This is a genomic window from Komagataeibacter rhaeticus, assembly GCF_003207855.1.
Classification (GTDB): Bacteria; Pseudomonadota; Alphaproteobacteria; order Acetobacterales; family Acetobacteraceae; genus Komagataeibacter; species Komagataeibacter rhaeticus.
In genome coordinates this window covers 1-57671 of record NZ_NKTZ01000012.1, presented here as the reverse complement: position 1 = coordinate 57671, position 57671 = coordinate 1, and the positions used below count along the sequence as shown (strand labels likewise).

47 protein-coding genes (1 of these 47 running past the window's edge) are annotated in these 57671 nt (G+C 60.2%); 21 read left to right on the top strand and 26 right to left on the bottom strand.

Annotation, left to right across the window (positions count from 1 at the left end; genetic code table 11):
* The 5 genes from cydC to CFR78_RS11510 all read left to right on the top strand — a co-directional run.
* Window positions 1-286 carry the final stretch of a thiol reductant ABC exporter subunit CydC gene (gene cydC / locus CFR78_RS11530; protein ID WP_110581160.1) on the top strand. 1406 nt of this gene lie to the left of the window's left edge, so the window shows 286 of its 1692 coding nt (coding positions 1407-1692); the start codon falls outside the window, past its left edge; the stop codon is at window positions 284-286.
* 63 nt (window positions 287-349) lie between these two features.
* Complete coding sequence (locus CFR78_RS11525) at window positions 350-1960, top strand: cytochrome ubiquinol oxidase subunit I (RefSeq protein ID WP_110581159.1); 1611 nt, start codon at window positions 350-352, stop codon at window positions 1958-1960.
* Window positions 1961-1974: 14 nt separating this feature from the next.
* Window positions 1975-3114 carry a cytochrome d ubiquinol oxidase subunit II gene (cydB, locus tag CFR78_RS11520; protein ID WP_007398762.1) on the top strand — a complete coding sequence of 380 codons (1140 nt, stop codon included), beginning with the start codon at window positions 1975-1977 and terminating at the stop codon, window positions 3112-3114.
* Between the two features lie 13 nt (window positions 3115-3127).
* A complete protein-coding gene (locus CFR78_RS11515) occupies window positions 3128-3322 on the top strand; it encodes a hypothetical protein (protein ID WP_099963214.1) in 195 nt (64 codons plus the stop codon).
* Between the two features lie 455 nt (window positions 3323-3777).
* Window positions 3778-4743 (top strand): alpha/beta hydrolase, encoded by a 966-nt coding sequence (locus tag CFR78_RS11510; RefSeq protein WP_110581184.1) that lies wholly within the window; start codon window positions 3778-3780, stop codon window positions 4741-4743.
* A 410-nt stretch (window positions 4744-5153) separates the two neighbouring features.
* On the opposite strand, the gene CFR78_RS11505 is transcribed toward CFR78_RS11510, so the two are convergent.
* The 3 genes from CFR78_RS11505 to CFR78_RS11495 all read right to left on the bottom strand — a co-directional run bounded on the left by CFR78_RS11505 (window position 5154) and on the right by CFR78_RS11495 (window position 7740).
* Window positions 5154-5576, bottom strand: a complete 423-nt coding sequence (locus CFR78_RS11505; protein ID WP_181417528.1) for a Rid family hydrolase — start codon at window positions 5574-5576, stop codon at window positions 5154-5156.
* An 85-nt stretch (window positions 5577-5661) separates the two neighbouring features.
* The gene (locus CFR78_RS11500) at window positions 5662-6477 is read right to left on the bottom strand and encodes an IclR family transcriptional regulator (protein WP_146221282.1); all 816 of its coding nucleotides are present in this window, start codon (window positions 6475-6477) and stop codon (window positions 5662-5664) included.
* 6 nt (window positions 6478-6483) lie between these two features.
* Window positions 6484-7740 (bottom strand): MFS transporter, encoded by a 1257-nt coding sequence (locus CFR78_RS11495; protein ID WP_110581156.1) that lies wholly within the window; start codon window positions 7738-7740, stop codon window positions 6484-6486.
* Window positions 7741-8287: 547 nt separating this feature from the next.
* On the opposite strand from CFR78_RS11495, the gene CFR78_RS11490 reads away from it, so the two are divergent.
* Complete coding sequence (locus CFR78_RS11490; protein ID WP_258366073.1) at window positions 8288-10699, top strand: TonB-dependent receptor; 2412 nt, start codon at window positions 8288-8290, stop codon at window positions 10697-10699.
* Between the two features lie 103 nt (window positions 10700-10802).
* On the opposite strand, the gene CFR78_RS11485 is transcribed toward CFR78_RS11490, so the two are convergent.
* The 3 genes from CFR78_RS11485 to CFR78_RS11475 form a co-directional block, all read right to left on the bottom strand.
* On the bottom strand, window positions 10803-11516 hold the full coding sequence (locus tag CFR78_RS11485; RefSeq protein ID WP_007398751.1) for an SDR family NAD(P)-dependent oxidoreductase: 714 nt from the start codon (window positions 11514-11516) through the stop codon (window positions 10803-10805).
* Between the two features lie 145 nt (window positions 11517-11661).
* The gene (locus CFR78_RS11480; protein WP_007398750.1) at window positions 11662-13221 is read right to left on the bottom strand and encodes a hydantoinase B/oxoprolinase family protein; all 1560 of its coding nucleotides are present in this window, start codon (window positions 13219-13221) and stop codon (window positions 11662-11664) included.
* 18 nt (window positions 13222-13239) lie between these two features.
* Window positions 13240-14547 (bottom strand): NAD(P)/FAD-dependent oxidoreductase, encoded by a 1308-nt coding sequence (locus CFR78_RS11475; protein WP_181417527.1) that lies wholly within the window; start codon window positions 14545-14547, stop codon window positions 13240-13242.
* Between the two features lie 169 nt (window positions 14548-14716).
* Here CFR78_RS11475 and CFR78_RS11470 point away from each other — a divergent pair, with 169 nt between their 5' ends.
* From CFR78_RS11470 to CFR78_RS11450, 5 genes are all read left to right on the top strand, one after another.
* On the top strand, window positions 14717-16780 hold the full coding sequence (locus tag CFR78_RS11470) for a hydantoinase/oxoprolinase family protein (RefSeq protein ID WP_110581154.1): 2064 nt from the start codon (window positions 14717-14719) through the stop codon (window positions 16778-16780).
* 41 nt (window positions 16781-16821) lie between these two features.
* Entirely contained in the window at window positions 16822-17958 is a 1137-nt protein-coding gene (locus CFR78_RS11465) for an NAD(P)/FAD-dependent oxidoreductase (protein WP_220032403.1), read from the top strand.
* A complete protein-coding gene (locus CFR78_RS11460; RefSeq protein ID WP_110581152.1) occupies window positions 17955-18260 on the top strand; it encodes a (2Fe-2S)-binding protein in 306 nt (101 codons plus the stop codon). Before CFR78_RS11465 ends, CFR78_RS11460 begins: the two co-directional genes overlap by 4 nt.
* A complete protein-coding gene (locus CFR78_RS11455; protein ID WP_110581151.1) occupies window positions 18257-19693 on the top strand; it encodes an NAD(P)/FAD-dependent oxidoreductase in 1437 nt (478 codons plus the stop codon). The genes CFR78_RS11460 and CFR78_RS11455 overlap by 4 nt, the downstream gene beginning before the upstream one ends.
* A 153-nt stretch (window positions 19694-19846) precedes the next feature.
* Complete coding sequence (locus CFR78_RS11450; RefSeq protein WP_110581150.1) at window positions 19847-20980, top strand: LysR family transcriptional regulator; 1134 nt, start codon at window positions 19847-19849, stop codon at window positions 20978-20980.
* Window positions 20981-21590: 610 nt separating this feature from the next.
* Here CFR78_RS11450 and CFR78_RS11445 read toward each other — a convergent pair.
* The 15 genes from CFR78_RS11445 to dhaL form a co-directional block, all read right to left on the bottom strand.
* Complete coding sequence (locus CFR78_RS11445) at window positions 21591-23363, bottom strand: AMP-binding protein (RefSeq protein WP_110581149.1); 1773 nt, start codon at window positions 23361-23363, stop codon at window positions 21591-21593.
* A 15-nt stretch (window positions 23364-23378) separates the two neighbouring features.
* Complete coding sequence (locus CFR78_RS11440) at window positions 23379-24626, bottom strand: MSMEG_0569 family flavin-dependent oxidoreductase (protein WP_034929715.1); 1248 nt, start codon at window positions 24624-24626, stop codon at window positions 23379-23381.
* 16 nt (window positions 24627-24642) lie between these two features.
* Window positions 24643-24930 (bottom strand): MSMEG_0570 family nitrogen starvation response protein, encoded by a 288-nt coding sequence (locus tag CFR78_RS11435; RefSeq protein WP_019091908.1) that lies wholly within the window; start codon window positions 24928-24930, stop codon window positions 24643-24645.
* A complete protein-coding gene (locus tag CFR78_RS11430; RefSeq protein ID WP_110581148.1) occupies window positions 24918-26093 on the bottom strand; it encodes an MSMEG_0565 family glycosyltransferase in 1176 nt (391 codons plus the stop codon). Before CFR78_RS11430 ends, CFR78_RS11435 begins: the two co-directional genes overlap by 13 nt.
* Window positions 26090-27064: a sll0787 family AIR synthase-like protein gene (locus tag CFR78_RS11425; RefSeq protein WP_181417526.1), complete on the bottom strand. Its 975-nt coding sequence runs from the start codon at window positions 27062-27064 to the stop codon at window positions 26090-26092. The genes CFR78_RS11430 and CFR78_RS11425 overlap by 4 nt, the downstream gene beginning before the upstream one ends.
* Entirely contained in the window at window positions 27061-27624 is a 564-nt protein-coding gene (locus CFR78_RS11420; protein WP_110581147.1) for an MSMEG_0567/Sll0786 family nitrogen starvation N-acetyltransferase, read from the bottom strand. Before CFR78_RS11420 ends, CFR78_RS11425 begins: the two co-directional genes overlap by 4 nt.
* Entirely contained in the window at window positions 27624-28730 is a 1107-nt protein-coding gene (locus tag CFR78_RS11415; RefSeq protein ID WP_110581146.1) for an MSMEG_0568 family radical SAM protein, read from the bottom strand. Before CFR78_RS11415 ends, CFR78_RS11420 begins: the two co-directional genes overlap by 1 nt.
* Window positions 28727-29701 (bottom strand): Nit6803 family nitrilase, encoded by a 975-nt coding sequence (locus CFR78_RS11410; RefSeq protein ID WP_110581145.1) that lies wholly within the window; start codon window positions 29699-29701, stop codon window positions 28727-28729. The genes CFR78_RS11415 and CFR78_RS11410 overlap by 4 nt, the downstream gene beginning before the upstream one ends.
* Window positions 29702-29725: 24 nt before the next feature.
* Window positions 29726-30208, bottom strand: a complete 483-nt coding sequence (locus tag CFR78_RS11405) for an MSMEG_0572/Sll0783 family nitrogen starvation response protein (protein ID WP_007398731.1) — start codon at window positions 30206-30208, stop codon at window positions 29726-29728.
* A 340-nt stretch (window positions 30209-30548) separates the two neighbouring features.
* Window positions 30549-31952 carry an aminotransferase-like domain-containing protein gene (locus CFR78_RS11400; protein WP_110581144.1) on the bottom strand — a complete coding sequence of 468 codons (1404 nt, stop codon included), beginning with the start codon at window positions 31950-31952 and terminating at the stop codon, window positions 30549-30551.
* A 258-nt stretch (window positions 31953-32210) separates the two neighbouring features.
* The gene (gene tal / locus CFR78_RS11395; RefSeq protein ID WP_110581143.1) at window positions 32211-33371 is read right to left on the bottom strand and encodes a transaldolase; all 1161 of its coding nucleotides are present in this window, start codon (window positions 33369-33371) and stop codon (window positions 32211-32213) included.
* A 27-nt stretch (window positions 33372-33398) separates the two neighbouring features.
* Window positions 33399-35501 (bottom strand): transketolase, encoded by a 2103-nt coding sequence (tkt, locus tag CFR78_RS11390; protein WP_110581142.1) that lies wholly within the window; start codon window positions 35499-35501, stop codon window positions 33399-33401.
* Window positions 35502-35635: 134 nt separating this feature from the next.
* Window positions 35636-36391, bottom strand: a complete 756-nt coding sequence (locus CFR78_RS11385) for a GolD/DthD family dehydrogenase (RefSeq protein ID WP_110581141.1) — start codon at window positions 36389-36391, stop codon at window positions 35636-35638.
* A gap of 34 nt (window positions 36392-36425) precedes the next feature.
* Window positions 36426-37775, bottom strand: a complete 1350-nt coding sequence (locus CFR78_RS11380) for an MFS transporter (RefSeq protein ID WP_258366070.1) — start codon at window positions 37773-37775, stop codon at window positions 36426-36428.
* Window positions 37776-37922: 147 nt separating this feature from the next.
* Window positions 37923-39695 carry a dihydroxyacetone kinase subunit DhaL gene (dhaL, locus tag CFR78_RS11375; RefSeq protein ID WP_181417524.1) on the bottom strand — a complete coding sequence of 591 codons (1773 nt, stop codon included), beginning with the start codon at window positions 39693-39695 and terminating at the stop codon, window positions 37923-37925.
* Window positions 39696-40029: 334 nt separating this feature from the next.
* On the opposite strand from dhaL, the gene rpiB reads away from it, so the two are divergent.
* The 3 genes from rpiB (at window position 40030) to CFR78_RS11360 (ending at window position 42747) form a co-directional block, all read left to right on the top strand.
* The gene (gene rpiB / locus CFR78_RS11370) at window positions 40030-40482 is read left to right on the top strand and encodes a ribose 5-phosphate isomerase B (RefSeq protein ID WP_007398722.1); all 453 of its coding nucleotides are present in this window, start codon (window positions 40030-40032) and stop codon (window positions 40480-40482) included.
* Between the two features lie 196 nt (window positions 40483-40678).
* Window positions 40679-41539 carry a sugar-binding transcriptional regulator gene (locus tag CFR78_RS11365; protein WP_007398720.1) on the top strand — a complete coding sequence of 287 codons (861 nt, stop codon included), beginning with the start codon at window positions 40679-40681 and terminating at the stop codon, window positions 41537-41539.
* A gap of 278 nt (window positions 41540-41817) precedes the next feature.
* Window positions 41818-42747, top strand: a complete 930-nt coding sequence (locus CFR78_RS11360; protein ID WP_110581139.1) for a DMT family transporter — start codon at window positions 41818-41820, stop codon at window positions 42745-42747.
* A gap of 38 nt (window positions 42748-42785) precedes the next feature.
* On the opposite strand, the gene CFR78_RS11355 is transcribed toward CFR78_RS11360, so the two are convergent.
* Both CFR78_RS11355 and CFR78_RS11350 read right to left on the bottom strand, forming a co-directional pair.
* Window positions 42786-43145 carry a (2Fe-2S)-binding protein gene (locus CFR78_RS11355; protein ID WP_007398717.1) on the bottom strand — a complete coding sequence of 120 codons (360 nt, stop codon included), beginning with the start codon at window positions 43143-43145 and terminating at the stop codon, window positions 42786-42788.
* Window positions 43146-43308: 163 nt separating this feature from the next.
* Window positions 43309-44625, bottom strand: a complete 1317-nt coding sequence (locus CFR78_RS11350) for a uracil-xanthine permease family protein (RefSeq protein ID WP_181417523.1) — start codon at window positions 44623-44625, stop codon at window positions 43309-43311.
* A gap of 178 nt (window positions 44626-44803) precedes the next feature.
* On the opposite strand from CFR78_RS11350, the gene CFR78_RS11345 reads away from it, so the two are divergent.
* Window positions 44804-45445 (top strand): helix-turn-helix transcriptional regulator, encoded by a 642-nt coding sequence (locus CFR78_RS11345; protein ID WP_007398715.1) that lies wholly within the window; start codon window positions 44804-44806, stop codon window positions 45443-45445.
* Window positions 45442-48588, top strand: coding sequence for a molybdopterin cofactor-binding domain-containing protein (locus CFR78_RS11340; RefSeq protein WP_110581136.1), 3147 nt, complete (start codon window positions 45442-45444; stop codon window positions 48586-48588). The genes CFR78_RS11345 and CFR78_RS11340 overlap by 4 nt, the downstream gene beginning before the upstream one ends.
* Window positions 48589-48682: 94 nt before the next feature.
* Here the strand turns inward: CFR78_RS11340 and CFR78_RS11335 are convergent, their stop codons facing one another.
* Window positions 48683-49894 carry an MFS transporter gene (locus CFR78_RS11335; RefSeq protein ID WP_110581180.1) on the bottom strand — a complete coding sequence of 404 codons (1212 nt, stop codon included), beginning with the start codon at window positions 49892-49894 and terminating at the stop codon, window positions 48683-48685.
* Window positions 49895-50109: 215 nt separating this feature from the next.
* Between CFR78_RS11335 and CFR78_RS11330 the strand changes: the two genes are divergently transcribed.
* From CFR78_RS11330 to CFR78_RS11315, 4 genes are all read left to right on the top strand, one after another.
* The gene (locus CFR78_RS11330; RefSeq protein WP_110581135.1) at window positions 50110-50751 is read left to right on the top strand and encodes a TetR/AcrR family transcriptional regulator; all 642 of its coding nucleotides are present in this window, start codon (window positions 50110-50112) and stop codon (window positions 50749-50751) included.
* Window positions 50752-50910: 159 nt separating this feature from the next.
* Window positions 50911-51672, top strand: coding sequence for an SDR family NAD(P)-dependent oxidoreductase (locus tag CFR78_RS11325; RefSeq protein ID WP_007398711.1), 762 nt, complete (start codon window positions 50911-50913; stop codon window positions 51670-51672).
* Between the two features lie 29 nt (window positions 51673-51701).
* Window positions 51702-52142, top strand: a complete 441-nt coding sequence (locus CFR78_RS11320) for an SRPBCC family protein (RefSeq protein ID WP_110581179.1) — start codon at window positions 51702-51704, stop codon at window positions 52140-52142.
* 251 nt (window positions 52143-52393) lie between these two features.
* Window positions 52394-53047, top strand: coding sequence for an SOS response-associated peptidase (locus CFR78_RS11315; RefSeq protein WP_110581134.1), 654 nt, complete (start codon window positions 52394-52396; stop codon window positions 53045-53047).
* A gap of 28 nt (window positions 53048-53075) precedes the next feature.
* On the opposite strand, the gene CFR78_RS11310 is transcribed toward CFR78_RS11315, so the two are convergent.
* Together CFR78_RS11310 and CFR78_RS11305 are read right to left on the bottom strand one after the other, a co-directional pair.
* Window positions 53076-53894 (bottom strand): mechanosensitive ion channel family protein, encoded by an 819-nt coding sequence (locus CFR78_RS11310; protein WP_172459685.1) that lies wholly within the window; start codon window positions 53892-53894, stop codon window positions 53076-53078.
* Window positions 53895-54103: 209 nt separating this feature from the next.
* The gene (locus CFR78_RS11305) at window positions 54104-55144 is read right to left on the bottom strand and encodes a MucR family transcriptional regulator (protein WP_110581133.1); all 1041 of its coding nucleotides are present in this window, start codon (window positions 55142-55144) and stop codon (window positions 54104-54106) included.
* A 386-nt stretch (window positions 55145-55530) separates the two neighbouring features.
* Between CFR78_RS11305 and CFR78_RS11300 the strand changes: the two genes are divergently transcribed.
* The gene (locus CFR78_RS11300) at window positions 55531-57576 is read left to right on the top strand and encodes an ATP-binding protein (protein WP_110581132.1); all 2046 of its coding nucleotides are present in this window, start codon (window positions 55531-55533) and stop codon (window positions 57574-57576) included.
* Window positions 57577-57671 lie beyond the last annotated feature (95 nt).

The following is a 57671-nucleotide window of genomic DNA, read 5'->3' as shown; positions in this document are numbered from 1 at the left end:
GGATACGCTGATCGGTGAAGGGGGCGTGCGCCTGTCCGGCGGGCAGGCGCGACGTCTGGCCGTAGCGCAGGTTGTCCTGCGCAATCCGGCATGGATCATCCTTGATGAGCCGACCGAGGGGCTGGATGCCGGGACCGAGCACGACCTGATGACCGCACTGCTATCGGCCCTGTCGCCACGGACAACCCTTGTCTGCATTACCCATAATCCTGCCGTGGCGGCACGGATGGACCGGGTGGTGCGTGTTGAAGGGGGCCGGTTCCATGAGGCCGGGAGGGCGCCATGACCCGACGATGACCTGAACCCCGGAAAACCCCTCACGCCCATACCGAAATCAGGAGACCTGACGGTGGAATTCATTAACCCCGATGTCGTCGACCTGTCGCGCTTCCAGTTCGCGCTGACGGCATTGTACCATTTCATGTTCGTGCCGCTGACACTCGGCCTGACATTCATGCTGGCGGCGATGGAGACGGTATATGTCGTCACCGGCCGGCAGATCTATAAGGACATGACCCAGTTCTGGGGCAAGCTGTTCGGCATCAACTTCGCCATCGGTGTTGCCACCGGCATTACCATGGAGTTCGAGTTCGGCACCAACTGGTCCATGTATTCCCATTTCTTCGGGGACATGTTCGGCACGCCTCTGGCTATTGAAGGGCTGATGGCCTTTTTCATGGAATCCACATTCGTGGGTCTCATGTTCTTTGGCTGGGACCGGCTGAGCAAACAGGCGCATCTGGCCGTGACCTATCTGGTGGCCCTTGGTTCCAACCTGTCGGCGCTGTGGATCCTGATCGCCAATGCCGGGATGAACATGCCCGAAGGCGCGCATTTTGATCCTGAAACCATGCGCATGCAGTTTGAAAGCTTTGTCGATCTGGTTTTCAACCCCGATGCGCAGGCGAAATTCGTGCATACCTCGGTTGCGGGCTATGTGTCGGCTGCCATGTTTGTCATGGGCATCAGTGCCTTTTACCTGCTGCGGGGTCAGCACCGGCAGTTTGCCGCGCGCTCGTTCCGCATGGCCGCCCTGTTCGGCATTATTTCCACCGTGGCCGTCATCACGCTGGGCGACGTGCTGGGGCGTCTGGATTATGAAAAGCAGCCGACCAAGATCGCCGCGATCGAGGGGCTGTGGCATACCAGCAACCCGCCGTTCGAGCCATGGATCGTCGCTGCCCTGCCAGATGACGCCAGGCAGGAAAATCACTACGAAATTGGCGTGCCGCTGGTCCTGACTCCGCTGATCACCCACACGTTCGACCAGCCCATTACCGGCATGCATGAACTGGAGGACGAGGCAGGCCCCCGCATCCGCTCCGGTATCGATGCCGTCGCGGCACTCCGCCGCTATGGCGTGACCCACAGCAGCACGGACCTTGCGCAGTTCACCGCGCATGAACAGGACATGGGCTACGGTCTGCTGGCAACCCGCCATGCCCCCGGGCAGGACGTTACGGCGATCCCCGCGGATCAGATTGACGATGTGGTCAAGGCCACGCAGCCCGATATCCTGCCCAACGTGTTCGTCACGTTCTGGTCTTTCCGGCTGATGGTGTTCCTGTCGCTATGGTTCTTCGCGCTGTTTGCCATTTCGGCCTATCTCAGCCTGAAGCGCAGGCTTGAGCGCAGCCGCCTGCTGCTGAAGCTGTGCATGTGGTCGATCCCGCTGCCGATTTTGGCAACCGAGTTCGGCTGGATCACGGCCGAGGCAGGCCGCCAGCCCTGGACCGTGTTTGGCTGGCTGCCGACCTTCCTTTCGGCCTCCAGTCACGGTGTGTCCTACATGGTGTTTTCGCTGGTCGGGTTCGTGTTGCTTTATAGCGTGTTCATCGCGGCTGAACTGTACCTCATGTTCAAGTTCGCCCGCCTGGGGCCCGATCATGACAGCATGGAACCGCACACGCCTGCCGCGCCCAGGGTATCTGCCTTTGACATGCGTCCCATGGCGTCCTGACAGGAAACGGAGAAATGGAACTTTACGCGATACTGAAAATCATCTGGGCCGCGGTACTGGGCGTGCTGTTTATCGGCCTGGGTACCATGGTCGGCATGGATATGGGGGTGGGCACGCTGCTGCGCCTTGTCGGGCGTAATGATGGGGAACGGCGCACCGCGCTGAACATCATCGGACCCCACTGGGATGGCAATCAGGTCTGGTTCATCCTGGGGGGCGGCGCGATCTTTGCGGCCTTTCCCACGCTGTATGGCACGTCGTTTTCCGTCTTTTACGTGGTCATGATCACGCTGCTGTTCAGCATGATCCTGCGGCCGGTGGCGTTTGAATACCGCTCCAAGGCGGATGGCAGGCTGTGGCGGGCAGGCTGGGACTGGGTCTTCCTGGTGTCGGGCTTCGTGCCGATGTTCATCTACGGTGCGGCATTCGGCAATGTGCTGGAAGGGGTGGGATACCACTTTGGCTGGACGGGACAGTATTATCAGGATGAATCCTTCCTGTCCTACCTGCTCAACCCGTTTGCCATCCTGTGCGGATTGATGTCCGTGGGGCTGAGTGTCTATCAGGGTGGGGCAATGCTCATGCTGCGGGCGGATGACCCCATCTGGTCGCGCGCCCGGCGGTATGCCATGGGCGGCGGCCTTGTTGCAGGCACCCTGTTCGTAATTGGCGGTATATGGGTGCGGTTCCTGCCCGGTTTTGTCATGACCGCGCCCGTCAACCCCGCCATGCCCGCCAACCCGCTGCATGGGCAGTCGGTGGCGATGGTCGCGGGGGGCTGGATGCATAATTTCCACGCCCATCCCGCCCTGTGGATGCTGCCGCTTGTGGGGCTGGGCTGCATGCTGGCGGGTGTGGCCATGCTGGCGGCTGGCCGCACGGTTGCGGGCTGGTGGCTGGGACTGGGGGCGTGGGCTGGCACCATCACCACGGTTGGCTGCGCCATGTTCCCCTTCCTGATGCCGTCTTCCACCACGCCAGACCAGAGCCTGACGGTATGGAACAGTACCGCCAGTGAATATGGGCTTGGCTGCATGCTGGTGGTGGCGGGAATCTTCGTGCCGATCATCCTGTCCTATACATCGTGGTGTTATTACGTCATGCGCGGGAAGGTCCATACCGCCGATGTCGTGAACGATACCCATAGCTACTGATTGCGAGGTCGTGATGACAAAGCTTCTGCGCCTGGCCGGTCTGGCCGTCGTTCTGGTCGTATCCCTGCTGTTTGCCGTATTCGTGGGGGATCAGGGGCCGTGGTATTTCGCGTGGGTGATCGGCACGGTCATGATCATCCTGATTTCCGGGGCTGGCGCGATCATGCTTGATGCCCAGTCCAGTCTTTCAGCCGATGGGGATATCTGATCATGATGGGGGATCTTGAACGCATCATCTTCTTCATTCCGATGGTTTACATGGGACTTTACCTGATTGCCTACCGCTGCGGGCGGCGCTGGTTCCCATGACAGGAATGGCGGTGGGTCTTTCTTCATCTCACGCCCGCCGCCATGTCACGGCATCACCCTGCCGATGATACGAAGCGCGCCACCCGGGCATCCACGGGTGGCGCGCTTTATGCTTTCCTGTTCATTCCCGCGGGCTGGGCACCATTATTCAAGACCATTCTGAACCGCGCCATGTATTCCCATGGTTCCGGGTGATTGCTGGCCCTGTACGGGTCGTCGATTGTCTCTGCCAGACCACGCGCGCCGTACGTGCAGCGCCTGAATAACACTTTCTGTTCAATCAGTTGGACGTGATGATACGCCTGATCCGATGCTGTCTATACGTTAGGGCAAAGACAATACGGAGAAATGACCATGCCCCACAATCCCGTCGCCCCGGAATTTCGCGCAGCCCTGAACGTCCTGCCTTCTTTTGATGGTCTTTCAGATGAGACCCTGGATGAGACACGCAAGGCATTCATTTCCGCAATCCGCAGTGTCAGGGTTGTGGAATATCCCGACGTCATGGTTGAGGAAGGCCATGTGCCCGGGCCTGAGGGCGCGCCCGATGTTCCGGTCGTGACCTACAGGCCGGTGGCCAGTCCCCCGGATGCTCCCGCGCTGGTCTACATCCATAGCGGCGGCATCGTAAGCGGCACACCGGAAGTCGATGACGCACGCTGCCGGCAGATGGCCAGTGAACTGGGGCTGGTCATTTTCTCGGTTGACTATCGTCTGGCGCCGGAAGCCCCCTGCCCTGCGGCAATCGAGGATTGCTATGCTGTCCTGAAATGGGCACATGAACATGCGGCCAGTCTGGGAATTGACCGGAACCGCCTGATTATTGGCGGTGACAGTGCGGGCGGGGGGCTGACTGCCTGCCTGGCCCTGCTGGCCCGCGACCGGGCAGAAATCAAGGTCCTTTTCCAACTGCTGATTTATCCCATGCTGGATGACCGGACGGGGACAACGGTCATGCCGTCGCCGGCCCTGGGGGAATACATCTGGACACGTTCCGCCAATCATTACGCATGGAACGCCTATCTTGGTAAAACGCCCGGAAGCCCGGGCATATCCGAATATGCGGCGGCCTTTCGTGCAACAGACCTGACGGGTCTGCCGCCCGCCTATATTGGCGTAGGTTCCCTGGACCTGTTTTTAGATGAGGATCTGGAATATGCCCGGCGCCTGATGGCTGCGGGTGTGCCGACGGAGGTCTGTGTCATTCCCGGTGCGTATCACGTCTTTGACGTGTTCATTCCCGATGCCCCTATGAGCAAACAGTTCAGGGACTCTTATTTCACTGCCCTGAAACGAGCCATTTCCCAGGGATTTTTTTGAAAATTTAAGCTGACGTTTTTCTACCCTGCCTGGCGTATGCTTCAGGTACTGCATGTGGATACCGGATGTTAAAAGCGTTATGAGACTGATAATGTTGAATTATTTTATCAGTCTGGCGGGAAAGGGTTGCCCAAGGGTGTAAGCAGTTCTCTTGTTTGATGACTGTTTCTGTTCCTCGCGGATGGAGTGCTACCGAGGGATCACACTCGGAAGTTCCCTGTCGATCACTCCTCAACCCCCCCGGGCAGAGGGGGATGGGGCGTGTGGAGGCATGGCTCTCCGATCCCAATGAAAATTCCTGTCCTGCCCGGGGTCGTTCTTGGTGAACAGCAATACCGATGGGATTACAAGGTCCCGGGCACGGCTTTCTTCAGAACAAGTCTTACCCGGAACCTCCCTTGAATGAACAGTCAGACAGACGCACGAATATATTTTGCAGGCAGGCTGGACGCCCCCCGTATTGCCGTGACCTCGAATTCCACTTTCAGTTCACGCCGGGCCAGTGGTGTACAGACCATGGTGCCGGCGGGATCAATGTTCCTGAATGTCTCGCCAAGTACGGCGGCAACCGCAGGCATGTCAGTTGACGTGGGAACATGGGTAATGATCCGTACCGTATCGGCCAGCGACGACCCCACGGCCTGCAGGGCACCATTGATATTCTGCAATGCCTTGCGCGCCTGCTGCGCGACATCAGGCGAAATCTCGCGTGTCGTATAATCGATACCAGCAGTATTCGAGACGAATATCTGGTCTCCAATCATGAAAATTCGTGAATAGCTGTTACGATCTTCGTATAGGCTACCAGATTTCAGCTTGATTATTTCGGTCATGGTCACTTTCCATCCATAAATTATGGTAAATGGAACTTACGACCGTATCGAAAAATTATTAATAAATATCAGGTATATAAATATCCTATTCATTCTCTTTTATATAAGATTTCATTTTATCTATTATCTGCAAAGCCTCATCTTCCGTCAGGTCGGATGTCTGCTTGGATACTGTAATCGCGGCACTGCAACTGCCATCGCGTTCGATGACTGGCATGGAAATGCCTGATATCCCATCCAGAACCGGATTACGACGGTAATCGTAACCCAGTTCACGCACGGTCGTCAGATAGGCGCGCAGTTTTTCCACATCCAGACCCAGTTCAGCGTAACGCGACTCATTGGCGAGCAGGATGGCAGTCTGGTTCCCTTCATCCTGTCCCGCCAGTATGACCGTACTGCCCAGTCCGTAGCCCAGTGGCAGGCGACCGCCCATGCCCCCGTTCCCCAGGATGGATAGGGTATTGTCAGTGATGTACATATCCGTAATGAGCGCATCCACACCGGAACGCTCAAGCAGAAAGGCGGAGGCCCTGAATTCCTGCCCAAGGGCTGCCAGATATGGTTTCCATTGCTGGAGGTGTTCCGTAGGGGTGGAACGCTGCCGCCCCAGTGCCAGCGCCGCAGGCCCCAGGCGGTAGCGACCGCGCGCACTGGTCTGCGCCGCCAAGCCGTGCAGCCGCAATGCCAGTAATGTGCGATGCACGGCGGGTTTTTCCGCTCCTACCAGTTCCGCCAGATCCTTGAGGGCCAGCCCTTTCCTGCCGCATCGGCCCAGTGCAAGCAGGACAAGCGCCGCGCGTTCGGAATTCTGTGAATACTGTATGCTTCCCTCGTTATTCATATCATGCGTCAGACGGGACGGAGAACGAACGGCCTTCAGTTCTCTTATGGCTGTCACGATATTCTATTCCATTTCTATCGGTAATTCAGGATGGGTGCCAATGCAGCAGACAGCCCCAATAATGCCAGCCACCACAGGCAGACACAACGCCATCGGCCAGCTTCCTGTTTCTTTTTCGATATAAACCATCACGATCGGAGCAACACCACTGGCGGCATTGCCCCAGAAGGTGGTCCACCCCGCCACGATGCCGGTATAATTCGTGGTCAGGTCCTGCACCGATGTCCAGATCGAGATCTGGCTCAGGCCGGTAAAGCCAAGCGAGAGGCAGAAGACCAGGATCATGGCCGTATCGTCATGCACCATGCTTCCCGCCCCGACCAGCAGTCCTGACAGCAGGGTCCCTGCAATTCCGGCCGGTGTGCGCGCCCACCATGCCGAAGCGGTGCGCTTTTGCACATGGTCGGCAATCATGCCGCTTACAAAAACGGACACATACAGGAACAGCCAGGGCAGGCCATATAGCCACCCCATGGACCCGTAGCTGATATGCCGCCCGTTCATCAGATAAAACGGCATGATGACCAGAAAGAACGACTGTACCGTCAGCAGGCACATATAGTGCAGACCGATGGACCAGAACTGCCATGACCGCAGGAAACGCTGCACCTGCCTGCGTGTTACGCGCGGGCGCTGCTTGATGATCCCGTCCGGCCGTTCGCCGACGGGCGGATGGTCGCGCACGAAAAACACCCATAAAAGCCCCCATCCGATCCCGGCAATACCGTAGATGAAGAAGCTGACTTTCCATGACCACATGGTCGTGATGCTGGTGGTCAGCGGACCGCCGATGACCGACCCCAGATAAAGGAAGGCCAGCAGGATGGAATTGGCGCGTGCGCGTTCCCCACGGCGGAACCAGTTATCGATCGTGACGATACTGGAGGACCAGTCAGGCGACTGTCCCGCCCCCATTGCCAGGCGGATGGCCAGGAACCCCATGAAGGACCCGGCAAAGGGTGTCATGATGGTGGCCACCGACCAGGCGAGGCACGCCAGGAACAGCGTCCGTCGCGGCCCGAAATGATTGACGAGCGCCCCGGCCGGTATCTGCAGAAGGGCATAGGTCCACAAGACGCAGGCCACGATCGTGGACATCTGGATAAGGGAAAAACCGAACTGTTCCTGTATGCGTGGTGCTGACAGGGTCATGGCCTGGCGGTCAAGCGACATGAGCAGGTTGATCGGCGCGACCAGGCCAAACATGATCAGCCATCGGGTTATGGTCGTATGGCGCTGCCCAGTGACCGATAACAACATTCAGCTTTCCCCCTGTCACAAAACTGGTCGTCCCGACATGCCCCAAGGAAGGAAGCACATCTGTATCTGCCATATGATCGACCGGCGGTTCCCGCCCCTGCTTCCCATACCCTGACATGATATTGCATATTCGCAACATCATGGCGCGCAGGTCATGCGGAAGGCACGCTCATGTCGGGAATAATCGTACCTTCGGTCCAATCAAACGCAAAATCATATTTCAAAAATAAGAACGGGTAGTGGCTATCAGGACTTTCATCACCATCAGACCCTACCCTGTTTTGAGAGATGATTACTGTATATCAGCTATGGATTGAATCATCCGGCTTTCTTGAAGATAATTTCATATTAGAAACGAGACAGAACAAGAGCGGCCATGTCCTTTTGCACGTAATTCCGTCAGGGCATGACGTACCGCCTCTGGGAATCCACGTAATTCGTCCCTGAATATCATTTCTTTTCAGAAATATGTTCAGACCTTATCGACCTCTATAGTGCAAGGTTTGTCATGGACTCAAGAACAAGGGGAAAAAAGGTGCGGGCTTCCGTGAAGCGTGACACGGCATCAGTCATGCTGATGCTGCTGCTGACCACCTCCTACACATTGTTGCCTCTGGCGGCCCATGCGCAGGTACGTGCGGTCCGCAAGACACCAGCACAGCCTACCCCCCGGGCAACGCCCCACGCCACGGCCGCGCATGCGGCTGCACCGGCGACCGCTGTACAGAGCGATCCGGAGGCCATAACCGTCAGCCAGACACGCCGGATCGCGGGGGGGCTGATGAAGCGTCAGCACGCACCGGAGGCAACAAGTTCCATTACGGCCGCGGCCATTGCCCAGAAACTGACCATCGCCAGTCCCATCCAGCTCGCGGCCACCCTGCCGGGGGCCAATGTAGGCATGTCGGATGCCTATGGACTGAGTATCCGTAACGACATTTCGGTCCGGGGCTATGACGAGACGGAAATGGGCTGGGTGGTCGAAGGCGTGCCTGGCATCGATCAGGCCTATCTGCTCCCTTATTCGGAAACATGGGCCGATAACGAAAACCTTTCCGATGTCACGCTCATTGCCAGCACGTCGCGGATCAATGATCCGGTCCAGTCGGCATCGGGCGGTGAGATGATCGAGACGGTACGCGACCCGTCGAACAAGATGGGGGGCGACCTGTCCTACTCCCACGGGTCCTATCGCGGGGACCGGGTCTTCGCGCGTTATGACAGCGGTTACATCGGCAACACCGGTATCAAGATGTTCGCGTCCTATTCCTACACGGCAGCGGACGTATTCGCGGGCAGCGGGCGCAGCCGCAAGAACCATGTCGATTTCAAGCTGCAGAAGGACTGGGGTGACATTGGCAGGACCTCCCTGTTCGTATCCTATACGGACTGGACCAATGCCCGCAGCAGCCCTTACACGCTGGCGGCATGGGAGAAGGCGAACGCGCAGGGCAACAATTTCTCGGTCGGGAACTATGCCTCGTCCTATGTTGCGGGAGAGACCTCGGATTACTGGAAAAACTACGTCTACAGACGTTCAAACGTCCTGATTTCCCTGCAGAACCAGTTCAGGTTGACCCATAACCTGCGGCTGAACATCACCCCCTATTTCCACTGGACGGAATCAGACAGTCCTGGCCAGACCAGCTTCTCGCCCGACAGCCTGTACAATGGCTCCGAGAAAGTCTCGATCGACACCAGTGGCATGTATGTCTATACCAACAGCAAGGGTGTGCAGACGGTTTCCGCCCTGGCCAATGCGGCACAGACCCAGTTCGCAACCGGCGTCAATGCCTATGTGCAGTATGATCCCACCCCCCATAACCACCTGATTGCCGGATACTGGTACGATCACTGGAACATGACCGCCCTGAACGGGCTTTCAGCACTGGACCAGAATGGTAACGCGGCCAGCTATACCGGCGGCGACCTGATACGTGATACGGCAGGCGATATCGTGACAGGCACACGTTACCAGATGTCGTCCGATATCAACGAATTCTATTTGTCCGATACGCAGGGATTCCTGCACGATCGGCTGAAGATCAGCGCCGGCTTCAAGGAAATGATGTATTACCTGTCGGGCACGAATGAACTGCCCGGATCACAGTACCACTATTCGCAGGCAATCGCCCAGCCCATGCCGCGTGTCTCCATCTCCTATGATGTCAGAAAGGACATGCAAGTCTACATAAACGGAACCACCAACGCACGGCCGCCCGTGCCCCTGTCCACCTATCCCAACCTGTACAGCATTTCCAGCGGCAACGTGACCCAGCAGGGCACCAACCAGGGCAAGATGGAATACGCCATCAATGAGGAAATCGGCTTCCGCTACCATGGGCTGTTCAATGCCGATGTCGCGCTGTTCAATTCCAACCTGACCAACCACCAGGTCACCACCATGGCTTACGTCAATGGCGCGTCGGTCAACAGTGCCATTTCGGTGGGTGGCGAGACCATGCGCGGGGTCACGGTCGAACTGTCGACACGACCTTTTTACGGCATTTCACCCTACGTCAATGCCCAGTATCTGCATGCGACAATGGACAACAATTTCAGCTATGGCGGAGTCATCCTGCCGACAGCGGGGAAGGTCGCGGTCAAAAGCCCGAAATTTATGGCGAATATTGGCGTGATGTACGCCCGCGGGCCATTCTTTGCCAATCTGATGTTCAAATGGGTTGATTCACAGTATTCGACATTCATGGATGACCAGAGCATGCCGGCCTACAAGACGGTTGACCTGTCACTAGGTTACCGCCTGCCCAAATGGTCGGCATTTTCACGCCCGGTCATCAAGCTGAACTTCATGAACCTGACCAACACTCCCTATCTGAGTTCGGTCGGAACCGTTACGGCCAATGCCGTGACCACCAGGGGGGTGGCAGGGCAGACCCCCTCCTACTTCCTGGCACCGCCATTGAGCGTGGTCATGACTGCTTCGTGTGAATTCTGATTTTCTTCATACCATGAAAGACAGCTGCCGGTCGGTGACCGGCAGTCTGCGCGTGCATGACAGGGCATTTCCTGTCATACCGCCACAGGCGCGAAGAAATACCCTAGAACATGTCTTCATCCCGGCAGGTCACGCACAGTTCCGACACGCTGGCGTGATTGGGCATGTCAAGGACCATGGACGCCATGGTGGCGATTTCATCCGGCTGGGTCATCTCCGATGGGTCCAATCCGTTCACGCCTGCCGTCATGTCCGTGGCAACGAAGCTGGGACAGATGACGGTCGAGCGGATTCCATCGGCCCATCCAAGGCGGCGTATGCCATTTGACAGCCCCACGGCCGCGAATTTGCTAATGGCATAAGTGCCTGAGCGTGGTGATTTCACACGCTTGCCCGACAGGGAAGACAAGATGATCACCCGGCCCTGCCCGGTCGCCTGCAATGCGGGCCAGGCCGCCCGTACCAGTCGGGCGGGCGAACGGACATTGACCTGCAGCATCCGCTCCAGCCCCGCATCATCCACCTCCAGCAGCGATCCGGGGATCATGATCCCCGCATTGGCCACAACCGCATCGATCCGGCCATGGCGGGCCAGGGTCCGTGCTACCCAGTGCTGTTCCGATTCACAGTCGGTCGCATCAAAATGACAGGCCATATGGGGTGACGGCAGGGTAAATGCGTCAGGATCACGCAGCCCCGCGCTGATGCGCCAGCCCTGCTGCGCCAGACGCTGCGCGATGGCCGCCCCGATACCCCGGCCGGCGCCCGAAATCATGACAACCCGCCCGGTATCGGTCAAACGCGTGGACTGGATCATGGGAATGCATCTCCGTTTTCATGGAACATGGCCGCCATGGACCCGGATACACCACCGGTCCGTAGCCACCAGCCCCGCACAGGAAAAAACGCCCGACCTGAGGGGCCGGGCGCGATTGGATATCAGGAAGGCAGGCGGAATGGCCCTAGCTGGCCGCGGCAGGGGGCGCGCCATAGCCGCCGGCGCCGGGTGTCACCACCTCCACCGTGTCACCTGGTGTGAGATGGGCGGTGCTGCCATGAATGGGCGCGCTGCATTCGACATAGGCCCTGCCGCCCGGCAGGCCGCCATCAAGCCCCCACGGGGCTGTCGTAATGCGTGACATGCTGATGGCGACCTGACAGTCCTCACCCGCGCGATAGATGCGCCGCAGCCCCATGCCACCACGATAGCGGCCCGCCCCGCCCGAGCCATCGACCAGTTCGTAACGCAACAGCGTGAGCGGGTATTCGATCTCCAGCGCTTCGATCGGAAGGTTCGATGTATTGGTCAGGTGCACCTGCACGCCATCCAGCCCATCCTTGTTATGGCGCGCGCCTGAACCGCCACCAATGGTTTCAAGATAGATCCAGTAATCGCCCGTTGTCTTGCGCGTGCCACTGAAGGTGGCGGATACGACCGCGCCATTCGATGCGGCGGTGATGCTTTCGGGGCAGACGGGAGCCAATGCCGCGTTGATCACGTCCACCACGCGCTGGCAGGTGGAAATGCGCCCCATCACGGCGGCCGGTTCCCGGCAGCATAGCACCGTTCCGCTCTCCGCCCTGACATGCAACGGACGCGCCAGCCCCGCATTGGGCGGAATGGTGGGATCCACGATCGACTTGACCGCATAATAGACCGTGGCCAGCAGGGCGGAGCGCGTCATGTTGAAACTGGCCCGTACCTGGGGTGGACTGTCGAACTGCAGGGTCATTTCATCCCCCGTGATATCGATCGTGCAGCCGATGGCGATCGGGGTGGGATAGCCCAGTGTTTCAAACAGGTCATCGGCCGTGTACCGCCCGTCGGGGATTGCGGCGATACCCGCGCGCATCTTGCGTTCGGCATAGTCCTGCAGTTCCTGTCCCGCCCTGATGACGATATCGGTGCCGTATTTCGTGCATAGCGCCTGCAGGCGGCTGACTCCCAGGCGGTTTGCCGCCATCTGGGCGCGCAGGTCGGAAATACGCTCGGCCGGGACCTGGCAGTTCAGCAGGATCAGGTCCTGCACGTCATGTTGCAGCACGCCGCCCTTGTACAGCCTGACCGGGGGAATGCGGATCCCTTCCTGGAAGATGTGGGCGTCGCCACGGTCGGCGAAGTCGGAATGATGGGCGGTATTGATCGCCCAGGCCACGATCCGCTCCTTGACGAAAATCGGCTCTGCCAGAACGATATCAGGCAGGTGTGTTCCCCCCCCGGCATAGGCATCATTGCCGATGAAGACATCACCTGGCCTGATATCGTCCGCCTTGTAGCGTGCCATGACAAGCGGGACGAATTCGATAAAGGAGCCCAGATGCATCGGGATGTGCTCGGCCTGGCACAGCGTGTGGCCGGACTGGTCGAACAGGGCGGTCGAGCAGTCACGACGTTCCTTGATGTTTGTGGAATAGCTGGTGCGGACAAGCGCCTCCCCCATTTCATCAACGATCGATGACAGGGCACTGCCGATGATCTCGACAGTTACGGGGTCAAGCTGAATACGATCTGTATCGGTCATGGTCTGTAACTTCCTGTTTTATGGCCTGTGGTCGGTGTTGAACCGGCCAAACCGGAACGGTGTGGGATCGACAACGGGTGTCCTTCCCGAAACAAGGTCCGCAATCAGCCTGCCGCCCCCCGGACCAATGCCGAAACCATGGCCGGAAAAACCGGTGGCCAGATAGAATCCCGGCAGGCTGTCAACCGGCCCGATGACCGGCACCGCATCCGGTGTGACATCAATCATGCCGCCCCAGCGCTCGACTTCGCGCATGGTGCGGAAGGCGGGGAAATCACGCTTCAGGATCGTGATCGCCTCGTCGAGCAGGTAGTGCGAGGGTTCGGGGTCAAGTGTACGAATGATCTCGAAGGGGGAGATCTCGTCCATCGACCAGGCGCGTGGCATGCGCATTTCCTCAAGAAAGCGGCGGCCGAGATGCAGCCGCAATTCGCGCCAGCCCGTGCGGTAGGCACCGATGAAGCGCGTAAACTGGCGAAAGGAATCGGGCACGATATCGGCCACACTGGCGTTGCGCCGACTGATGTTGTAGCCGCCCTGTATATTGCGCCGGAAGGCAAAGTCGCTGCCGCCTACCGTCTCTTCCGGTCCGCCTTCAACGTTGTCCACCCTTGCAACGCTGCCCAGAACCTGAAGCGAGGGGAGGTCGATACCCGTATTGCCCGCGAACAGCCGCGACCATGCGCCACCCGCCAGGATCACGCTTTCACAGGCGATCGTGCCGCGTTCGGTTACTACTCCGCACACGCGGCCGCCGCGTGTCTCGACCCCCCTTACGGCGCAGCGGGTAAGGACTGTCGCCCCCTGTTCGCGCGCGGCCGCGGCAATGGCTGGGGCGGCCATGGTGGGTTCGGCCCGGCCATCGGTCGGGCAGAACAGGCCGCCGCGGAACAGACGCTGGGAGCCGCTTTTTTCAGCCGTCCGTGCCGGATCAAGCACTTCCGTACGAATCTGGTACCGGTCGGCGATATCCTTCCATTTCAGGAAATCGTTCATTTCGCGTTCATTATCGCAGGCATAAAGAATGCCGCACTGCCTGAAACCGGTGTCCCTGCCCGTCATCTCGTTCATCTGGCCCCACAGGTTCAGACTGGCCTGACCAAGTGGCAGTTCACGTTCATCACGGCCCATGACCCGTGTCCAGCCCCAGTTGCGGCTGGACTGTTCGCCCGCGATATGCCCTTTTTCGCACAACGTGACCGGAATGCCCGAGCGCGCCAGGAAAAGGGCGGCCGTGACACCGATGATGCCGCCACCGATAATGACGACATTGGTCCTTGCGGGGAATTCCGTGCTTGGCTGAACGGGTTCGACCTTCGGTGCCATTGAATCCTCGTCCTTCACGATATTAGGGATGAAATCCGTAAACATTCATGGCACGTTCCCAATATTGCGTCTCGATATAACTGATATGACATGAAACCGTCTTACCCCCCCACGCTGCCGCCCCGTAATACTTGTTCATCCATTGGACAGTTGAGAGAAGGAACAGCACATGTCTTGGCGGATTGGCGTGGATTCCGGGGGAACCTTCTGTGATATCTGTCTTTACAATACAGAAACGAAACAGTTCGGAATATGGAAAGTCTCATCCACCCCCGATGATCCGTCACGCGGCATAGCCGGGGGCGTGACCGAGGGGCTGGGCACGGTCAGTGCCAGCGCGGGCGATGTCAGGTTCCTCGGGCATGGCACGACGGTCGGTACGAATGCCCTGATCCAGCACAGGGGTGTGCCGACCGGCATGATCACCACCGACGGTTTCCGTGACCTGCTGGAAATCGGGCGGCAGAAGCGCCCGAGCCTGTATGATACACAGGCCGACAAGCCAGAAACCCTGGTGGCGCGGCACCTGCGTTTTGAAGTGCCCGAGCGGGTCCGCCATGACGGGACGGTGGAAACGGCACTTGATGAGGAAAGCGTGCGCGCGGCGGCCCGCGCCCTGAAGGATGCGGGCGTACAGGCGGTTGCCATCGGATTCCTGTATTCCTTTGTGCGTCCCGGGCATGAGCAGCGCGCACTTGAAATCGTGCAGGAGGAATTTCCTGAGGCTTTCACCTCCATCTCCAGCGCCGTAGCCCCTGAATTCCGGGAATATGAGCGTTTTTCCACCACGGTGGTGAATGCCTATCTCGGCCCGGTGATGGAAACCTACATCACCCGCCTGGCCAGGCGCCTGATGGATCTGGGGTTGGGTGTCGCGCCCCGGATCACGCAGTCCAATGGCGGGGTGATCAGCTTTGACCTGGCGCGCGCGCTGCCCGTGCGCACCGTGCTGTCGGGTCCCTCTACGGGTGTTGTCGCAGCCCAGGAAATCGGGCGCATGATCGGCATCCCCAATCTCATCACCTTCGACATGGGGGGGACGAGCACCGACGTCGCCCTCCTCAAGGACGGAGCATGCCGCATGACGGGCGAAGCCATGGTCCATGGCTATCCCATCAAGGCCCCGATGCTTGACATCCATACCGTGGGTGCGGGGGGCGGGTCGCTGGCCTATCGTGACAATGGTGGCCTGCTGAAGGTCGGCCCGCAGAGCTGCGGCGCCTTTCCCGGCCCGGTCTGTTACGACAAGGGCAATGACATCCCCTCCACCACCGATGCCAATGTGGTGCTTCATATCCTGAACCCCGAATTCCTGCTTGGCGGCCGCATGCCCATCCGCCACGACAAGGCCTATGCCCAGATCAGCCGTCTGGCTGGCGAACTGGGCATGGATGTCATGGCGACGGCGCAGGGAATCATTTCGGTGGTTACAGCCAACATGGCGCGCGCCGTACGGGTCATCAGCGTGCAGAGAGGCCATGACCCGCGCGACTACGCCCTTATGGCCCTGGGCGGCGCCGGGCCGCTGCATGCGGTGCGGCTTGCCCTGGAACTGGACATGAAGCGTGTCGTCATTCCGCTGACGCCCGGTGTGATGTGCGCGCTGGGGCTGCTGCTGACCGACCTGCGGGCCGATTTCTCGACCACGCAGATCATGATGGCGGATGAGGGCAATGTTGACCGGGTCCAGGCCATTCATGATGAACTGGCGGCGCGGGCGCAAGGCTGGTTTACCGAGGAAAACGTGGCACCGGAAAACTGTGGCCAGCGCTTTACGGTGGACATGCGCTATGTCGGGCAGAATTACGAACTGCCGGTCATGCTGTGCGCGCCCGAGGGCAGGATTACGGCACAGACCGTAACGGATATGATCGCGGAATTCATGGAAGCCCACCGGACCCAGTATGGCTTTGCCTCCGAAAGTGACCCGATCCAGTTCGTCACTTTCCGTGTCGAGGCGACCGGCCGGGTGGAAAAGGCCGAGTTCATCAGTCACCCCGATGAAGGGCCGGATCCCTCCGCCGCGCGTACCGGCGCCCGCGAAGTCTGGTTTCCCGAAACGGGCGGATTTGTGGAATGCCCGATCTATGACCGTGCCCACCTGCGCAGTGGCAACCGCATTCCCGGCCCTGCCATCATTGAACAGATGGATGCCACGACCGTTATCCTTCCGGGCATGGAGGCCCATGTCGAACCCTACCTGAACATCATCATCGATACCGGTATCGGCTGATGGAGCACCTCCCCCTGCCTGCTGCGCCAGGAAACGGTGCGGTGACGCGGCATCCCGGCACGGCGGCCGATACCATCGTGATCGGTGGCGGCATGGTGGGGGCCAGTATTGCGCTGGGGCTTGTGTTGCGTGGCCACAGGGTTACGGTACTGGACGAAGGGGACCGGGCCCTGCGCGCGGCACGGGCGAATTTTGCCCTGTTATGGGTGCAGAGCAAGGGGGCGGGCGCGCCCGCCTATTTTAACTGGAGCCGTATGGCCGCTGCCGCATGGCCGGATTTTGCCCGGCAACTGGAGGCCATGACCGGCATCGTGCTGCACCTGAGCCAGCGCGGCGGCCTGACTCTGGCCCTGTCCGGTGCCGAAATGGATCACCTTGCGACCCGTAGCGCGCGCATCGCTTGCGATCAGGGCAGCGACTTTCCCCATGAAATGCTCGACCACAGCCAGACCCGTGCGCTACTGCCCGCAATCGGGCCAGATGTCGTGGGCGCGCTGTTTTCGCCACTCGACGGGCATCTCAATGCACTGGCCCTGTTTCACGCCCTGCACAGGGCCTTCGGTCGCTCGGGCGGGCATTATGTGCCGGCAAGTCCCGTTCGCACCATAACCCCTACCAAAAAAGGAACTTTCATACTGGATACACCCCATGGGTACAGGGAATGTGAGCGCGTCGTGCTGGCTGCGGGTCTGGATAACACGCGGCTTGCCCCCATGGTGGGGCTGCATGCGCCCATCACTCCGCAACGCGGGCAGATCATGGTCACGCAAAGGCTGCCGCCATTTCTGGACTATCCCACGAATGCCCTGCGCCAGACGGATAATGGCAGTGTCCTGATCGGGAACAGCCAGGATACGGTCATGACACGGCAGCCGGTCGACCTGGAAATCGATGCCGTGATGGCCGATCGCGCTATCCGTTCCTTTCCGTGCCTGCAGGCGGCCTCGGTCGTGCGTTCGTGGTCATGTTTCCGGGTCAAAAGCCCAGACGGGATGCCTGTCTATGACCATTCCACCCTCTGGCCGGGTGCATTCGTGGCATCGTGCCATTCAGGCGTGACACTGGCCCCCAACCATACGGGCCTTGTGTGTGACGCGATCCATACGGGTATCATTCCCCCCATCATGCAAGCATTTTCCGCCAGTCGCTTCACCCTCACCGCGGCATCCCGATCATGACAGACCGTTTCCGTTTCCGCCGTATTGTGGCTCCCGCCGGGCCGCGTATCACGTTCACGCTTGATGGTCGCGTGCTGGAAGCCCGTCTGGGCGATAGCGTGGCGGTGGCGATGATGCTGGCAGGTTATCCGGCCTGCGGCTCGCTCCCCCCCACGGGGCGTGTGCGCGTGCCATACTGCCTTATGGGCGCGTGTCATGAATGTCTGGTCCGGGTTGATGGCCGCAGCATGCATCAAGCCTGCCTGCTGCCGGTCAGGACAGGCATGTGTATCGAGACGGACCTCGAAGGGCATGGATCATGACATCATCCGGCCTGCCGGACGATACGGTCCATGATGTCATCATTATTGGGGCGGGCCCCGCCGGACTGGGCGTTGCGGCCGTAACGGCGGGTGCCGGGCTGCTGACGCTGGTTCTGGATGAAAACATGCATCCGGGCGGGCAGATCTACCGCGCCGCAAGCCACAGCCCCTTTCCGCAGGGTCAGGTTCTGGGAAAAGACTACTGGCGCAAGGGAACCCGGATGATCCGGCGTGCGTATGCAAGCGGCGCGCATATCATCCCGCGCGCCATTGTATGGGGCATTACGCCCGATCATGTGGTCATGGCACGGGTGGATGGTCAGCCCCGGCGCTTTGCCGCGCGGTGCGTGGTACTGGCGGGGGGCGCCATGGAGCGCCCCTTCCCCATTCCCGGCTGGACCCTGCCCGGCGTCATGACGGTTGGCGCTGCTCAGACCATGCTGAAGGCAAGCGGGGTGGTTCCGCCCACCCCCATGGTCATTGCCGGACGCGGCCCGCTGATATGGCTGCTGGCCGCACAGTACCGCCGCGCGGGGCAGGATATAGCGGCCATCCTGATCACGGCTGCGGACCGGCAATGGTGGAAAGGTCTGGCAGCCCTGCCTTTTTTTCTGCTTTCGGGAGATGCATGGTACGGGCTGCGCCTGCTGGCGTCAGCTGTCATGCATCGTGTGCCGGTCCATCGTGGTGTCATGTCCATATGCGCGGAAGGCACGGCATGTCTGGAACAGGTCCGGTGGTCTGGCAAGAACGGCCAGGACAAAGTACTGCCGGCCAGAACCCTTCTGCTGCACCATGGCGTGGTGCCCAACCCCAATCTGGCCATGGCGCTGGGCGTGCCACATGTATGGGATCGCGCACAGGCCAGCTTCCGCCCCGCCCCCGCGGGCACGGCGGGTTACCCCGATGGGATTGTCTGCGTGGGAGATGCCGCGGGCATCGGTGGCAGCAGACTGGCCGCCCTGGGCGGCCGTATGGCCGGACAGGCCATTGTAGCCGCCCGTGGCCGGAGCAGACGCAACCTGCTGAATTGGTTGCACTCTGTCAGTATGCGGGCACGGATTGCGCTGGCGCGCAGGGGGCGCATGTTCGTGGACTGCATGTTCCGCCCTGCCAGCCACTTTCGGCAGCCCGCGGATGAGACGGTCATCTGCCGGTGCGAAGGCGTCATCGCAGGGCAGGTGCGCAGCGCCGCCCGTGAAGGATGCATTGGCCCCAACCAGGCCAAGGCCTTTCTGCGCTGCGGGATGGGACCCTGCCAGGGGCGCCTGTGCGGCCTGACGGTGAGCGACCTGATTGCACAGACCCGGGACCGCGACCCTGCGGATGTGGGATACCTGAACCAGCGCCTGCCCGCACGCCCGGCAACACTGGGCGATATGGCAGCCATGCCTGCCGACAGTGCCGCCATCCGGGCCGTAACACCAGGCTGACCTCCCGCCGGGATGTATCCTTCCCATCCGGCATATAATACTTTGTTTTTTATAAATAATGACTTTGTCATGGTTGTCATGCCCTCCTGTATCAGGCATGCCCATATATTCTATTTATAAGAACATAAAAAATATGGTTCTTAATTTTGAAATATGTTTGACTTTCGTTCGATTCTCCTGAAATTATGGCTCATACGAAATAATAAACCGTCCGACGGTCAGCAATCCCAGAGTCCTCGTTTGACTTCCTTCGAGAATGGCGTGTCAGTATTCAGGGGTCGAGACATGAATATAAAAGATCTGGAATATTTCATATCTGTAGCTGAATGCGGTTCTTTTTCCCGGGCTTCAGCCATACTGGGCAGGCCCCAGCCGGCACTCAGCCGCCATATCCGGGACCTGGAAACGCTGCTGCATGTAAAGTTGCTTTACCGTAACGGACGTGGCGTTGTCATGACCGATGCCGGACGCTGCTTGAAGCAGCTGGGTACCGATATTATACGCAAGATCCATGAAGCGCATGACAAGGTACATGCCTATTCGGGCGGGTGCGTGACATCCGCGGTTATTGGCATGCCCGCCAGCGTTAGCAGTACCCTGGCCCTGCCCCTGACCCGGTCGTTGCAGGTCGCGTACGAAAACCTCAAATTCCGTTTTATCGATGCGTATAACGGCGATCTTTTGCAATGGCTCAATTCCGGAATGCTGGATATTGCCCTGCTGTATGACACCCAGGTTTCGGCCAGTCCCAATATGGAATCCCTGCTGTCACAGAATCTGTGCCTGATCGAAGGCACCGCTGGCGGACAGGGGCGCGCGGAATGTGGATATGACAGCATCCAGGCGCGGGCGCTGCAGGATATTCCCCTTATCCTTCCCAGCAAACGTCACGGCCTGCGCCAGATTGTAGAGGGCTGGACAGCCAAACACGACATCAAGCTCAATGTGCAGCTTGACTGTGATTCCTATACATCGCTGCTGCAACTGGTTTCCAGCAATATTGGTGCAACCATCCTGCCGGCTTCATGCCTGCGGCGGGAAATCATGGCAGGACAATTCAGTGCCCGCCTTATTGTCGCACCCTACCTGTTTCGTACCATTTCACTTGCTACATCACCCAATAAGCCTGTCAATTCGTTGCTGGTCAATCACGTCAAGGAGCAGATCGACAGTCTGAGCGATGAGTTCCGCTGGCCATTTACGCGGGACATGTCGCATGCCAGCGCCTTTTCCACACCTGTCAGGATACCCGATGTACATTTCAATGAAATGCTGTCACGGGTTTAGTCATATTCAATAATTATTAATGATGATGTGACCAATATATTATGTCCGACTGGCCATGGACTTGATGCGGTTCTTGCTGGCCATCCAGTCGTTGCATGCCCCTATCGGGAGACTGATGCGACGATGAAACCTACGGAAGCTTTCATATGCGAGGTGGTAAGGATGGCATTGAGCAGTGGACTGGGACTGTTACGCCCCCCGCATTACTGTGAACCTTGGTATTGGCAAATCCACGCCGGGTAAATGGATGATGGATGACCGTTCGAGTGGAACCGGCATCAGGATAATCAGGCCCGTGAGAATGCACCCCTGCGCCTGAAGATCCGGATTTTCGGGGCGGAAAGGGAAATCCAGAAAAACCGGATATTCGTAGGCCAAAAGCCCTGAGGTTCGCCTTTATCTACAGGTATCGGCACGCGTGGCCGATCCGCCAGACAGCCGTTTTCCCTGCTGACGGGCCGGATCGGAAAACGGTCTGTCTTCCCGTCTGTCAAGGTGTTCCGCACTGCATGTCGACTTCATTCCTGACCGGTGCAAGATCGTTACGGGTCCGGTCTGGTATGGCGCGCTCTTTTTTCCGCAGGCTTAACCCGGCCCGATACCGATGGCGTCAGGAGACCAGCAGGCGTTGCCGCGTGATCTTTCCAGACACGGTTGTGGGAAGGCATGCAACGAAGCGGACTTCTTTCAGGCCGATCCAGCGGCCGAGGACTTTGCTGACCCGTGCGATGATTTCCCCGGCAGAAAGCGTGCGTTCCACTGTGGGGTCAGGTACCACATATGCTACGGGCCGCTGCCCGCGCAGTGCGTCGGGTACGGCAACCACGGCACAGGCATGGACTGATGGATGGGTGGCGATGATCTTTTCAATCTGCACACCCGAAATCCGCCGCCCCGCGACCTTGATGACATCATCGGAACGCCCGAGCATGTGAACGGCGCGGTTGGCTTCAATCATGCCTTCATCAAAGGTACGGTAATGCCCGCCTGTTTCATCAAGATAGGCGGTAGGAACCCGGATCGCTCCATCCTTCCAAACACCCGCCAGGCAGCCGGGCGGCAGCGGCAGGGACAGGACAATCTCCCCGCACTGTTCACCCGGCATAGACGGCACGATGGCCGTGCGAAATCCCGGTGCAGGCCGCCCGATATCGTTCATGAGCGAGACCGGCTCGCGCTCGGGCAGGCCAAAGAAATGGGCGGTGATGCTCCACCCGGTTTCGGTCTGCCACCAGTGATTGACTACAGGTTTGCGGAAATACGACCGTGCCCACTCCAGCAATGTCGGGTCCGCATACTCCCCGGCCACAAAGATACGGGCCAGCGTGGGCAGGATCGCACCTGACAGGTTGCGGCTTTCCTGCCGCATGAGGCGCATCTGTGTTGGTGTGGTGAACAGGCATTTCACGTCATGCTCATGGCAAAGCGCGCGGATGGCGGAAGCCGATGCACCGCCTTCCACGATCACGCTGGTGCAGCCGCTGAGCAGCGGTGCATAGACGCCGTAGGAATGGCCAACCACCCAGCCCAGATCCGATGTCGTGAAGAAGGTATCGCCGGGTTTGCAGCCGTAGATCAGCTCCATGGACAGGGCGAGAGCGACAGCATGGCCACCATTGTCACGCACAATGCCCTTCGCATTGCCGGTCGTGCCGGACGTGTGAAGAATATACAGGGGGTCTTCGGAGCGCAGCGTGACCGGTTCTGCCGGTGCGGACTGTTCCAGCGAGAGAAAATCATGATCCCGTGCCGGTAACAGCGATGCCGGACAGGCTTCACGCTGCACGATCACGCAGGCCTGCGGTCTATGCGCCGTTTTGGCCAGCGCCTCATTTAGGGCAGGCGTGGATGGAATGGGCGTTTGCCCCTGAAAGCTGCAACTGGCAATGATGATGACTTTCGGGCCGACATCATCAATTCTGCGCGCCAGTTCGGGCCCAGCGTAGCCCGCAAAAACCACCACATGCACGGCCCCGATCCGCGCACAGGCCAGCATGGCGATGGCGGTTTCGATCATGGTCGGCATGGCGATCAGGACGCGGTCGCCCTGCCCTACCCCCAGCGCGCGCAGGCCACCGGCAAACCGGGACACCCTGCCCTGTAGTTCCCGGTAGGTTACTACCTGCCGTTCCTTCGTGGCGCAGGAATGCCAGACCAGCGCCGCCTGCCCGCCGCGTCCATCCTCCACATGCCGGTCGACGGCGTTATGGCAGGTGTTGAGCGTGGCGTCGGGGAACCAGTCATGCCAGCCATCCGCCCGCGCCCTGCATGCGGTCACAGGGGCCTGCTTCCATGTGATGCGTTGCGCTGCCTCCAGCCAGAACTGTTCGGGCTGGTTCTGTGCCGCATCGTACATCGCCTCGTATGTCGTCCATGGAAGCATGGCGCTTTACTCCGTTCAGGCTACAGGCACGTCTTTGCCGGTGATCTGGCTAGCCAGCCACGCGGCATCGCGCGAAACGCCGGAGAACCGCCCCGATCCCCAGGTGTGCAGCCATGGCAGGCCGAGGAAGTAGAAGCCCGGCGCATCGGTCACGCCCCGATGCCAGACGGGCTTGTTGGCTCCGTTGAAAACCGGCACGTCGATCCAGCGATAGTTCGGGCGGAATCCGATGCACCAGAGGATCGAAGTGATCCCGGCAGCCTTCAGGTCGAGCGGGGTGTTACTGCCATCGGGCTCCCACACAGGCACATAAGGGGCTTCGGTCGGGGCCGTGATCCCTTCACGGGCGATCCAGGCGTCGATGGATTTCTTGATGTCGGCATTGGTCTTGTCGGCATCATCAAGGTTTTCTTTCAGGTCCGGGGCGAAGTGCGCCACTTCATCGCGGATTGTCTCCAGCGTGCCGTGGAGGCCCACGCCCTCCTGCGCGAACTTGCGCAGATCAAGGTCATGACCGCCATTTCGGCCCGTGACGTAATGATTAGTCTTGTCGCGTGCGCCGTCACGCAGAGGGTGATTATCCACCGTCAGGTCATAGAAGTGCATATCCGCCAGCCAGTCCACCACGTCACGGCCACGGTAGAAGCGCGAGACACGCGGGGCAGAGCCGACACAGAGATGGACCTTGCGTTTTTCAAGGAACAGGTCCTCGACAATCTGCGCACCGGACTGGCCGCTGCCCACGACCAGAACGGCCCCGTCGGGCAACTGCGCTGCATTACGGTAATCCTGCGAGTGGACCTGATGAATGGCGGGGTCGATCGCGCTGGCATAGCCGGGGATGACCGCGTCCTGATATGCGCCTGATGCGATGACAACATGCTTTGCGTGCCACGTCTCACCACCTGCCCCCACGCGGTAGCCACCGCCTTCATGGCGGGTGATGGAGGTAACGGCTGTGTGCTCGCGCAGGGGCGGGTTGAAGGAGGCGACAAAACCCTTCACGTAGTCAATAATTTCCTGCTTCACCATGAAGCCGTGCGGGTCGCGCCCCTTGTATGGATGACCGGGGAGTGCGCACTGCCAGTTCGGTGTGACCAGGCAGAAATTGTCCCAGCGTTCATCATCCCACGAATGGCAGGCGGTCTTTGCCTCAAAGACGATGTGCTCCACCTTCTCGCGGCAGAGATACCAGCTCATGGAGAGTCCGGCCTGTCCGCCGCCCACGATGATGACGGGGATGGTTTTTTCGTTCTGTGTCATGGTCGTTCTTTTCGTTTCAATAACTGAAAGACAGGACACGCACCTGCGCGTCGGACTGGTTCAGAAAAGGCGCACTGGCCTGCCTTATGGCTTGAAGCTGGCCAAGGGCGCGGCTGCATGGGAAGCCGTAGCGGGCGCGAACCCGCTCGCTGGCGTCCGTCAGGGCGGTGTCCGCCTTTTCAAGAAACTCCCGGACCGGATAATCCTGACCGGGCGTGAAGTGGTCCCTTATGACCAGCGATGGGGAGTAACAGTCGGTCTCCTTCCCATCGGGCCAGCGCACGCGAAAGGTCATTTCGGGCATGACAAAGCTCCAGAAACTGGGGCACCTGCGTGTCGCAGGGCCGCCAGACGCCGGTATGCGGGGAGGTGCCGGCTGGCGACGCGGCCCCAGTCGAAACGGCGGGCCGTTGCGGGGCCGCTGGCCCGGAAATGGTCACGGCTTTCGACGCGCAGGGCGTCGCGCAACGCCATAAACAAGGTGTCGGGATGCGGCGGTTGGCACCACAGCGCATCCGTTGCCGAAAAATGCTCCGTGAAAGGTGCGATTGCCGGCACAATAACAGGCGTGCCACAAGCCAGGGCTTCCAGCGGGCACAGCCCGAACCCTTCGGTTACGGATGGATAGGCCAGCACGTCCGCCTGCCGGTGGAATGAAGGCATGTCTTCATCCGCAACAGGCCCGGTGATGGTGACATGATCGGCCGCACTGCTTTCGCGCAGACGCGCCATGAACCGGGTGCGGTAGGCAGAATGATCCAGCAGCGAAGCCCCGCCCGCTACAACCAGATGCGCATCAGGCCGTTCACGGCGAAGGGCCACAAACGCTTCCAGCAGGTGCAACGTGTTCTTGCGCCGCTCGATCCCGCCCACGGACAGGATCAGGCGACGGTCGGCAGGCAGGTGATACCGCGCCCGCAACGCGGCATCGTGCGCGGTTGGCACAGGCGAAAAGCGCACGGGATCAACCCCGTTGCCCACGACCGGGGCTTCGCGGCCATGGTCGTTGCGCAGGACATCTTCCCACATTGTGCTGACGGTAAACAGTTCGGCCGCCGCCCTGATCCCCCGCTCCTGCCGCGCGGCAAGAACCGGGTGTGTGAAATGGTCAAGATGGTGGACCGTGCGGGCAAAGCCCGGTATCCGCCCCTCTTCCACCAGATCGGCCAGTGCATTGGCGCTGATCGGGTCCTGCGCGTGCAGCACGTCAAAATGCTGCCCACGCAGGGCGTCCCTGATCTCGCCAATGCGGCGTTCCACCAGCGTTGGCAGGTCGGTCTCGGGCGCGGCCGGGATGCAGTTTGTGGCGCAGCGGGGCGTGCGGAAGAAACCGGCTCCGGTCACGTCCGGGGCGATCAGCGTGACGTCGTGGCCTGCATCGCACAAGGCTTCGGCCAGCGCCATGCCGTGCACCACACCGCCACGCGGATTGGTCGAATGGGTCAGGATGCCGATGGAGAGGGTCATGGCGCACACCCCATGAGAGGCATCCGGGCGAGATCCCAGAAGGTTTCTGTCTCGTCTGCCCATGTGACATCCAGCCGCTGCGTGCTGTCACACTGACCGATGATAGAAGCCGCAATGCCCCGTCCACGAAACCGGGCCATGATCGCTTCGGCATCTTCGCGGCGCGCCGTGAGCAGGTAGCCATAGCTGGGGAAGGCTGACAGCCAGCGCTCCATCGGAGCACCCTCAGGCCGTGGAATATCATCGAGCGTGATGGTCATGCCGATACCCGAACATTCGGCCAGCATGAGGGCAGTGCCCAACAGTCCCGCCATACTGATATCCTTGGCGGCACGGCTCAGGCCGTCTTCCGCAATCGTGGGCAGAAGTTCGATGTCCCCACGCAGCCGGGCCGCTTCCTCGGTGCCGCACAGTGCTGAACTGGCATCCCAGAACGGATGCGGGTCATGCCAGCGACCGCGCAGATCAATGGCGGCGATCAGAACCTCGCCCGGTCGGGCGTCGAAACTGGTCAGCAGGTGACGGGCACGGCCAAGGATCGCGACTGACAGCGAATTATGGGTGCTGCGCCTGTTGGTATGGCCCCCCACGACAGGTACGCCGTAGGTGTCCGCGCCATCACGCAGGCCAGTCAGGATGGAGGTGGCTGCTTCGGACGTATCGCTCCACAGCGCGTCCACTACCGCCACGGGGCGACCGCCCATGGCTGCGATGTCGCTGACATTGACCATCACGCCGCAATACCCGGCAAACCATGGCATTGAGCGGACGAAGCTATCCTGAAAGCCCTCGCTGGCCAGCAGGAGGTAGCCATCGCCATCCGGTATGGCAGCACAGTCATCGCCAAGACGGATGATGTCATGGCTGGCAGGCTTCAGGATTGCCGCAGTTTCGGCGATGTCCTGTTTGGCCATAAGGGCCCGACCGTGTCGAAGCGTGCGCAGCAGTGTCGTCAGTTCGTGTGCCATCATGCCACCTGCCGGTTACGAGGCTGCGGGCGCAGCAGCCAGGTCTGGTCCTGGCCATGCGCCGGATAGCGTGAGAGGTCGGCCTGCATGTCGTGATGTGGCAGCCCATGCAGGGTCATGGCCCCAAGGCTTTTCCAGTGCAGGCGGCGGAAGAACAGCAGGTTCTGTTCCTGTACCTGTGCCTGGAACTGCTTGGCCCCAAGCCCGTGCGCCGTGCTGACCGCCATGCGGATGAGTTCCGCGCCGATCCGCCCCAGTTTGCGATGGTCTTCATGCACGGCTAGACGGGAGCCGCGCCAGACGCCGGGTTCGGCTTCATGGATGCGCACTGCGCCCACGACCCGGTCCGGCATGCCCGCCATGCAGCAGGCCGCGATGATGGGAATGGCAACCGCGTCGATTGCGTCCCGGTCATCATCGGCAAACACCTGCTGTTCGGTGCAGAACACGTCGCGGCGCAGCGCATGGTAGCCCGCGCGTTCCCACGGCGTGCGGGCCAGCCGCACGACATATTCGGTCGGGATGAACGGGCGGTCGTCTACGCCTTCGAGGATCGCTGTCATTATTCGTACGCCGAAAGCGAGGAACAGGCGCCACACCGGCCACATCCGGCGCGGATGTCGGTGGATTTCATGTTCGCCTCGCGCAGCATCCGCCCGAGTGGTGCGAGCACGGACTTCATGAAATCGGCCGAAGGCGGCGCATGATTTTCCAGTGGTGTTCCGGAAATAGGCACGAACGGCACCACGAAGGGATAGACCCCGAGCGCAATCAGCCGTTCGGCCAGCGCCAGAATATCTGCGGCACTGTCGCCAAGACCGGCCAGAATGTAGGTATTGACCTGCCCGCGCCCGAAGATCGGCACGGCGGAAGCAAAGGCGTCCATATAGCGATCGACGCTGACCGTGGCCTTGCCTGGCATGATCTTCTCGCGCACCGCCTGTGTTGCGGCTTCGAGATGCATCCCCAGACTGTCGGCCCCGGCGTCGCGCAGGCGCTGGAACCAGCCGTGATCGCGCGGCGGCTCGCACTGGACCTGAAGCGGCAGATCCACAGCCGCCCGGATGGCGCGGGCTGATTCCGCCAGCACGGCTGCACCCCGGTCCACCACGTTAGGCGTGCCGGTGGTCAGCACCATGTCGCGCACGCCGTCGAGTTCCACGGCGACCTTGGCGACCTCGGCCAGTTGTGCTGGCGTCTTGTAGGCAATGGTGCGATCGGCCTCCAGCGACTGGCCGATGGCGCAGAACTGGCACGACGTGCGCCGGTCGGCATAGCGGATGCAGGTCTGGTGCACCGTGGTCGCCAGCGTGTCACGGCCATGCAGCAGGGCGATCTTCCAGTAGGGAATGCCGTCCGCCGTGCTCAGTCCGTAAAAGCGCGGGGCGGCCGGAAAATGGATCGTGCCCAGTGTCTGCCCATCGCGTAGCAGCGTGCTGGCCCCGTGCTGGTCCGGCGGGCTGGCCTGAAACGGGGAACGTCGCGCGCCTGATGTATAGACCGGGACCATGACGGTCTGGCCTGCAATGGTGATCGTCTTGTGATCCGAAGGACCGGCGCCTCCCTTGCGGGCAATGCCGCCGGTCTGCGCGCCGATCTGAAGCCCGAAGGATTGCAGGTCGGTGACGAGCTTGCGACCAGAAAGTGTACCGAGCGTCGGAATGGTCATGACGCAGCCTCCTCTGTAGAGGTTGAAACCGGATTGGCCTCCCCAACGTAACGAACGGTGCGGGCGGGCCGCCGGTCCTGAAGCAGGCTGAGCAGTTCGGGCCGGGCGTAATGCCCCACGGAATCCATCATCCGCTTGCGCTTGGTAATCAGGGCAAAGTCGAGATCGGCAATTACCATCCCCTCGCCTTCCGTCAGTGGTGTGCCGAGGAGTTTTCCTTCGGGGGAGACGATGGCCGTGAAGCACCCACCACGCAGCGGGCCTTCCAGCGCCGGATCGCGGGCTATCTCCGTGATCTGCTCTTCCGTCAGCCACCCCGTGGCGTTCACGACAAAGCAGCCGGATTCCAGCGCGTGATGGCGGATGGTGACTTCCATCTGGTCGGCAAAGATCTGCCCTACCAGCGAGCCGGGGAACTGCGCGCAGTGGATTTCCTCATGCTGGGTCATCAGCGCGTAGCGGGCGAGCGGATTGTAATGCTCCCAGCAGGCCAGTGCGCCGATGCGACCGGCAGCGCTTTCAACGACTTTCAGACCGGAACCATCACCCTGCCCCCAGATCATGCGTTCATGGTAGGTAGGCGTGATCTTGCGGCGTTTGAGCAGGATTTCACCCGTGGCGTCGAAGATGATCTGGGTGTTGTAGAGCGTGCCGAAATCGCGCTCGTTCACGCCCAGCACCACGACCATGCCGGTCTGGCGCGCGGCCTCGGCCACCATGTCGGTCACCGGACCGGGAATGACGACAGCGCGCTCGTAGAGTTCCAGATGCTCCCCACCGAAGCGGAAAGCCGGCTGGATGAATGAGAAATAGGGGTAGTACGGCACGAAGGTTTCGGGAAAGACCGCAAGCTTCACACCTTTTTCGGCGGCCTCGCGGATGGCCTGACAGACTTTCCGGGCAGTCCCCAGACCATCGTCACCCAGGACGGGGCTGATCTGGATGGCTGCGGCGCGAACGATACGGGACATGGCGTGCGGTCCTCCCTTCGGCCTTCAGAGAGTCCAGGTATTGAGGATGAAGGCGTTGTCGCGACGGGCCAGCAGGATGATGTCGAGCACATCCTGCGGGTTGATCGGCGTGATGCCGGGGATCAGGTTCTGCTCGCCGTAGCCATAGAGGGCCTGAAGCGCGAAGCGGCAGGCATAGACCTTGCCGCCCTCTTCAAGGATTTTTGCGATCTGCCTGTTGCAGTTCATGTGCCCCGGAAAGGCTTCGTCGCCCAGACGGGGAAAGCCGCGCTGCACACCAAGGGTGACACCCGGCCCATACAGCAGCACCGACGTCTCGAAGCCCTTGCGGATCAGGCGCGTGGCCTGTAGCAGGTTGACGAACCCGACCGAGCCTTCATTGGCGACGGTGTGGAAGGTGATGAGGGCTTTTTCGCCGGGCTGGGCTTTGACGTCCTCAAAGACCTTATTTTCATAATTGACGAAACAGTCGCCGTCTTTGTACGGAGCGTGTTCGACTTTCGGCATGGTATCTCTCCCGTGTGCTGCGGTTTCCGGCGGGGAGCCGAGACTGACCGCGTTGCCAAGGCGAACGTGGCACGGGATGGCGGAGAGGCAAAATATTGTATGCCTTATGATAAGGGTACAAATGGCTCAAATTAAATCATACAACGTCCTCTTGCAGAGACAGAGGCATACAAAAATTATTCTCCAACCATACAATTGTGAGATATGACTATAAGTATCTGTTTTTAAATGATTCCATAATCACGCAGTCGTGAATAACGTGCCCTTTTGTTTTTCCATCCGCCCGCATGGCGCCCCCCGGAATCAGGCATTGCCATCGATTCCAGACGCTGCGCGCAGGTCACACAATATCGGCGAAGCCGGGTGAGCGTTTGTGTTGCAGGACCGACAGCACGCCATGCAGGGATTCCTCAAGGCTTGCAGCATCCGGTGCGCTGCCCAATGCAATGCGCGCCCGCTGCGGCGGCTCGCCGCTGATGGTGAAAACGGTGCTGGGCACCAGCGCCAGCCCCCGCCTGCGGGCATACGCCACAAAATCCGCACTGCCCCACCAGTCCGGCAGCTTCAGCCAGACATGTGGTCCATCAGGATTCATGCAATGCCCCTCCCCCAGTACCTTGCGGGCTATGGACTGGCGCAGGCGCAGTTCTTTCTGGATGGCGTGCAGGATTGTATGCGCCTGCCCTGTCTGCATCCACCGCGCCGTCAGCGCGCTGAGCAGACCGGCATTAGTGAGCGCGATCGCCCGGATGGCCGCCGTCACCCGTCGGGTCATCTCCGCATTGGGCAGGGCCACATAGGCGGTGCGCAGGCCGGGGCTGAGCGTCTTGGCAAGGGTGGCCACGTAGCTGACACGGCTATGGTCGAGGGCTGCCAGCGCCGGTAGCGGAGTGTCCATCAGCAGGCTGTAGGGGTCGTCCTCGGCAATATGCAGGTGATGGCGCTGGGCCACCGCAAGAATATCCTTGCGCCGCTGCAGTGACATGGTGGCCGTGGTGGGGTTATGAATGGTCGGGATGCAGTAAAGCAGCCGGGGGTGATGTTCCGCACAGACCCGGTCGAGCTGGTCGGGCATCATGCCTTCCCTGTCACTGTCCACACCGACCAGAATAAGGTCGAACTGTGCGGCAATAGTTCGAATACCCGGATAGGCGATGCGGTCGGTGACAATCACATCGCCCGGCTGGGTATGGGTGCTGACAATGGCTGCCAGTGCGCTCTGCGCACCGGGTGAGACAAGAATTTCGTCTGTGCGCCGCTGGCCGATGATGGGGGCGATCCATTTCGCGCCAAGCTGGCGCTCCTCCAGCGTGCCGCCCGTGACCCGGTAGGACATCAGGCTGTTCAGGTCCTGCTGCTTCAGGATGGCCGCGATATCGTTCTGGATGATGCGCTGCAGCGGCGGGTCCTGCGGGATCGGTGGCAGGTTCATGGTCAGGTCAACCACGGCCGGGCCGGTATGGCGCCAGTGACTCTCGCCCGCGCCGACACGCACGAACGTGCCCCGGCCAACGGTTGCGTCAATCAGGCCGCGCCGGTGGGCTTCCGTGAACGCACGGGTCACGGTTGTCAGATTGGTCCCGATATGGCGCGCAATGGCACGCTGTGGAGGCAGCCTGTCCCCTTCCCTCAGGTCACCCTTGCGGATCGAAAGCGCCAGGGCATCAGCGAGCGTAAGGTAAATCGCATTCGGATTGCGACCGATCTCCTCTTTCCAATGGTCCAGGTAGGGGTACTCGGTCATGACGGTCAGGTTCCATATATTCGGCGACCAATCATTCAATCATGCACCATACAATCAATGCAATGACCTGTACCAGCAACCTCTCGTAACCTGACAGCCGAGTGTCAGAAGTCACTCCCGATTTTCAGGCAGGGACGTAGGCCATAATCCGGCCTGGGGAAGGAGGGGTTGATGGGCAGGCTTAGCCGGAATGCGCATGTGCCAAGGGTTGCGGTGAAAGTCCCCCGATCAAAAAAGGATTGTGGTTTCCTGCCTGGATTACATCATGACGGGAGACAGGCTGGTTATTTTTGTTGCCATACTGTCACGCAGGGAACGGAATGCCTCCGCAAAAGCGTCCAGTCCTTCATGTAAAAGGGCATCCGTCACCCCAGCCAGATCAAGCCCCAGCCGGTCGGCCTCGTGCAGGACCTGTATCGCACCCGGAATGTCCTGTGTCAGTGTCAGGGCAGCCGTCCCGTGCTCGCGGAACGCGGCGAATGTGGCAGGCGGGATGGTATTGACCGTCTCCGGCCCGATCAGTGCATCGACATACAATACATCGCTGTAAGCCGGGTCCTTCGTGCCGGTCGAGGCCCAGAGCAGCCGCTGGGGCTGCGCGCCAAGGGCCGCCAGCTTTCGCCACCGCGCGCCCCGTGTAACCCCCTGCCAGTATTGATAGGCCATCCTGGCATTGGCAATGGCGACTTTTCCCCGCAGGGTTTCCAGCGTCTTTGCTTCCGGGTCCGCTCCCGCTATCCGTTCGTCGATTGCCGTATCGATGCGGGCGTCAATGCGGCTTACGAAAAAGGAGGCGACCGATGCAATGCCCGATACCAGCAGCCCCTGCGCATGCCGTGCTTCCAGCCCGGCCATGTAGGCATCCAGCACCTTCTTGTATGCCTCAAGCGAAAACAGCAGGGTCACGTTGACATTCATGCCATCCGCGATCGCGGTCCGCACGGCCTCCACGCCTTCCTGCGTGCCGGGGATCTTGATCATGAGGTTGGGCATATCGACCCGTTTCCACAAATGTCGCGCCTCGGCCAGTGTACCGATGGCATCATGGGCCAGATGGGGCGAGACCTCAAGGCTGACATACCCGTCAATGCCCCGGCTGGTTTCATAGACCGGATACAGCACTTTGGCTGCGGCCTGTATGTCCTCCACCGCCAGGATTTCATATAAAGCTGCCGCATCGACTTTCCGTTCGGCCAGTACCTGGCCGATGCGGGTGTCATATTCATCCCCCTGCCCTATGGCCTTGTGAAAGATGGCCGGATTGGAGGTGACGCCCTTCAGCCCGTCCTGATCCACCAGCCGTTTCAGGCTGCCATTTTCGGTAAAGGAACGCTGGATAAAGTCCAGCCATGGCGACTGGCCAAAGCGGGCCAGCTCGCATAATGGATTGGTCAGGGAAATGCTGCGGGATTCATTCATGATCTGTATTTCCGGCTCTTCATAGGGTCAGGCGCGCGCGATCTGCCGCCGGGCCGCGGCAAGGACGGCGTCCACGGTAAAACCGAATTTTTCCTGCAACGCTTCCGCCGGGGCGGAGGCGCCAAAGCCATGCATCACCACCGCTTCGCCCGTCAGGCCGATATATTGCGCCCACCCCATGCCGGATGCCTGCTCCACCGCCACACGGGCGGTGACATCGGGCGGCAGCACGCTGTTGCGGTAGGCTTCGGGCTGAGCCTCGAACAGGTCCCATGACGGCATGGAGACGACACGCACCCTGATGCCCTCCTTTTTCAGGATTTCATACGCAGCCACCACAAGGGAGACCTCGCTGCCCGTCGCCATCAGGATCAGGTCTGGCTTTCCGCCACATTCGGCCAGGATATAGGCCCCTTTCGCCAGCCCCGTGGCGGGGGCGTAAACGCCGCGGTCCAGTGTTGGCAGGTTCTGGCGGCTGAGCACCAGCACGGCGGGGCGGTCGGTCATGGGGATGATCACCCGCCAGGCTTCCGCCACTTCGTTCGCATCGGCGGGGCGGATCAGGGTCACGCCGGGGGTGGCGCGGAGCTGGGCCAACTGCTCGATGGGCTGATGGGTGGGGCCATCCTCGCCCACACTGATGGAATCATGGGTAAAAATATACACGACCGGCAGGTTCATCAGCGCCGACATGCGGATTGGCGGCTTCATGTAATCGGAAAAGATCAGGAAGCCGGAGCAGAACGGACGGATGCCCGCCAGTGCGATCCCGTTGCAGATCGACCCCATGGCATGTTCGCGCACGCCAAAATGCACGTTGCGCCCACCATAGGTACCACCCCATTGCAGGGGCTGGAAATCGCCCGCACCATCAAATGTCAGGTGGGTTTTGGTCGATGGCGACAGGTCGGCCGAGCCGCCGATCATCCATGGATAATGCTGCGCGACCGCATTGAGCACCCTGCCCGAACTGGCGCGGGAGGCAACACCCTTCGCATCCGCATCAAAGGTCGGGATGCCACGATCCCACCCGACCGGCAGCGTGCCGTTTATGATGGCCGTGACTTCCGCCCCAAGGTCGGGATGGGCCTGAAGGTAGGCCCTAAACAGCGCCTGCCACCGCGCGCTGGCCGCAGCCCCGCGCGCGCCCAGCCCGGATTGGAAATGCGCCAGTACGCCATCGGACACGTAGAAGCTTCTGTCTTCCGGCCAGCCGTAGAATTTCTTGGTTTCGCGTATTTCTTCCGCACCCAGCGGCTCACCATGGGCCGCTGCCGTGCCAGCCTTGTGCGGCGCGCCCCAGCCGATGATGGAATGGGCGATGATCAGCGTGGGCCGCGTGGTTTCGGCCTTCGCATCCGCCAGCAGGCGTTCAAAGTTGCCCGTATCGTTGGCATCCATCAGTTCCAGCACGTGCCAGCCATAACCCTCGAAACGCCTGCGCACGTTCTCGGTAAAGGCGATATCGGTCGAGCCTTCGATGGAAATGCGGTTGCTGTCATAGATCCATGTCAGGTTACCCAGCTTGAGATGACCCGCGACGGACGCGGCCTCGCTGGCCACGCCTTCCATCATGTCGCCATCACCGCACAGCGTGTAGATGTGGTAATCGAACAGGTCGAAGCCGGGGCGGTTGTAGCGCGCTGCCAGCCATTTCTCGGCCATCGCCATGCCCACCGAATTGCCGCATCCCTGCCCCAGCGGCCCGGTTGTGGTTTCCACGCCCGTGGTGTGGCGGTATTCCGGGTGGCCCGGTGTTCTGGAGCCAAGCTGGCGGAACTGCTCCAGATCACCCAGCGTCAGCGCTGGCGCATCCGTCACCCTGCCTGCCCGCACATCGCGCACGCCCGCCAGATAGATGAGCGAATAAAGCAGCATCGACGCATGCCCGATGGACAGCACGAACCGGTCCCGGTTGGGCCAGAGCGGGTTGGCCGGATCGTAATTCATGACATTGCGCCACAGGGCATAGGCACAGGGTGCGAGCGCCATCGCGGTGCCGGGATGACCGGAATTCGCCTTCTGCACGCCATCCATGGACAGGGTGCGGATGGTGTTGATGCAGAGCTGGTCGATACTGGCGCTGGCGTGGCCGCCCCCATCGGGGGCAGCGGGGATTGTGTGGCGCATGTCTTGTGGTGTTCCTGCGTCTTTAAATTATGTTGAGAAAAAGAATAAAAAGTTTTTGGGTGCCGCCTTTTTTCAAAAAGGCGGCGTGCTTCGAAGCTTTTTGAAAAAAGCTTCACCAAAAACTTTTTTACTGTTCAGCGGATCGTATAGCCGCCATCCACCACCAGATTTTCGCCATTGACCATGGCAGCGGCATTGCTGACCAGATAGGCGACGGCGCAGGCGATCTCGTCAGGCTGGGCAAAGCGGCCGGTTGGCACCTGCGCGCGGAAGGCATCGCCCACCGGCCCGGACCAGACCTGCTTGCCCAGTTCCGTCTCGACTACCGTTGGGGAAATGGCGTTGACCGTCACCCCCGATGGCCCCCATTCAAACGCCAGCACCTTGGTCAGGCCCAGAATACCGGCCTTGCTGGCGCCATAGGCGGCATGCTTGTCCAGAGCCACAAGTGCTGCCTGTGAGGCAATGTTCACGATCCGCCCGAAACCCTTTTTACACATGGCCGGGCCAAGCGCGCGCGCAAACAGGAAGGGCGCGCGCAGGTTGATCGCCATGGTCAGGTCCCACGCCGACGTTTCAAGTTCAGCGGCTGAGGCAATCAGGGCAATCCCCGCATTGTTGACCAGAATATCGACATGCCCAAGCTGGGACAGGATGGTGCTGCACGCGGTGGCGATCGCAGCCTCATCCGTGACATCCGTATGCACGCCGCAATGCTGGCTGCCCAGGCTGGCCGCGATCTCGGCCACCTTCTCATTGCGGTCCACCAAGCACACCACGGCCCCCTGCCCTGCAAGCCGCTGGGCAATTGCCAGGCCAATGCCCGATGCGTCGCCGGTCACGACGGCAGTACGACCCGCAAGGCTGAGGAGTTCACTGAACGGTTTCATTTTATTATTTCCGTCTATGTTTTTATTTGTGGGTTTATTTACTTCTGGCCACGGCGCGCCGGGAACGGTCCAGTTCCGCCTGCAACGCCGGGTCCAGGGTCAGGAACCACGCAAGGCAGGCACTAAGCAGGTAGATGCCCGCATAGGTGATCATGACACCGAAGATGCCAAAGCGTGGTTCAAAGAGGTAAACAATAGCCGGCCCGATCCATACACTGGCCCCGGCGCCAAGGTTGAGCAGCGACATCGCGGCCGGTTTGTCGTCAGGTGCCAGATAGGGCATCAGGGCCGAAAGCGGCACGTAGGCGGCCAGCGTCATGCCATACAGCGCGCCTGCAAAAAGTGTGGGCAGCATGTGTTCCGGCCCGAAATGGGTGGGGCACCAGTACAGTAGCAGCGTGCTGATGGCCGACCCCACGCCGCCGCCCAGCATGACCGTGCCGCGCCAGCTCAGCCAGTCGCTCAGTATGCCGAACAGAAGATTCCAGATCACGTTGGAGATGAAGATGGCCTGCAATACCAGCAGCCACTGCCCCAGGCTGAAATGCAGGTCGTGCATGAAATACAGCGGCAGGCAGACCAGAAAACCGAATTCAGCCGAGGTATCAATGGCGCGGACAATACAGCCAAGACCAACCTTGGGCCGTTCCCACGCAATCGACAGCGATGCGAACAGGGTTTTCAACGGATGCTTGTCGGCAGTGGCGGCATGGACATTGCCATGTTTTTCACGGATGCCCCCCAGCGCCATGGCGCCACCCAGCATGACAAGGCCAAGTGCCAGCCACAATGTTGCGATCGGGCCGATATGGGGAATGGTGTAACCGGCAAATACTGACCCCAGCGTGGGCATGCCGCCGGTAAAGCAGAACCAGAACCACCCCACGGCGGACCCCAGCCTGCCCGGATTGACCGTTGTCACCACCCAGACAAGAAAGCCGAACGCAAAAAGCGGATAACCAAATCCCCTTATGCCGTAGAACAGCAGCATGAGCGGCAGGGAGCGTGCGGGCAGTGCCACAAGCAGGAAGCCGACCTGCAGCAGCCCCCAGATCGCAAGCCCGGTCAGCATGACCCGTCTGGCACCCCACAGGTCGGACAGCGCGCCGGACAGCCATGCCGCAATCGCGGCACTCAGCCCGTAGATGGTAAACAGCAGGGCCACATCATGTTCGGTAAACCCCATGCTGACAAGGTAGGGCGAGAGATAGCCACTCTCTACCCCGTCCCCCGTCATGAAGATCAGGACCCCGGCAAACCCCCAGGCCAGTGCCGGCGGTATGCCGATGCGGGAAAGAAACCGGCCCAGGGCGGAGCGCGGTCTTTCCTCATGCGGGATTTCATCGCCGACCCGCGTGGGGTCAAGCAGGACTGTCTGGGCCATTATCTTACCCTCCAGCATCGCGGATGGCGCAGCCTGGGCGCGCACGTTCCGCAGAAGATGTTATTCTTGTTATTTTGGTGCGGGGATGGTGCCCCATGGCCGCAGGGTGCAGCCATGGGGAGGTAATGATTACGCCCGTACGGGCATTCAGGCTTCGGCAATGGCGGACAGGCTGGCCGCCATGGTCTGCAGGATCAGGCAGCATGATGTGGCCCCCGCATCCAGTACGCCGCGTGAGCGTTCACCCAGCCTGCTGGCCCTGCCGATGCGTGCCACAAGGTCGCGGGTTGAATCGCGCCCCTGCTCGGCCGCCACCGACATGGCGGCAAGTGCTGCCTTCAGTCCCTGCCCTTCCGCCGCGTGATAGGCCCTGACGGCGGGCACGAGCGTGTCCATCAGTGTCTTGTCACCCACATCGGCATTGCCCAGCGAACGGATGCCCGCTTCCGCCCCGTCCAGCATCAGGCCGAACAGGTGGGCGTCGATGTGGCTCACGCCTGCCAGCGGCTTTGCCAGCCCTTCGAAAAAACGCCCGTACAGCGGCCCCATCGAGCCGCCAATGCCAGCCATGAGCGAGTCCGAAAGTGCGCGCAGCCCGCCTTCCATCGTGGGTGGCGCATCGCCCAGCGCCTGCCCGCAGCGGGCAAAGCCCTTGGCCATGTTGATGCCGTGGTCGCCGTCACCGATCTTGCCGTCAATCTCACTCAGCCAGTCGCGCGCGCCGACAATCGCGCTGACCAGGGCGGGCACGACCGCGCGCGTGTTTTCAAGCGCGATACCCGATGTCGGGATGTAGCGTTCGGTCTCAGCCAGTGCCCCGTGTATGCCCTGGTCATGCGCCGTGGCCGCCGGGGCCGCCGTGACCGGGCTTTCGGGGGCACTGCCCACCCGCGTCAGGCCGATGGCATGGGCCGGGTGGGACATCAGCCGGTCCAGTTCCGCATCCAGCTTCATCACCGTCAGCGTCACCCCCTTCATGTCCAGCGAGGTGAACAGGTTGCCGACGAAGTTGTGGCGGATGGTGATGCCGCGTTCATGCATGATGTCGGCAATATCGGCAAACAGCACGTAAAGTTCGATGACCGGCGTGGCGCCAAGGCCGGACACCAGCACCGTTACCTCATCCCCCGCCCCGAATGGCAGGTCGGGCAGGATGTGGTCACACATCATCCGCGCGATGTCACGCGATGATCCCAGCCTGCTGATCGCCACCCCCGGTTCCCCATGATGGCCGATGCCGACTTCCATCGTCCCGGCCTCGATCATGAAATTGGGGTGGCCATTGGCGACAATGGTGCACGGGGAAAGGCCGACGCCGATCGAGCGCGTATTGTCGATCGCCTTGCGGGCGGTAGCCAGCACCTCTTCCAGCGAAGCCCCTTCCTCTGCCCGGGCGCCGGCGGCCTTCCACATCAGGATCTCCCCCGCGACGCCCCGCCTGCGGGCCGCGTCATCCTTCGGGGCGGAGGCCACGTCGTCATTGGCGACCACCGTGCCCACGGCGATCCCCTCACGCGTTGCATCATCCACGGCCAGGCGGACATTCATGGTATCGCCCGCGTAATTGCCGAACAGGCAGGCGACCCCCGCGCCGTTATCCGCTTCACGCATGGCGTCAAGGAAGCTGGCCGCCGTGGGGGAGGAAAAAATCTCCCCCACGGCGACCGCATCCAGCATGCCCTTGCCCACATATCCCAGGAACGCCGGTTCGTGGCCGGAGCCGCCGCCGGTAATCACGCCAACCTTGCGTGTGGCACCTTTATGCGCACGGCGCAGGACCCGCGGGTTTTTCGTGCCCGTCAGGATATCGGGATGCGCCAGCAGGTAGCCACGGATTCCATCTTCGACGATCTGGTCGGGATCGTTGAAGATACGGTCCAGCGGGCGCGCGGCGCGCAGGTGAATGTCGATGGTATTCATGGAATTTTCCCGTCTTTCCTCGTGCGACATTGGGCCGCCTTGTTGTTTTTAGTCCAGCTTCCGGAACTTTTGTAACTTGTCCGGAACACCTGTTTACGCGGAATCGTAGAACAGCAGCATCTCACATATGCTCTGATCCCCTTAACGCACATATTTCCGGCGCTTTCACATCACTATAACGTGATAATGGCAGATATATCCGGTTTACAAAGGTTATTATAATTGTCTTTTGTTCTGACCAGTTATCGTTTGTGCAGCGCACAATAAAAAGACCTGACGGCAGGACCCTCCCCGGGCGGCTTCCGCTCCCGGCTAACGGCATAAAAGGATAGACATGATGGACATCGCCATTGGCTGCGATGAAGCAGCATTCACCCTGAAGGAAACAATCCGTGACTTCCTGGAGGCGGAAGGCCACACCGTGACCGATTACGGCACCTATGACGGCGCGCCGGTACTCTATCCCGATATTGCCGTGACCGTGGCCGAAGCCATCAAGGCCGGAAAACACGAACGCGGCATCCTGCTGTGCGGGACGGGAATCGGCGTTGCCATCAGCGCCAACAAGGTCCATGGCATCCGCGCGGCCCAGACACACGACACCTATTCCGCCGAGCGGGCGATGAAGAGCAACAACGCCCAGATCATTACACTCGGGTCGCGCGTGATCGGTCCCGAACTTGCAAAAACGATTGTGAAAGCGTACCTGTCATCGCAGTTTTCCGGTGGTCCATCGGCTGAAAAGATCAGTCGTATCGCCTATTACGAGGAGCGCCTCCCTGTCTGACACGCCTCGCAAAGCACCCCGCACGGCATCGTCCGAACGCCCCCGGCAGCGCGCGGGATCGCGCGATGCCGGGCACCCCGCGCCCGATGCCAAAGCCGGCGGGCGCACGGAAGTCACACTGGATCAGGTAACGGAGATCGCGGCCCTCTATTACCTTGAACAGGTCACACAGGAAGAACTGTCCAGGCGGTTTTCCATGTCGCGTCCCACCATCAGCAAGCTGCTCAAGCGTGCGCGGGAGGAAGGGATCGTCGATATCCGGGTACGCGCCCGCCCCGCCGCTGCCGCCGCACTGGAAAAAGAGTTCCAGCACCGCTTTGGCATTGCCCGGCTGCTGACGGCGGTGGACCAGCGCGATCAGGATGCCCAGCGTGACAGCGTGGCGGCCATCGTTGCCATGCATCTTGACAGCATCCTTCAGGACGAGATGATCATCGCCGTGGGCATGGGCCGCAACATCGCGGCCATCGCCAGCCATATCGGCGCGCCCGTGACCCGGACCATTACCTTTGTCTCGGCCATCGGCGGGTCGATGCGTGCGGGCGAGCATATGAGTTCGGATCATATCTGCCGTCGCCTGGCCGCGCGCTTTGGTGGCGAGAGCGAGACGCTTTATGCCCCCGCCCTTGTGGCCGATGCGCAGATGCGTCGCGCGCTCATGGCCAATGATGTGGTGCAGCATACGCTCAACCGGGCACGTCGGGCCGATATCGCCCTGATCGGCATTGGCGATGTCAACGAGGACAGCAACATGGTGCGCATGGGCTGGTTTTCGCCAGCCGAGGTCGCGGCCTCGAAACTGGCGGGCGCGATTGGCGACATGATGGGCTATGACTTCATCACCATCGCGGGCAAGGCGGCCGACGTGCCCATGCAGGGCCGTGTCATCGGGCTTTCGCTGGATGAGTTGCGGCGTATTCCCAATGTCATCGCCATTGCATCGGAAAGCACGAAAATCGTCGCCATCCTGGCCGCCCTGCGCACCGGCACCATTACCACGCTGGCTACCACCGAAGCCAATGCCCGCACTATCCTTGAACTGGATGCCACGGCATAGGTAAATGAAAGAAAGGCTTTTGGGTGCCGCCTTTTGAACAGGGCAGCATCTTTCGAAGCTTTTCCGATCAAAAGCTTCACCAAAAACCTCTTTACGATCTACCACCCGTTACAGGGGCAGGCCCTGATTTTCGGGCGCAATCTGCTACCCGAAAAAAACGGGCGCGTCATATAAAATCCGGCGCTAAAAACGCATGACTGGATTTACCGACAAGCGCTGGTCTTTCCACCCCGGCATCCATATCTGCGCCTGAACAATTTTTTCGTGAGCAGTAGCGGATGAAGAATACCGGTCTTTCGGCGGGCATGATGCTGGCATTTGCGGCATACGCCTCGTTTTCGATCAGTGACGCCTATTCCAAGCTGCTGGCGGGACAGATCGACCCGTTTGAGGTGGCGTTTTCCGGCGGTGTCTTCGGCCTGCTGCTCATTCCCTTCATCCGGGGGAAGAACGAATCCTACCGTGACCTGTTCGTGATCCGGCAGCCCGTCATGTGGCTGGTGCGGGCGGCCGCGACCTTTGCCGCCACGGCGGCAAGTGTCGAGGCCTTCATGCTCCTGCCCATGCCGGAGGCCTTTTCGCTCATTTTCCTCATGCCGCTGTTCGTGACCATCCTGTCGGTCGTGCTGCTGCGTGAAAAGGTTTCCACGCTGGGGTGGCTGTCGGTCATCGTGGGTTTTATCGGCGTGCTGATCGTGCTGCGGCCCGGCCTGCGCGCGCTCCATTTCGGGCATCTGTGTGCGCTGATCTCGGCGGTTGCCAATGCCGTGGGGGTCATTGCCTACCGGATGTCGGGGCGCAACACACCGCGCCTGTCCATGTTCAGTTCCAGCCTGTGTGGTCCGCTGGTGGGTAACGGCATCCTGATGGTGGCCCATGCAGGCTGGCCGCAGGGGGCCACAGTCTGGATGTTCCTGTTCGGCTATGGTTTCCTTGCCGCGCTGGGACAGCTGCTTATGATGATGGCCGCGACCCGGGTTACGGCCAGCGCGATTGCCCTGCCGCAGTACAGCCAGATGCTGTGGGCCGTGGCCTTCAGTTTCTATGTCTTCCACGAACCGCTGGATGAATGGACCTTTGCGGGTATTGCGGTAATTATCGCGTCGGGCCTGTTCAAATGGGCCTGTCCCCGTGTTGCGGCCAGGATCGCGGCCATAAGGCGGCAGAGAGTTGTCCAGTCGGCATGTGGTCCATATCCGCTCGCCTAGGGCGCAATAAGCCTGTGGCGGGCCTGCAGCCCGTTTTATCAATTTTCATTTCTGCCGCCATCGGCCATTCTGGATTTTTCCAGGCGGAATACCGTCCGTTCCACCGCATGGACAATGGAGCGGTATCCGGTGCACCGACAGATATTTCCCGTCAGCACATGGGGAATATCACTGATCTGGGGATTGTCACCGAGAAGAAACGGTAATACCGCCATCATAAATCCGGGCGCGCAATATCCGCACTGAAACGCGGTATGTGTAATCATCTCTTCCTGAAGTATCCGGCCTTCCGGGTAATGGCTGATCCCCTCCAGCGTCACGATCTCCGCATGTCTGCCTTCAAGGCGCCACATGCGGATCAGGCAGGCGTTCACCGCTTCTCCATTCAGTACGACCATGCAGCCCCCGCATCGTCCGACCCTGCAGGCGGGACGGCATGACATGGCGTTGCACTGTTCACGTAGAAAATCCACAAGTGACATGTCCGGATCACGCGCGTCTGGCACGGGAACACCGTTTACCCGGATTGTCATCGTGCCCCCGGGATTGTGTCGACCGGCTTCATATCCTGTCTCCGCCCCGGAACACGGACTGTACAATCAGGCATGTCACGCCGCACAGGACTGTCCCGTTTGTTGCAAAAAGCTGCACCGACGGGGGCAGCGTCGCAAACAGATCCGGCCGGATTACGGGCAGGAGACTGACGCCCAGCCCGACTGCCAACGTAATCGCATTCCCGTCCCGCCGCAGATCAACCGTCTGGATCTGCTGGATTCCTGCGACGCTGATCATCCCGAACATGAAAAATGAAGCGCCCCCCAGAACCGGCAACGGCACACAGGAGATCAGCGCACCCAGCTTCGGGCAGGCCCCCAGCACGATCAGCAGCACGCCCGCGGCCGCCACGACAAATCGGCTGGCCACACCGGATAGCAGGATCAGTCCGGTATTCTGTGAAAATGTTGTATAGGGCGCCCCGCAGAATATGCCGCCGATCATCGTCGACAGCCCATCCGCCCTGAAGGCATTGACAAGCCGCCCGTGCGAATTGGGAAGATCCAGCGCTTTTGTCAGGATCAGGCAGTTTCCCGTCGTCTCGACAAGGGTGACCGACATCGTCAGCACCATGACCAGAACCGGCGCCAGATGGAAACGCGGCAATCCGAAATGGAATGGCTGGATCCACCCCACCCATGCGGCGTGGTACAGCGGTGTCCAGTCAGCATGTCCCGACAGGCCCAGCAGAAGGGTCATGACAGCAATCCCGGCCAGTATCGCTGCCGAACGCAGGTATCCCGGTAGGAAACGCTGAAAGAGCAGGATCAGGGCAGCGGTGCCGACCGCAACGGCGGTGGATGACCCGGTTCCCATCCCGTCTCCGCCGGCAATGCTCCAGTTCACGGATACCGGGATCAGTGAAAGGCCGATCGACAACACCACCATGCTGATTACGATCGGTGTGAACGCACGCAGCGCCCATCCGGCCACGGGCGCTGCCACAAGGGTAATCAGGCCGGCAGCGATTGCCGCACCGAATGCTGCCGGAAGGCCGTAATTCTGACTGATGGTCAGCAGGGGCGGCAGGCATACGAAAGATGTTGCCTGAATGGCCGGCAGGCGGGAGCCGACATGGGGCAGCCCCAGCACCTGTATCAGGGTTGCGACCCCCGACGTCGCCAGACTGGCACAGACCAGTATCGATGTGTCCGCCGCGGAAAAATGCAGTGCCGTCGCAAGAATCAGGGGAACGGCAACCGCCCCGGCATACAGCACCATTACATGCTGGAGCGCGTAGATGAACAGACGGAGCGGCGATGGCACATCATCAATCCCGCATACCCATACAGAAGACGCCACTCCCGTCGCTCCGTCACGCATCCGCCACATCTCCCTCGATGACCGGGATTCCGCTTGCCATTTCAGAAGAGATACCGAAACCATCAGCCGGAATAATATTCCAATACCGATGTTGTTTAATTATCAAAACGAAGATATGTCAAGGATGCATGCCCCATGCGCGGCATCAGGAATAATACGCCACCAAGGTCGACCCGGAATGCACCCGCTTCTCTCCCTGCTGAAACATCAGGGCGCCCGTTCCACCGCTGAACTGGGCCGTCTTCTTGGCACGTCCGCCGAAAACGCGCGCCGGCAGCTCAACCGTCTGGCCGCAGACGGTCTGGTCGCGCTGGAAGCGCGGGCCACGTCGCATCCCGGGCGTCCCCGGCATATCTGGTCCCTTACCCCGCTGGCCCACGCCCGTTTTCCCGATACCCATGCCGATTTCAGCATGCGCATGGTCCATGCCATCAGGCAGACATTTGGTGAAAATGCGCTCTCGCGTCTTATCGCCCTGCGTGAAGCCGAAGACAGGCAGCGCTACACCAACGCGCTTGCCGAAGCGACGACACCCGCCGTCCGTATCGGCCGCCTTGCCGAACTGCGCAGTCAGGAAGGCTATATGGCTGACTGGCATCGCAATCGGGACGGATCATTCGACCTGATTGAAAACCACTGTCCCATCTGTGCCGCGGCGGGAAGCTGCGTGGATATCTGCGCGGCGGAACTGGGTGTCTTTCAGTCCGTTCTTGGCGCTGCGACCATAAGGCGCACCGAGCATATCATCTGTGGTGACCGCCGTTGCGTCTACCGTATCACCGTGCCCGAAGACCGGGCCGGGACGGCAGGCCCGGCATGAAGCCCGTCGTACTGCGCCCCACCTCCCTCCCTGAAGCCGCCGGAGCCATGACCCGGCCGGGGGCCCGCCTGCTGGCAGGGGGAACCGCACTTGAGGTCGAGCGGGCTTCGGGCCTTCCCCGCCCCGAAATCCTTATTGATCTTTCCCGGATAACGGAGGCCGTGTTCAGAACGGTATCGGAACGGTGGATTGGCGCTGGCGTATCTCTGGCCACCATAGAAAATGCCACCATCCTGCCAGATATCCTGCGTGAAGCCGCGGCGGGCGTCGCGGCTCCCTCCATCCGTCGCCTTGCGACAATTGGCGGACAGGTGGGGGGAAAAACCGGGTGCGTCCTTCCTGCGCTCCTTGTCCTGGATGCCAGTGTCCTGATCCGGGACGGAGATGGCAGCCACAGCCTGCCGCTCGCGCGCTGGCTTGCTGCGCCTTTCGGGATCATCGTGGGGATTGTCCTGCCGCCGCATGCCAGAACTGCTTCCGGCGGATTCAGGAAAACAGGGCTGCGTCAGGCTTTTTCACCTTCCGCCATTACGGTATCCGCCTGCGTGGAACGCGGCTCCGGCCGCGTTTTCAAAAATCCCCGGCTAGCCGTTGGCGGGGGGGCCACGCCAGCCGCACGGCTGCCGCATAGCGAAGCATGGCTTGCGCAACAGAAAACGGGCACGGTCAACTGGCGGCATTTCCGCCAGCAGGTGTTTCGTGAAATCCGTACCGTCGGTGACCTGAAACGCTCATCGGCGTGGCGGGCCTGCGTTGCAGCCAATACCCTTGCCACCATCCTTGGCGGGAGCCGTGCGCTTCCCTTCCACGCGGATGTAGCCAGGCATATTCCGTCGACGCTTTTTCCCCTTCCCGAGGAAAGGGAACTGATGCGTGGCGCCAGTGCTGACCCGCGCCATCAACGCCCGGACATGCCTGCGAAAATTCGGGGGGACCTGCATTATCACACCGATCGTCGGTACACCGATGACGGCACGCCCATGCTGTCCGGTCGTATCCTGCGCGCAACCATTCCCCATGCCCGCATTGTTTCTGTTGATATTTCCGAAGCCGAGGCAATGCCCGGCGTCCACGCCGTCGTGACTGCCCGCGATATCAGGGGCGAAAACGCCTATGGCATTGTCATGCAGGATCAACCGGCCCTTGCGCATGACAGGATCCGCCATGTGGGCGAGGCCATTGCCGCCGTCGCTGCGGATACCCCGGCACAGGCCGAGGCCGCGCTGGAAAAGATCCATGTCGTACTGGAAGAACTGCCTGCCGTTACCGACCCGCAATACGCCCTGACGCCACAGGCCCTTCCTCTTCATGCAAACGGAAACCTATGTGCCCGCGCGACCCTTGCCCATGGTGATCCGGACCCGGTCTGGACCCGCTGCGCCGCGATTGTCGAGGCCGAGTATACCACACCCCGCCAGATGCATGCCTATATGGAAACAGAGGGCGGATGGGCCAGACAGCGAGCGGACGGAGAACTGGAAGTTCACGTCGGTTCACAATACGGCCTGCGCGACCGGTTGCAGCTTGCGCGTATCCTTGACCGAGATCCTGCGCGCATCCGCGTCTTTTCCGGTCCTACCGGTGGTTCCTTTGGCGGCAAGGATGACCTGACGGTCCAGCCTGTGCTATGTCTTCTGGCAATAAAATCCGGCCTTCCGGTCAGCATCCGCCTGGAGCGCCGGGAGTCCGTCATGGCTGGCCAGAAGAGCGCGCCCTTCGTCATTCGCATGCGGACGGGATGTGATGCCGCAGGTCATATCATTGCCCATGATGTCAGTCTGGTCGCGGATAGTGGTGCCTATGCCTCCCTTTCCCCGGCCGTGCTTGATACGGCCATCGAGCATGCGGGCGGCCCTTACCGCATTCCCAACCTGCGCGCGGATGGGCGCCTTGCCTATACCAATAACGGCACAACCGGTGCCTTTCGCGGTTTTGGCGCCAACCAGATCAACTTTGCCCTCGAATCCCAGATTGACCGGCTGGCGGCGAAACTGGGGCTTGATCCTGTCACGATCCGTGCGCGCAACCTGCGTCAGCCGGGGGATCCGGGTGCTTTCGGCCATGTGGTTGCCCCGTCGGAAAACGTTGCCGAAATGCTCAGGGCGGCATCCGCCAGCCCCCTGTGGGCGACACCACGTGGCCATCAGCCCGAATGCGGGGTTACGGCAGGTGTCGGCATGGCCCTGATCTATCAGGGCAATGGTCTGGGCTCGCTTCTACCCGACCCCGCTGCGGCGCGTCTGCGGCTTACGCCAGAGGGGAAGATCGAAGCTGCGGCCGACCTGGTTGAAATGGGACAGGGCATTGTCGCCGTGCTGTGTTCTGTCACGGCCGAAGCCCTTGGCTGCGCACCGGAAGATGTCGTCCCCCGCGCCGGCGATACCGCCATCGGGCTGGATGCCGGCTCCACATCCGCTTCCCGTGGCTCCATTGCCGCCGTTCTGGGGCTGGAAGGGGCTGCCGGGACTTTCCATGGCCTCCTGGTTTCTGCCGCGGCATCCGCGCTCAATCTGCCCCCCGATACGCTTCGTGTCGGGCGCGGGGGTATTTACAACACGACCGGCAACAGCGCGCCCGTGCTCTCGCTGGCGGAGCTTGCCGCAGCATGCCGGGATTCCCTGCCCGAAGCGACCTTCGATACCGCCATTCCATCAGCATCATGGAGCCGGGACAATGCCCGTTTCCTCTTCTGTGGCGGGGCAGTCGTCGCCCGTGTCGAGATATCCCTTGCCGATGGCCAGGTCCGTGTCACGGATACCGAACTTCATTCCGCGGCGGGGCCGGTTCTCAGCCCACCCGGTTATATGGGGCAGATGGAGGGGGCACTTCTTCAGGCCACCGGCTTCAGCCTGATGGAAAATACGCCCTTTGTTTCCGGTCATGTCATGACGCAGAATTTTGACAGCTATATGCTGCCGACCATCCGCGATATACCCGGGCGTGTCCGGATCTTCGCGTTTGAAAAACTGTCCCCTGACGATCCTGCCCGCTCGCGTGGGATTGGCGAGGTCGGCATGTCCTCCCTTGCCCCTGCCCTTGCCAATGCGGTTGCCGATGCCTGCGGCATCTGGCCGGAACACGCCCCCTTCCGGCCGGAAGTCCTGCTTAATGCCTGCGGCACCGCCCCCCGTGATCTGAACTAAACGGGCCTGTTTTTTGCAGGAGTGCCGTGGGCATACCCAGTTCCTGCCCGGCGGGGATGACACGGATGCTCCGGTGGGACTGCCGCGTGTAAACTTACCGGGCTTCCGTATGTCCATGATGCAGGCGATGACCCGCGCGAAATCCATGCGCGCGGGCCTGCCATGCCATGGTGAAGCCACCTGCCAGGATGACCAGCATGGCCCAGGGGAACGCCGCGGCACCGCCCGTATCCAGCAGTATCCCACCCAGAAAACCGCCGCCGGCGATGGCGCTGTTCCAGGCCACCACATTCATTGAAAGTGCCGCATCGGCCCCCTCTCCTGCCGCATCCGCCAGGGCCGTCTGCAGCAGCGTGGCAGCCCCCCCGAATGTCAGGCCCCACACGGTTACCCCTGCCCAGATAACGGCAGGATATGCCGCACCGATTGTGAAAACGCCGCAGACCGCCGCAAAGACGGCCAGACTGAGCAGTACGGAACGGCGCAGCGCATGGTCCACCAGCCGGCCGGTCAGCCCGATGCCCCCCAGTGCGGCGACGCCAAAAACCAGCAGCACGCGATCCGCCTGTCCGGTCAGCCCCGATGGCGCAAGGAATGGGACGATATATGTATAGAGAATATTGTGCGCGAGCATCCAGGCTATGACGACACCCAGAACGGGCTGAACCCCCGGTGTTGCCAGAACATGGCGCAATGGCACGCGCCGTGTAAGGACCGTTCCCGGAAAATCGGGAACCGCAGCCAGCACCCAGCCAACCAGCACAACGGTAAAGGCTGACATCACGCCAAAGGCCAGCCGCCATCCCACCGTGGCCCCCAGCCAGGTAGCGGCCGGCACCCCAAGCGAGAGCGCAATGGGCGTACCCACCATGGCAATGGCCAGTGCACGCCCCTGCTGCGCAGGTGTTACCATCCGCCGCGCATATCCCGCCAGCAATGCCCAGGCCAGACCGGCCGCCGCCCCCGCGCAGTAACGGGCCGCGAGTGTCAGCCAGTAGTCTGGTGAAAGCGCCGTGACGGAATTGAAGGCCAGAAAGCCGGTGATCGCCAGAAGCAGCACGGCACGCCGCCGCCACCGCTGGGTGGCCAGTGTCAGCGGGATGGCGGCACTGAGGGAGCCTACGGCATAGGCGGTTACCATCTGTCCCGCATAGGCGGCAGGCACATGCAGCCCCGCGCTGATTTCCGGCAGAAGGCCGGCCGGCAGCGTTTCCGTCATGATGCACAGGAAACCTGTCATCGCAAGCGCCAGAAGGCCGGCAACCGGCAGGCGGTCGTCTGACGGCGGGCATGGGCTTTCGGTCATCTGAAACTCACATAAATGGATCGACCAGTACAGATATATGGATGCGGAACATACGGCAACATATTTCCGGACCGAACGGTACGGGGCCTGTTTATCAAGGTTGCGCCCCATCGTGGTGGCGTGGACCATTAAGGGCGGTTTCAGCGCGTCATGCTGGCAATCCACTTCCGGACTGATTAGTATGGAAGCTTCCCCACATGGACGGAGACACATATATGGCCCGGACAGGACGACCCCGAGAGTTTGATCGGGACAAGGCGCTGGATGCCGCGCTGACGCTGTTCTGGGCGCAGGGTTATGAGCCGACATCGCTGAACCAGCTCAAGGCCCGCATGGGGAACATCTCCCCTGCCAGCTTCTATGCCGCGTTCGGGTCCAAGGAAGCCTTGTTCCGCGAAGTCGTGCAGCGTTATCTGGAAACCTATGGTCAGGTCACGGCGCCGCTATGGGATGAAACGCTTGCCCCGCGCGATGCCATCGAACAGACATTGCGACGCTCCGCCCGCATGCAGACAGACCGTTCACATCCCCCCGGCTGCCTGATTGTGCTGGGTGGGTGCAACTGCGCGCCTGAAAACCTGTCCGTGCAGGCCCTTCTGGCTACGGAGCGCGAGCGCAGCCGCAGGGGCATCAGGGCCTGTGTGGAGCGGGCCGTGGCATGTGGGGAACTGGCTGCGTTGCCCACTACCGAAACCCTGCCTGTCCTGTTCACGGCCTTTCTGCATGGAATGGCCTGTGAGGCCAGGGATGGTGACGGGGCGGCGACATTGGATGCAGCCGTTACGACGCTCATGCAGGTGTGGGACGGCCTTGCGGTGAAGCCGGGGCTGTTTTCCGCGGCTGACAGGCTGTCCTGACACCGGTAGCGGCGGCAGTCCTGTCAGGTTATATGTATCGATCGGTCTGTAATTCATTGACGGATTGCGCGGGCCTATTTATGTATCGAACGTTCTTTAAATCTGGCCGGCGTATCCCGCCTGCCTGTTTCTGACAAACGCCCGCAGGGGAAACCGGCCATGAACCAGAAATACGCAGCCCTTGTTACCGGCGCCAATCGCGGGATCGGTTACAGTATCGCAAAATACCTGATTGCGGCGGGCGTTGATGTGATCGGCACATATCATGCCAATGCCGCCGAGGCGAAGGCCGCCGAGGCTGCGCTTGGCACCGGCCGGGCAAAACTGCGCATGCTGCAACTGGATATTTCAGACCATGCCTCGTTTGCAGACTTTACGGCGCAGGTCGGCATGCTTCTGGATGACGGGCCTGCCGGGTCCGTCCTGAAATATGTTGTGCAGAATGCAGGGAACATCATTCACACCCGTTTTGATGCGGCAACCCCCGAACAACTCGACAACCAGTACACCATACATTTCAAGGGGCCGTATCTGCTGACCGTGGCCCTGCTGCCACTGATCTGTGATGGGGGGCATATTCTCAATGTCACCTCGGCGGCGACACGTTTTTACCTGCCTGATCATGGTCCCTATTCAGCCATGAAAGGGGCGACCGAAGTGATTTCACTCTATATGGCCAAGGAACTGGGCGAACGGCGTATTACCGTCAATGCCGTGGCGCCCGGCGCCGTTGCGTCTGATTTTGGCGGCGGGCTGGTGCGCGATAACGTTGCGGTCAACACAAGCCTGGCAGAGATCACGCCGCTTGGGCGGGTCGGGTTGCCGGATGATATTGGCGCTGCCGTTGCGGCACTTCTGTCCGAAAACATGCACTGGGTGAATGGTCAGCGGATCGAGGTGACTGGCGGCCAGTCGCTTTGATCAATTCCTGCGGCGATGGGGAAAATACGATGATGGATGTCATGGCCAGCAGCATTCTTGATGTGCCGGTTGCATCCGTGTGGGCCTTCATCCGGGATTTCGGGTCCATCGGAAAGTGGCTGCCAGGGGTAAAAAGCTGCCGGATCGAAGGTGATGATCCAGGGGATCGGGTCGGTGCCATCCGATGCCTTGAGATGGACGATGCCGGCCTGATCCGCGAACAGCTTCTTGCCCTGTCCGATACGGATTATACGGTGGCATTTTCGATCATTGAATCACGCCTGCCAATCTGGAATTACCGTTCGGCCATCAGGCTGTTTCCCGTGACGGATGGCAATCGGACGTTCATCCGCTGGCAGGGACGCTTCGAGGCCGAGCCGGAGCACGCCCTGGCAATGCGGACGCGCATGCCGGCCCTGATCTACCAGCCGGCATTCGACTGTCTGGCAGAAAGGCTTCGTGGCGAATGATCGTATCAGGTCCGGAGCCCTGCCCTCCGGCATGGAGCATGAACCGTCATGCAACGGGCAGTGTGCCCGTGTTCTTGACAGAGCGGCGTGCCGCTTGCAAGGCAGCCAGCGGCACGGTGCTCCTGTCCGCCATATTGTGGTCCCCGTCCGGGTTGCGGCGAGGTAGCGGAAAGGCGCCAGGCGGCGTGATGCCGTCTGCTGGATTATGCCCGGCCCCGGCCCCATATCTGGACCTGTGAAAGGAAGGCGGCATGTGCAACCTCTATGCGATGACCAGCAGCCAGCAGGAGATCAGGGAGGCCGCCGGGGTCATGATTGACCGTACCGGCAATCTCGCGCCCCTGTCCGATATCTGGCCCAATACCATGGCGCCCATCGTGCGGAATGCACCGGATGGGCGGGAACTGGTCATGGCACGCTGGGGCATGCCGACCCCGCCGGGCTATCTGAAGGGGCACAGGGTGGATCGGGGTGTTACCAATATCCGCAATCCCGCCTCAGCATGGTGGGCACGCTGGGAAGGCGTGGCGCATCGCTGCCTGGTGCCCCTCACGGCCTTTTCCGAACCGGAACGTCTGCCCGATGGAAAATCCCGGCCCGTCTGGTTTGCCCGCAAGGACGGAGAACCGCTGGCCTTTTTTGCCGGCATCTGGTGCCGGTGGACATCCGTGCGGAAGCTGGCGGATGGAGAGACGACGGATGACCTGTTCGGCTTCCTGACCACAACGGCCAACCGGGAAGTCGGGACCATCCATCCGCAGGCCATGCCGGTCATCCTGACCCGGCCGGAGGAACTGGATCTGTGGATGCAGGCGCCCCCGGATGCGGCGCTGCAACTGCAACGCCCGCTGCCGGATCGTGCCCTGGTGCGTATGGATGACAGGCAGGGGAAAGGACAGACCTGATCCACCCTTATCCGGTGCCTGGTTCCCGTCAGGCGGCGCTCCGTGCCGTGACCCCGAGACGATAGCCTTCCTTCTGGAGCACCTTGATTGAAGATTCGGAATATTTCGCAACCAGCGCGGACACATTGCCGGGCGCGCACCAGAATCCCAGCGTAACCTGAATATTGGCGGGCCTTGGCAGGAAGGAAACGGACGCCGCAGGGTCCTTGAGTACCAGTGCGTCATCTTTCGTAAGGTCAAGCAGCAGTGCGCGTGCCCTGTCCAGATCATCGTTGTAATCGATCAGCAGGCTGACCGAGCCGGCAAGCCGGTCTGACTCCGAACTGTTGATCACGATATTGTTCGATAATGTTCCATTAGGGACGTAAATGATCTCGTTATTGGCATCCAGCAGTACGGTGCGGAACATCTCGATCGATGTCACGGTTCCCGAACTGCCGCCTGCGGTAATGGTATCCCCTACCTTGAACGGGCGGAACAGCAGGATCAGCACGCCGCCGGCAAAGTTGGCCAGACTGCCCTGCAACGCCATGCCGACCGCCAGGCCCGCAGCGCCCAGGACCGCCACGAACGACGTTGTCGCGATGCCGACCATGGAGGCCACGCTGATCAGCAGCAGCGCCTTGAGGAACAGTCCGACCACACTCAGCAGGAATCCGCGCAGGGTTGGCTCTATATGGCTGGCCTCCATCATCCGGCCCATGGCCCGCGTTACGGCATTGACCAGTTTCCAGCCTACAAAAAGAACGATCAGGGCCAGCAAGAACTGGCCTGCATATCCCAGTATAAGGGGAAGTACTCCGTTCACCTGTTCCAGAATTGAGTGAATCTGCTTTTCCATGAGAATCCCTGCTGTGTCTTCCTGATGGACTGCGCGGTGGCATATGCCATCTACTTCGCATCATATCGTAAGGTGTTTTATGCTTTGTCACCACCGCATGGCCTTACAAGATAAATTCAGGGGCGATCTGGCACCTTCGGTGCGGGATGCCGCCCTCCGGCATCTCCATGCCGGATTCAGTCAATGGAGCCTGTCCATGCATCATCAGGCGTCGTTCAGTCCGATAACGAACGGCTCCGGTTCCCGGTCTTTTTTGCCATGCGCTTGCTGATGGACGCCCTGCGGGCGGAAGTGCTGGTGGGTGCTGCCGGTACAGGCGCTGCATCCGCAGTCCGGGCAGCGGGCCGGGCAACATCTTCAGGGATGGCCTGTGTCAGGAATTCGGCTTTTGGCTGCAGGCGGTTTTCAAATTCCTTTACCGTGATGACATCATATTCCAGCATTTCATTCAGTTCGTCATAGTTCTCGTAATAATCGCGCGGCTCCAGCCCTTTTTCTTCCATGAAGGCAAGATATGCGGGGTCATTCAGCATCTGTTCCTGCGCGAACAGGTCGGCAGGTGTCGCAAGGGATTCCTGTTCGGCCTGTTCCCGCTCCTCGTCCCTTGCATCCAGGTATTCCGGCGAATGGGCGCGGTACTTCATCCGTTCAAGAATGCTGCCATCCTTTCCCAGTTCTTCCCTTTCCCAGCGCTCGTAATCGATTTCACCAGAACCATCCATTTTCAGGAACCGCTGCCTGTAGGCATGCTCCCGTTCTTTCTGTGCCTTCTGTTCCGCGGGCGTGCCTGCTTTTCGATAGCCTTTGCCCAGCCCCTTCATCTTTGCAATGAACCGGCGATGGAGGCTGTACGCAGGCGCAACCATCGGATAATCTTCCGGCAGGTTCCATTTCTTGCGGTAGTCATCTTCCGTCATGCCGAACATCCGCTGGATGTAACGCTTGAGGACGCGCATGTGCCTGCCATCTTCCAGGCACACGATGTATTCAGGGAATACCGAGCGTTCAACCGGCACTGCGGGAACAGGCCCGGGTTCCGTGACCGTAGTGGCTTCCACCCTTCCCTGTCCGGCAGCCGGAGGGGGCACCTGCGCGGCGGGCGGCATGTCGGTACGTGGCGGCATGGTCATCGGCCCGCACAGGGATGCCCTGACCGACTGGATCAGCCCCGGCAGTTCATGTGGGGCCACCTGATTGATCTTGATATATTCACGAATGATATCCCCCGTGATTTCAATCAGTTTTGTTTCGTCCATGTCGCACCCTGTTCGTCTGCATGATGGTTGCGGAGCCGCGCATTGTCTGAATGATCATATTTAATAAAATATTTATCAAAGTAAATGGTTTTCCTACAATATATTAAAAGTTCATGAATTTTATCTTTTTTTTCATCATGATGGATAAGGAAATATCCTGATCTGGTTCCGGATGAATAGGTAATCCCCTGATTTCAGTGCGGTTTAATGGATTGATAGGTTTTAGGACTGAAACATATCAGCCAGATACATGACTGTGACCTTGACAATATGAAGTATTTTGTACATATAAGCTTCATGAATATCAGGCGCGCACCGTCCGGGTGATTTCAGAATCATAATGCAGTTTTTGTTCCTCTATGGTGTCAATCAAAGGATTGGATAAAATGGCATTTGATTCCCAAGAAGCTTTCTTTTTCAATCATGTTTTTAGCAGCGACAGGATTGTCAGGCACAATCTTGATCATGAAAATCATCAGGATTCATCTGAAAATATCACGTATTTTTCAGGAATGATCAAGGAACATGAAGGTAGGTTTGAACGTATGTTCCGGCGGAAGATGACGCAGGACGACATGCGGGTTGCCATTGGCGTCCTTGGCCGCAAGGCATACGGGGTTTTCCAGGATTCCGGGAAGAACGAGCGGGCCGCCCTGTTCAACCTGCATGGCGCCGAACTGGATAAATTCAATCTTGCCATTCATGATCATGTCGGACGCATCGTAAGGGAACATCGCAGGACGCATAAGATTGTCCGGCACGAATTCCAGGACAATTATGTCGGGCAGGAAACAAATACCGACATCGATGTCTCGTTCCTGGTGTGCGGGATACTCAGAAAACTGAATGAAAGCCGGGTATGGCATGAAGCGGATGCTGCCATGTACCTGCTCTGGAACAATGACTGGTTCCAGGATGGCAACGAGACGCCATATCTGTGCCTGTATGAGAAGAACAACAGCATCCTGTGCCATATCATGGCGGCCCTGCTTGATTATAATACGGGACGGGCCACGGAAGACAGGCTTTCATGCCTTGATGACATGCGACAGACCGTGTCCCTCGTGTTGCGTCCGGATCCATATAAGGTCAATTACATGGACTGGGTCATGTTGATGGAACGCTTTGCCCTTGCCATGTTCCGTAGCATTCCCGTCCCCGAACAGAAAAAGATCGGACCCGACGAATACCTGCAGGCTGTCAGGCACCACGTTTATGAAAAGATTTGCATGCTGGTATTCTATACCTGCTATGGCCGGGATCATGGGCGTGCGCAGGATGTCTATATGTCATTCATTACTGGCGGGCGCATGCCTGTTGACGGATTGCCGGACTATGCCAGAAAGCAGCAATATCTATCGTTTATCCGGGTATTCTTCAGGAAGGTCAAGGAATTTGAGGACATTGCGCTTGGTACGTCCAGTGTGATTGCGGGGGATTCCAATTTTACATATAAAAATATCATCAAAAAAACAGTGCAGGAGATGCTGTATATCAACTCTCCTGATATTTTCCAGTATATTGTAATTCAGGAAGAGGATATCCCGCCCGCGGCCTTCTCCATGGTACTGTGCGATGTAACAGCACGGCTAATATCGATCAATGGCGGCAGTTATGATGATTATTCAAATATCCTGTACGACAGGTTCATGGATGACGGCGCCCGGTCATTATGTGTCAATAAAGCGAAAGAACTGTATGACAATATAAGCAGGTTCCTGTCGGGTTCGGATGAACGTAAACGGGAAACGTCAGTCAGACGGAAATTTTCTCCCTTCTACCAGTGTGCAGAGGAAATCATGCAGGACAGGGACGGCAGGGAATTGCTTGACCGTCAATCCATGTCCCTCGTCATCGATGTCATATCCGGAAAAAAGGGCGATTCCAACGGACATATGAATGCGGAGATGATCATGCTGACTGATGACGATGATCTGCCGGCGCCGTTCGGTGCATGTGAAGAGGATGGTGATGACGACATGCTCTCTGGCACTGGGTGTGTGTGTGACAATCCGGTTACGGATGATGACGGGACGGATATCGCAACGGGGAATGCAGGACCGGACGTGAGCAGGAACGATACTGTTTTTGCCCATGAAGTTGTCGTATTCAGGGATGGCATTCCCGATGCCAAGCTGAAAAGGCATGCGCGCAATTCCGGTGCCCCCTCCAGTCTGGAGAATCTGTGTGCTCCCCTGCCCCTGAAGATTCCGGCGGTCGTCGATACCAGCGCGCTGGAACGGAAATTTCCCCATGCCCGTCATGCCATCCGGGAAATGCGCAGGACCTATGATACGCGGGCCAGGTTTGGAAAGTTCATCCGTCCCCGGCCCATCCTGCTGGTTGGCCCTTCAGGTACCGGCAAGTCCACGCTTGCGCGGGAGTTTTTCAGATGCATGGATATCCCGACATCCACGCGGAATGTATCGTAACCGGCCGCTCTGGGCCGCCTTGATTATGCGGCCTGTCTGTGCAGTGTATTCACGGGTTTCCAGTTCCATGGCAACAGTTCGTGGAGCCGGTTGAT

Coding starts and splice junctions, on each gene's coding strand:
- CFR78_RS11300 (WP_110581132.1), top strand. CDS start 55,531: ATGGCATTTGATTCCCAAGAAGCTTTCTTTTTCAATCATGTTTTTAGC.
- CFR78_RS11495 (WP_110581156.1), bottom strand. CDS start 7,740: ATGTTGTTATCGGTCACTGGGCAGCGCCATACGACCATAACCCGATGG.
- tkt (WP_110581142.1), bottom strand. CDS start 35,501: ATGCGCCACACAATCCCCGCTGCCCCCGATGGGGGCGGCCACGCCAGC.
- CFR78_RS11410 (WP_110581145.1), bottom strand. CDS start 29,701: ATGTCCCGTATCGTTCGCGCCGCAGCCATCCAGATCAGCCCCGTCCTG.
- CFR78_RS11480 (WP_007398750.1), bottom strand. CDS start 13,221: ATGACCGATACAGATCGTATTCAGCTTGACCCCGTAACTGTCGAGATC.
- CFR78_RS11425 (WP_181417526.1), bottom strand. CDS start 27,064: ATGATGGCACACGAACTGACGACACTGCTGCGCACGCTTCGACACGGT.
- CFR78_RS11470 (WP_110581154.1), top strand. CDS start 14,717: ATGTCTTGGCGGATTGGCGTGGATTCCGGGGGAACCTTCTGTGATATC.
- CFR78_RS11415 (WP_110581146.1), bottom strand. CDS start 28,730: ATGACCATTCCGACGCTCGGTACACTTTCTGGTCGCAAGCTCGTCACC.
- CFR78_RS11405 (WP_007398731.1), bottom strand. CDS start 30,208: ATGCCGAAAGTCGAACACGCTCCGTACAAAGACGGCGACTGTTTCGTC.
- CFR78_RS11485 (WP_007398751.1), bottom strand. CDS start 11,516: ATGATCCAGTCCACGCGTTTGACCGATACCGGGCGGGTTGTCATGATT.
- CFR78_RS11330 (WP_110581135.1), top strand. CDS start 50,110: ATGGCCCGGACAGGACGACCCCGAGAGTTTGATCGGGACAAGGCGCTG.
- CFR78_RS11385 (WP_110581141.1), bottom strand. CDS start 36,391: ATGAAACCGTTCAGTGAACTCCTCAGCCTTGCGGGTCGTACTGCCGTC.
- CFR78_RS11335 (WP_110581180.1), bottom strand. CDS start 49,894: ATGACCGAAAGCCCATGCCCGCCGTCAGACGACCGCCTGCCGGTTGCC.
- CFR78_RS11380 (WP_258366070.1), bottom strand. CDS start 37,775: ATGGCCCAGACAGTCCTGCTTGACCCCACGCGGGTCGGCGATGAAATC.
- CFR78_RS11365 (WP_007398720.1), top strand. CDS start 40,679: ATGTCGCGTCCCACCATCAGCAAGCTGCTCAAGCGTGCGCGGGAGGAA.
- CFR78_RS11340 (WP_110581136.1), top strand. CDS start 45,442: ATGAAGCCCGTCGTACTGCGCCCCACCTCCCTCCCTGAAGCCGCCGGA.
- CFR78_RS11320 (WP_110581179.1), top strand. CDS start 51,702: ATGATGGATGTCATGGCCAGCAGCATTCTTGATGTGCCGGTTGCATCC.
- CFR78_RS11345 (WP_007398715.1), top strand. CDS start 44,804: ATGCACCCGCTTCTCTCCCTGCTGAAACATCAGGGCGCCCGTTCCACC.
- cydB (WP_007398762.1), top strand. CDS start 1,975: ATGGAACTTTACGCGATACTGAAAATCATCTGGGCCGCGGTACTGGGC.
- dhaL (WP_181417524.1), bottom strand. CDS start 39,695: ATGAATACCATCGACATTCACCTGCGCGCCGCGCGCCCGCTGGACCGT.
- CFR78_RS11315 (WP_110581134.1), top strand. CDS start 52,394: ATGTGCAACCTCTATGCGATGACCAGCAGCCAGCAGGAGATCAGGGAG.
- CFR78_RS11435 (WP_019091908.1), bottom strand. CDS start 24,930: ATGCCCGAAATGACCTTTCGCGTGCGCTGGCCCGATGGGAAGGAGACC.
- CFR78_RS11475 (WP_181417527.1), bottom strand. CDS start 14,547: ATGGCACCGAAGGTCGAACCCGTTCAGCCAAGCACGGAATTCCCCGCA.
- CFR78_RS11355 (WP_007398717.1), bottom strand. CDS start 43,145: ATGGTCGTACTGAATGGAGAAGCGGTGAACGCCTGCCTGATCCGCATG.
- CFR78_RS11455 (WP_110581151.1), top strand. CDS start 18,257: ATGACATCATCCGGCCTGCCGGACGATACGGTCCATGATGTCATCATT.
- CFR78_RS11305 (WP_110581133.1), bottom strand. CDS start 55,144: ATGGACGAAACAAAACTGATTGAAATCACGGGGGATATCATTCGTGAA.
- CFR78_RS11450 (WP_110581150.1), top strand. CDS start 19,847: ATGTTTGACTTTCGTTCGATTCTCCTGAAATTATGGCTCATACGAAAT.
- rpiB (WP_007398722.1), top strand. CDS start 40,030: ATGATGGACATCGCCATTGGCTGCGATGAAGCAGCATTCACCCTGAAG.
- CFR78_RS11360 (WP_110581139.1), top strand. CDS start 41,818: ATGAAGAATACCGGTCTTTCGGCGGGCATGATGCTGGCATTTGCGGCA.
- CFR78_RS11515 (WP_099963214.1), top strand. CDS start 3,128: ATGACAAAGCTTCTGCGCCTGGCCGGTCTGGCCGTCGTTCTGGTCGTA.
- CFR78_RS11460 (WP_110581152.1), top strand. CDS start 17,955: ATGACAGACCGTTTCCGTTTCCGCCGTATTGTGGCTCCCGCCGGGCCG.
- CFR78_RS11430 (WP_110581148.1), bottom strand. CDS start 26,093: ATGACCCTCTCCATCGGCATCCTGACCCATTCGACCAATCCGCGTGGC.
- CFR78_RS11400 (WP_110581144.1), bottom strand. CDS start 31,952: ATGACCGAGTACCCCTACCTGGACCATTGGAAAGAGGAGATCGGTCGC.
- CFR78_RS11445 (WP_110581149.1), bottom strand. CDS start 23,363: ATGCTTCCATGGACGACATACGAGGCGATGTACGATGCGGCACAGAAC.
- CFR78_RS11325 (WP_007398711.1), top strand. CDS start 50,911: ATGAACCAGAAATACGCAGCCCTTGTTACCGGCGCCAATCGCGGGATC.
- CFR78_RS11505 (WP_181417528.1), bottom strand. CDS start 5,576: ATGACCGAAATAATCAAGCTGAAATCTGGTAGCCTATACGAAGATCGT.
- CFR78_RS11440 (WP_034929715.1), bottom strand. CDS start 24,626: ATGACACAGAACGAAAAAACCATCCCCGTCATCATCGTGGGCGGCGGA.
- CFR78_RS11350 (WP_181417523.1), bottom strand. CDS start 44,625: ATGCGTGACGGAGCGACGGGAGTGGCGTCTTCTGTATGGGTATGCGGG.
- tal (WP_110581143.1), bottom strand. CDS start 33,371: ATGAATGAATCCCGCAGCATTTCCCTGACCAATCCATTATGCGAGCTG.
- CFR78_RS11510 (WP_110581184.1), top strand. CDS start 3,778: ATGCCCCACAATCCCGTCGCCCCGGAATTTCGCGCAGCCCTGAACGTC.
- CFR78_RS11420 (WP_110581147.1), bottom strand. CDS start 27,624: ATGACAGCGATCCTCGAAGGCGTAGACGACCGCCCGTTCATCCCGACC.